This window comes from Nonomuraea roseola (assembly GCF_039535395.1).
Taxonomy (GTDB): domain Bacteria; phylum Actinomycetota; class Actinomycetes; order Streptosporangiales; family Streptosporangiaceae; genus Nonomuraea; species Nonomuraea roseola.
This window is the reverse complement of sequence record NZ_BAAAXC010000015.1, coordinates 2,964,418-3,021,011: the sequence shown is the minus strand read 5'-3', so window position 1 is coordinate 3,021,011 and position 56,594 is coordinate 2,964,418. Positions and strand designations below refer to the sequence as shown.

The window sequence follows — 56,594 nt, the reverse complement described above, 5'->3', positions numbered from 1 at the left end:
CGTTGCCGCAGATGTTGATCGGGCCGCTGATCGGCGCGATCACCTGGTTGCCGCCCAGGACGGAGTTCCTGCCCGAGGTGGTGTTGCCGCCGGCGCCGACGCCGGTGTTCTTGACGGCGGAGCCGCCCTTGCACCCCGCCGTGGCGTCCCCGAAGATCGCCAGCGCGTTGCCGCAGGCGTTGATCGGCGCGCTGATCGGCGCGGTCACCTGGTTGCCGCCCAGGACGCTGCTGTCGCCGGAGGTCCTGTTGCCTCCCGCGCCGCCCTTGCCGGTGTTCTTGACGGTGGCGCCGCCCTTGCAGCCCGCCTCGGAGCTGCCGAACAGCGACAGCGCGTTGCCGCAGGCGTTGATCGGGGCGCTGATCGGCGCGTTGACCTGGTTGCCGCCCAGGACGCTGCTGTTGCCCGAGGTCTTGTTCGGGATGCCGCCGCTCTGGCCGATGTTCTCGACCGAGGCGCCGCCCTCCGAGCTGGCGGTGGACTCGCCGGCCACGCCGACGGAGTTGCCGCTGATGTCGACGGGAAGTGAGATCGGCAGGTTGACCTGGTTGCCGCCGCCGATGGAGGAGTCTCCAGAGGTGTCGGCGACAGCGGTGCCGCTGCCGAAGGACATGACCGCTACCGCGAGCAGAGCCGCAGGGGTCGATGCCTTAGCCCACGTACGCATGATGAATGCTCCTAGTGGTTCTTGGGGGGAATACCTGACCTGGTCGCGGGCAGCCGAGGCCGAGCGAGGTCCTCTGACGACCACGCACAGCGGGGAACTCGGATACGCGAACCAGCAATGACTGATGTGTCACACGCTCTGCGGAGGGGACTCAGCCCACGCTCCTGCTCTTGAGCGGAATCAGTCAGGTGAGAAAGAAGGGTCGTCCGCTGCTGTGCGGAAGACCGGGGGCAGCACGCACGCCAGGGGGGCGCGCTGAGCCGTCTCACGCGGGTCGATGACGGACCTCGCGATGTCCCCCATGCCAGGCCCGAACGGGCCGTTGCCTCCGCCGTTCGGCGCCAAGCCCTTGGCGCCCATGCTCTTGCCGGCGGAGGAAGGTGCGGGGAAGCCGGGCTTCGACTGGCTGGTGAGCCCGTCCACTTCAGCCCCGGCCATTGCCTCGGTGTTGTCCAGCACCAGGGCGGCGCCGTCTGCCGTGGGGAAACCGGCGACGGATTGAGAGGTGTCGGCTCCTGTGGCCGCGGTGGTCTCCGCGGCTGCCGGAGCTGCTGCGAGCAGTCCGAAGAGCATGGCGAGCAGCCAACCGGCGACCAGCAGGCCGCCTACCGTGAGTGCTCGTGCGATGACCGGGCGGGCGCCGGCCGCGAACCGCGCCATCCGGGCGGCCCGATCGGTGGTCGCACGCTCTTCGAAGACAGCCACGGGCACGCGCCGAGCAGGGAGGGACTTCGCCCTCCGCTGCTGCACCGGCATGCGTGCCACGTGACCTCCCGAGCTCCAGAACCGACCTCACATGTGAGGCCAGTCCGCGGACTCACCCCTCAACGCTCGGTAACCGTAGCAGCACTCAAGGTGGTCGCAAGGGCTTTTCAGGAGAGAGCTAGGAATCGGTCAAGCACCCTGACCCCGAACCGGAGCGAATCGACCGGCACCCGCTCGTCCACCCCATGAAACATCCCTGAGAAGTCCAGGTCGGCAGGGAGCTTGAGCGGCGCGAAGCCGTACCCGGTGATGCCCAGCCTGCTGAACGCCTTGAGGTCGGTTCCCCCGGAGAGCGTGTACGGCACGGCGAGCCCGTCGGGATCCTCCTCGGTGAGCGCCTGCGCCATCGCCCGCACGAGCGGCCCCTCGAAGGCGAACTCCAGCGCCACCTGGTGCTGGACGAACTCCCTGGTCACGTTCGGGCCGAGCAGCTCGTCGATCGTGGCGAAGAACTCCTCCTCGAAGCCCGGCAGGAACCGCCCGTCCACCACGGCCTCTGCGCTCTGCGGGATCACGTTGGCCTTGTAGCCGCCCTGGAGCATCGTGGGGTTGGCGGTGTTGCGGAGCACCGCGCCGATCATGCGGGCCAGGGGGCCGAGCCGGTCGACCTCGTCAGGACCTATCTCCAGCTCGTCCAGCAGGCGCTTGACCGTGGGCGTCAGCCGTACGGGCCATTCGTGACGGCCGATGCGGGCGACCGCGTCGGCGAGCTCGGTGACGGCGTTGTCGGCGTTGAGCATCGAGCCGTGGCCCGCGCGGCCCTTCGCCCTCAGCCGCATCCACGCCATGCCCTTCTCCGCAGCCTCGATGAGGTAGAGCCTCCTGTCACCGAGGGAGACGCTGAAGCCGCCGACCTCGCCGATGGCCTCGGTGACCCCCTCGAACAGCTCCTTGTGGTTGTCGACCAGGAAGTTGGCCCCGTAGGCGCCGCCCGCCTCCTCGTCGGCGGTGAACATCAGCACCACGTCGCGCGGAGGCCGCCGTCCCGCGCTCGCCCACTGCCTGGCGACGGCCAGGATCATCGCGTCCATGTCCTTCATGTCCACGGCGCCCCTGCCCCAGACGCACCCGTCGGCGATCTCCCCGGACAGCGGATGGTGCCGCCAGTCGCCGGCGTCGAACGGCACGACGTCCAGATGGCCGTGCAGGAGCAGCGCCCCCCTGCTCGAATCCTCGCCCTCGATGCGGGCGATCACGTTGGCCCTGCGGTCGTCGCTCTCGAGGATGCGGGCCTCCAGGCCCACCTCTTCGAGCTTCTCGGCCACGTACTCCGCGGCCTGCCTCTCGCCGGGGCCTGCGTTGTCTCCCGCGTTCGTCGAGTCGATGCGGATGAGGTCTCGGCAGAGGTCGACGACCTCGTCCTCGCCGGTGCGCGGGGTCATGCGGACTCCTTCGATCGGGTCTTGAGGAATCACGGTATGACGCACCCCGCAGAGTTTGCTAACCTTACTGAGCCGACGCGGGATGACGGTCTCGCGTGCAGGCACCAAGTCCGGGTGGCGGAATAGGCAGACGCGCTAGCTTGAGGTGCTAGTGCCCTTTGCGGGGCATGGGGGTTCAAGTCCCCCCTCGGACACAAACCGGTAGCCCATGGGTCCTGGTCGCACGAACTCGCGACCAGGACTTTATGCTTTCCGGGGTGGTAGACGAGCTTTAGTCCCAGTTCACCGTAAACCTGTGCCTTTCTTACGGGGTCGGCGCTGGAGAGCACTCGCACCATGTCTTCCAGCCGGTTGATCATCGCCGCGAGTTCGTCTCGCCTCAACTTCGGCTGACGCGGAGCACGCGCACGGCTGAGCTGACTCTGCGCCGCAGCCTTCCGAGCCTGTTCCTCCTGAATCCATCCAGCGATCAGTACCGCGTCAGCCCAGCCTCCAGTGCCGCGCGATGCTGGGCGAGCTTGCGATCGCAGTCGGCGATCTGCCGCCGCGCCGCCACTGCTGCGGGGTCCTCCAAGGAGGACTCCTGCTGTGCGGCTGCGAGAGCGTCGAGTGCCTGGTTCACGTTGTGCGGGGCGTCACGTTGTGCGGGGCGAACAAGCGGCCGAGCCAGCGATCGAGGTAAGGAACGATGTTGTCCTCGCGAAGGTAGACGTTGCGGGGATGAACGAGGTGGTTCGCCAGGGCGTACTCCTCCGGGAAACGGCACCGGTAGTAGGGGGCCTGATTGATCCACTGACCCTGCATCTTGCGTTCGCAGACACCGCAGTGGAGCAGCCCACGGAGCTGGTATGGCTTGGGGGTGCGCTTGCGCGTCTTGTCCGTATGGCGATCTCCGCGACTGGCCAGGGTTGCCGCCACGGCGGTGAAGTCCTCCCTGGAGACGATGGGTGGATGGACGGCGGCATCGGACCAGACCCGCTCCTCCTTGGAGTTCCATCGGAGCTTGGTGGTGTGACCGAGCCCGACATCATCGACATCCAAGGAGGACCTCGTCCTTCCGCTGCCTATTCCACACCTGGTGACCGGTGTAGCGCGGGTTGGTCAAGGGCGGCGCTCCGCGCCGCCACGCGGCCCGAGCTTGCGGGCCGCACGCTGCGCGTGCGGCCTGGGGGCCGTTCTCGCGCGCGCCCGCCACTCGGGCCGCGCTCAACTGAGCATCGGCCTATGCCTCAAGCACTCGCCAGCCTTCCGCCCACCAGCCATCACCGCTGGTATCCTGCACCACCGACACGATCACGTCATCGACAATCTCAATGACGACCATCTCCCACAGGTCGTCGAAGTCGTACGTGCGGCAATGCGCGCACCCCTCCAAGATGCCCTGAACAATCACACGGTGATGGCCCCGTTCACCCTCCACGGCCCATCTGTAATGCCAGTTCAGACGCTGGCCCACCTCATACTCAACGAGGTCCGTCGCTCCGAACTTGAACTGCGCGGTCCAGATACCAGCTACTCCGCAGTCTGGGCAGGTGAGTGGATCGGGCAACTTCACCGTGTTGAACATCCCCATAAGCGCTCATGCTCCACGCGAGCACTCTCACCTGCCAACTACTTTCCGCCTCCGACGGGGGCGCTCCGGCTCCGGGATGATCGCCAGGTGGGCTCGTCGCGGCAACTCTGTTGGCGGCTGAGGTGGGGCCTGATCATCTCGCCCGCCATCGACCCGGGACAAGCCGAGCAGACCAGGGCCACGACTACCAGATCGTTCGTCCAGTCGGGCGCTCCATCTGGTAGCCGTGGCGCTGGCCCGCTTCCCCTGCGGGCGGGTCGACGGCAGACGGAATGATCAGGCAGGCGGGGTGTGCGCGGTGCGCAACTCGAAGGCGAAGCGGTCGCGCGAGCCCCGTTCCACGTCTTGTGCTTGGACCTCATCGAGGAGCAGGCATATCTCGTTGAAGAGCTCAGCGCCCAGGTTCGCCTTACTTTCCTCCCAATGAGTCCACACCACCTCCACCGGCCGCTCCACGTCGGTAGTCAGCCTGTCCCAGAGCGCGGCAAGGTTGTTGCCGTAGTACGGGCCGAAGCCCAGAGGCCCCGCCAGTCGACGGTGAAGATCTGCTTCCGAAGACACCCGCCGCCCATCCACGATGACGCGCATCGAGCTACCTTCACGTGTATTTCCATAGTCCACAGCTTGATCGCCGTGCCATTAGCGTGTCATTAACCCCGGCAACGAGGGGTCAACCACGGTCACTCGCGACCAGTCCGGCAATGGCGCTGACCAGGGAACCCGTGGTGCGCGGCCCATGATCGCTGCAATTCCCAAGCTTATGGCACGCCGCGCGGGCTGGAATGCTGTACCAGTGACTGGGCAAGGACCACGATTCAGGATCGATGATCTCAACGAGCTCCGGGCGCTCCATCGCGCCTTGATGCGGCTCAAGTTCGATGGCCAAGCCGACGAGTTCTTTGGCAGCCCCCATATTGCTGCTGTGCAGCAGCGTACGGCGGATGCTCTGGAGCTTGCGGAGCCGGAACGAGGGTGGTCCGAATGGAGGGACGCGGCTGCGCACCAACGGGAGATCGAGATGGTGCGAGATCATCTCGCCGGACTCACCAATTGGTGGCCAAGCGCCGCGAAACACGAGGGTTGCGTCCACGGACATGGTGTACGAGTTTTCGCTGGTGACAGGCGTGGCGCCGTGAAATGAAGACGGCCATCGCGTGATCCTTCGTGATTGCGAGTCAAGATCGAAGGAGAAGAAAGCGATGGCCGACAACAACAGTGTGGACCCTGCCGCCTGGCTGGCTCAGCAGATCGAGCGCGGGGGATCCGGATCTGTTGCGATCCATGGTGAAGACCATGGCCGAGACGTTGATGTCGGCCGAGGCCGACGGCCTGTGCGGCGCCGGATACGGCCAGCGCAGCGAGGAGCGCACCAACCGGCGCAACGGCTACCGCTCCCGCGAGTGGGACACCCGGGCCGGCACCGTCGAGCTCGCGATCCCCAAGCTGCGCTCGGGCTCCTACTTCCCGGACTGGCTGCTGGAACGGCGTCGCCGGGCCGAACAAGCGCTGATCAGCGTGGTGGCGACCTCCTACCTGCTGGGAGTGTCGACGAGGCGGGTGGACAACCTGGTCGAGCAGCTCGGCATCAAGCACATCTCTAAAAGCCAGGTCTCGGAGATGGCCAAGGTGCTCGACGGGCAGGTGGAGGCCTTCCGCACCCGAGCCTTGGACGCTGGGCCGTATGCCTTCGTCTGGCTGGACGCGCTCACGCAGAAGGTGCGGGAGGGCGGGCGGATCATCAACGTGCATGTCCTGGTGGCCACCGCGGTCAACGCCAACGGCCAGCGGGAGATCTTGGGCCTGGAGGTCACCTCGGCCGAGGACGGCGCCGGCTGGCTGGCCTTCCTACGCGGTCTGGTGGCGCGCGGGCTGGGCGGGGTGCAACTGGTCATCTCCGACGCCCATGCCGGGCTGGTGGAGGCGATCGGGGCGAGCCTGCCGGGCGCGTCCTGGCAGCGTTGCCGCACCCACTACCTGCGCAACCTGCTCACCACGGTCCCGAAGTCGGCGCAGCCGTGGGTGGCCACGCTGGTGCGCACGATCTTCGATCAACCCGCCAGTGAGGCGGTGCGGGCCCAGCACGCCTGGGTCATCGACGCGTTGGAGGCGAAGTATCCGGCGGCCTGCGAGCATCTGGACGCCGCCCGGGAGGAGTTGCTGGCCTTTGCCGCCTTCCCGCGCGAGATCTGGAAGCAGATCTGGTCGAACAACCCGCAGGAACGGTTGAACAAGGAGATCCGCCGCCGCACCGATGTGGTGGGGATCTTCCCTGACCGCGGCTCGATCGTCCGTCTCGTCGGTGCGGTGTTGGCCGAGCAGACCGATGAATGGAGCGAGGCCCGCCGTTACATGGGTCTGGACGTTCTGGCGAAAGCTCGCATGCGGGTGATCGCGGGCGACACACCGCAGCACAACCCCATTCCGCAGACACTTACCGCTTAACCTGCAGAAACAGGATCACGCGAAGGTCAACTCATACACCACTTCGCTGGACGTGACCAACACGAGCGCGCCCAGTACGTTTGCGATCTTCTTGCGCCGCTGCTGCCATCATCCGATCTGCTCGCCGAGCTCGTAGAGATCAACACCGATGACGGACCCCGCTGAGGTGGAGGCCCAGCGTGCCCGTTGCTCTGAATGCGACTAGCGGGAAGTCGCGGAGACTCCCGGTCACTCGACCGGTGTATGCCCAGGTCAGTGTTTGCCCAGCCCAAGGGACGTGATCTTGAACGAGTCCCCAAGCTGACAATGCACTACTCCGGATAGTCGGTATCCCAGGGGTATGCGAATTGGTCGGGCGCCATTCCCCAATCCCTTAGGAAGTTAAGTAAGCCTGCCTCGCCATCGGCGACGGCTCGCTTAATCTCGCTGCTGCCGATGTCGTAGTCCCAGCCATCGAGGTGCTTCGTCAAGTACTCGCGATGTATCAGCCGAAAGGCCCGTCCTACATCGCTGCGTGTCCAACCTTCGTGCTGAGCAGCGTGATCGGCTTCAGTAAGAACCGGATGGACCGCGACCCAGGCCCGGCACTCTGGTCGCGTCGCGTGCACCTCGGCGACGAGCGACCTGCCAAGCCGAAGCGCATTCAGCTTGTCTGCGGAGAAGCTTCCCTCCGAGAGGTCGATCAAGGAGCGCCATCCGATCCGGTCAATGAACCGAGTATTGCCGGCCGACGTGGGGCCAGCGTGGCCGGAGTGTACGAGAGGAGCGCGCCGCGCCACCCACCCGACCGTACAATCAGCCGGGTTGATGGGGCCAACCATGGCCACTCACGACCGACCCGAAGCTCAGGTCGGCCACCGTTACAAGGCATCCTCTACGCAATTCCAAGGTCGACATCATGAGACCATCGCCTGGTGGAAGACCCCTGGACTGAGATCGATGATCACATACTGGCGGAACGCATCCTCTCAGCTCTAATGATCATGCGCGAACAGTTCGGCGACTCGCTTAGCGAAGCCATCGACAGGTTCAATGAACGCCACGAGCACCTGCGAGAAGTGCGCCCAGGTGAGTTCATAAAGACCCGCGAACTGTACGGGCAAGGCTTCTACTCCTAGAAGGTGGTCTCTAACCGCCTCCTAGCTGGTCCAGCTCAAGCCAGCTTTCGCCCTGGCCAACGAGATAGGCGAACGGTTCAAGTCCCCCCTCGGACACCAACCTACGAAGTCCTGGTCGCATGAACTCGCGACCAGGACCTTGTGCTTCCCGGGGTGGTGGACGAGCTTCGGTCCAGTTCATGAGATGTCAGCCTGGTTCGCTCTCGTCGAAGGCCGCTACGAAGACGTTGTCACGGCCGCCCGCATGGGACAGGCCGTCGCCGGAACGAGCAGCGCCATGGTGCAACTCACCTTGCAGGAGGCCCGTGGCCCTGGTTCCTTAGTGCTGGGGCTTTCTACGGCTGGAGCCAGCCCACGCAGATGGCCGCCGAGCCGCCGGGCATGTTGTCCGGGTCGTGGCAGGCCTCGTACAGGCGGTTGCCGCCGAGAAGGCGGGTGGCCTTGCCGTAGATCGTGTTACCGCTGCCGTAATACACGCCGTTGCTGGACTTGTTGCCGGACGCGACGTCGGTGACGTAGATCGAGAGATTCTTCCCGGAGGAGATGTTCGTCAGCCGTGCCCAGATGTAGTACTTGCCGTTGTTCCACTTGCCGGTGCGGAGCTGCAGCTTCTTGTTCCCGATGGACTTCTCCTTGAGGGTGCCGACACCGGTGGACTGGGTCGGCGGGCCGCTCGTGAAGGTCGCCACCGCCGCCGACGCTGAGGTGGCGTTCAACAGGGAAGCGCTTACCACAGTCGCGAGCACTGCGCTGCGCATGATCTTTGCCATGCGGGAAACTCTAGATCGGCGACGGTGGCGACAGTGTCGGGCTTTCACCGGACAAATGGGTGTCAAGCGCGGCGTCCGCCCGCTGCAGTACTGGAGCAGTACTCCACCAACGCCAAGGCCAGTGAGCCAAAGCCTGCGAGGGGAACCACCACAACCAAGGGAAGCAGCAGCAGAAAGAAGACGTGAGACATCAGAGGCGATGTTCTCAGCTTGCTTCATGGGCACCGGACATCCGGTGCCCATGACTACGTCTTCTTTGGGCGTTGCCTGGAAGCCCTCTGCTTCTTTCCAACGAACCCCTCCGGGTGGGGCACTCCGGCTCCGGGATGATCGACCCGGCGTACTCGTCACCGAAGGGGCGGTAGCAGGCTGAGGTGGAAGCCTGAACTCGCGACCAGGACCTTGTGTTGTGACGGTGAGAGCCAACCTTCCGAGCAGCACGTAAATCTTGGCCTGACGGGTCGCCTCGGCTCTCTCAGAACGGACTTCCCGCTCGCCCATGGATGCGGCCAGGCGCTCGCGGTCGAAGGATTGAGCCTGAACCTGTGTTCCAGCTCGATCTTCGACCTCCTCCCTCAGCCGCCAACTCCCGATAGTCGTCCGACCTCCGATGGCCGCCCGACACCGATGAGCGGGTCGGCACCGGCTTCCAGGGCCGCCCGACGGCAAGCGGGCTTTCGGCTTCCTCAGACGCCCGACTCGCGAGGGCCGCCCGGCTCTCATGAGCACCGGATCGGCGCCGGCTTCCAGAGGCGCGCGACGCAGGCGGGCATTCGACTTCCTCAGACGCGCAACTCGCGATTGTCGTCCGACTTGCGATGAGCATCGGGTCGGCGTCGGGTGTCCAGGGCCGCGCGACGGCGGGCTTCCGATCGCTTTCGGCCGTCTGCCGTCCGGTGGCCTCGCACGTACAGCTGCGGGAGCGGCGCTTCGTGCGCCGTGGCCGCTGGTCGCCAAGGGATGGCCGGTCGTCCAGCCTTCCAACTGGTTCGCTCCAGCGTCGATGACCTACGCCAAGCGCTGTTCCACCTGGCTACCCGCACCGAATGGATGCTGACGGACGGCGACGGCGAACGAACTCCGCCCAGCGACCGGCGTCGGCACCGGGGACCAGTCGCTAACCTGATCGTCGGCCGGGCGGGTGCTGTGCGAGGTGTTCTCGCAGGCCATGGAGCGAAATGGCCCCCTCTGCACGATCTGTAGATCGTCTCTGCCGCCGGGGAAAACCGGGTGACATCTCACCTCACTTGCCGCAAGGTGGACGCGGTCGACGCGTTTTTGTCGGTGGCGCCAGTCAGTATGTGCATGGCCATGACCGATCGTGCGACCGAAGGCTGGGACACCAGCCACGACCACGTTGTGCCAGACAACCCGGATCGAGGTTCCGTGTCCAGCCCCCTGCTCGACTCACCTGCCACCCCCACGGCGACCGTTTCAGGGCGCACCCCGCCCGTGATCTGGCTGCTGGTGCTAGCCACGTTCGTGGTCATCCTCAACGAGACGATCATGATCAACGCGATCCCCCAGCTGATGGTCGCGCTGCACATCACGGAGCAGACCGCGCAGTGGCTCTCGACCGCCTTCATGCTGACCATGGCCGCGGTCATCCCGATCACCGGGTGGTTCCTGCAGCGGGTGTCCACCCGCCGCGCGTACGCCACCGCGATGAGTCTGTTCCTGATCGGCACGGCGTTGGCCGCCGCCGCGCCGACGTTCGAGGTGCTGCTGGGCGCCCGCATCATCCAGGCGTCGGGGACCGCTGTGATGATGCCGCTGCTGATGACCACGCTGATGCAGGTGGTGCCCGAGTCGGACAGGGGCCGGGTGATGGGTAACGTCTCCCTGGCCATCTCGGTGGCGCCCGCGATGGGCCCGGCGATCTCCGGGGTGATCCTCCAGTTGGGGTCCTGGCGTCTGCTGTTCGCCGTGGTGCTCCCCATCGCCGCCGTGATCACTTGGAGTGGCCTGCGGCAGCTCAAGAACGTCGGCGAGCCCCGGTTCAGCACCATCGACTGGTTCAGCGCGGCAACCGCCGCGGCCGGCTTCGGCGGCCTGGTCTACGGGCTCAGCCACTTCGAGAGCGGCGACGTCCGCGTCGCCGCCGCGATCGTGGCGGCGGGCCTGATCACCATCGCCGTCTTCGTCGTCCGCCAGCTGTCGTTGCAGAAGCGCGGCGCACCGCTGATGGACCTGCGCACCCTGCGCCACCGCACCTACACGGTCGCGCTGATCCTGATGTCGGTCTCCTTCATGGCGATGCTCGGTTCGATGATCTTGCTACCGCTCTACCTGCAGAACGTCCGCGGGCTCAGCGCCCTGGAGACCGGGCTCCTCGTGATGCCGGGCGCCCTCGCGATGGGGCTGCTCGGTCCGACCGTCGGCCGGCTGTTCGACCGGTTCGGCGGCCGGGTCCTGGTCATCCCGGGCGCGATCGGGATCACGCTCGCGCTCGCCGGCTTCACCCAGGTCACGATGACCATGCCGTTCTGGCAGCTGCTCGGTCTGCACGCGCTGCTGATGGTGAGCCTGGCCGCGACCTTCACCCCGGTCTTCACCCTCGGGCTCGGAGCGGTTCCCCCGCACCTCTACTCCCACGGCAGCTCGATTCTGAGCACCCTGCAGCAGGTCGCCGCGGCCTTCGGCACCGCGCTTGTGATCACCGTGATGAGCGCGCGCGCCGATGCCCTGAAGTCCTCGGGAGTCACCGACGCACTGGCCAACCTCGAGGGCATGCGACTGGCCTTCATCATCGGCGCGGTGCTGTCCGTGGCTGTGGTCATCACCGCCCTGCTCCTGCCGGCCCGGGCGGACAACGCGGGCGAGCTCGAGAAAACCGATCGATGAAATCGGCGTGACGGCAGCGCTTGTCCGTCACCCCGATCGATGAAGTGCAGGTGACGGCAGCGCTTGTCCGTCACCCAGCACAACGTCACCCAGCAACGCATCCGGCTTCGGTTCGCGGCGGGAGGAGCACGGCCCGCCGCCCCTCATGACCTCGCGTGAATCGGACGTGGTGACAGGGCCGCGTGCATGGCACCATGTGCGGGTGCATGTCGGTCGGCCTCTTCTGCGCGCCCTGCGCGCCACGGTGTTCGCCGTGGTCTGCGTGCTGGTGTCGGCGGCCCTGCACGTGCTGGCGGGCGGCGCCGCCGTACGACCGAGCACCCTGGCCGGTGCCGTGGCGCTGACCTGGGCCGGAGCTTTCCTGCTCGGCCGTCGCCAACGAGGCGTGGGTGTGCTGCTCGCCGCGTGCTTCGCCGCGCAGTACGGCATGCACCACCTGTTCACCGCCGGCGCGGCAGCCCCACCGCCCGTCGCACCGATCCACGCTCATGGCACCAGCGGCCTGGGCATGCTGCTCGTCCACGTCGCGATCGCCGTCATGTCGTCCTGGTGGCTGGAGCGCGGCGAGTCGACCCTGGCCACCATCCTCCACCTGGCGGTCACGTCGCTGGGTGCGCTGTGGACAGGACTGCTCATCCTCGCGGGTGCGCTGGTCACGCCACGCGTGCCGCGCCGTCCTCGGACAGATCACGAGGCGGACCGGCTGCGGCGCATCCTGCTCGCCGCCGGTGTCCGCCGGCGCGGACCTCCCACGCTCCTCTCCGTTCTCTGACCGGGCTGTAGCCCGGTCCGCGGGTCGCGGCAGGCCCCTGCCGCCGCGCCCGTGTCCCGCCACGCCAGTGCGTGGTTGAACCCCCACCCGAGGTGAGGCGTACCTGTCGATGTGCGCGTCCCCGTGAACGGAGATCCCCCATGACTTCTACCGACGTGCGCTCCGTCGCCGACCCTGAGCAGTCCCCCGGACGAGGAAACGCGTGGACCGCCCTCAGGCTTCTGGTCCTGCGGCTGCACTTCTACGCCGGCATACTCATCGCCCCCTTCCTTCTCGTCGCCGCCTCCACCGGGCTCCTGTACGCGGCGTCCTACCAGATCGAGCAGATCGTTTACCGGCACGAACTGACCGCGCCGGTGGGCGAGTCCCGGCTGCCGCTCACCCGGCAGGTCGCCGCCGCGCAGACGGCACGCCCAGACGGCAAGATCACCGCAGTACGGCCGGCGGACGAGCCCGACGCCACCACGCGAGTACTGATGGACGTGCCCGGCCTGCCGGAGAGCACCCAGCTGGCGGTCTTCGTCGACCCGTACACCGCTCAGGTACGCGGCGTCCTGGACAGCTACGGCAGTTCAGGCGCGCTCCCGGTACGCGCCTGGATCTCCAACCTGCACCGGCACCTGCATCTGGGCGAGACGGGAAGGATCTACAGCGAGCTGGCAGCCAGCTGGCTCTGGATCGTCGCCCTGGGCGGGCTGGTTCTGTGGATCTCCAGGCGTCGCAGGAAGCGCGGCCTGCGCGGCCTCATCGCTCCTGACCGCTCACTTTCGGGAGCGCGCCGCACCCTCTCCTGGCACGGGCCGGTGGGGCTGTGGGCCGTGGTGGGCCTGCTCTTCCTGTCCGCCACCGGGTTGACGTGGTCGAAGTACGCAGGTGAGAACGTGGACGAGCTTCGCGCCGCGCTCGGTTGGACCACTCCGGCGATCTCCACCTCGTCCGGCGATCACGCCGCCCACTCCGGTGGCAGCGGTCACCAGCACGGCGGGGCGAGCGCAGATGTGGACCGCGTGATCCAGGCCGCGGCGGGCAAGGGGCTGTCGGGTCCGCTGGAGATCGTCTGGCCTGGTGAGGCAGGCGCCCCCTACCTGGTCAAGGAGATCGACAAGAGCGTCCCCCAGCGCCTGGACCAGGTGGCTGTGGACGCCACCGGCGAGGTCACCGCCGAGCTGCGCTTCACGGACTATCCGCTGGCCGCCAAACTCACCAGGTGGGGCATCGACGGTCACATGGGGCTGCTGTTCGGCCTGGCCAACCAGGTCCTGCTGGCCCTCCTGGCAAGCGGCGTGATCACGCTCATCGTGCTCGGCTATCGGATGTGGTGGCAGCGCCGCCCGACCCGCGGCTTCGGCAGGCCGTACCCGCGTGGTGGCTGGCGGAAGGCGCACTGGGCCGTCCTCGCTCCCCTGAGCGTGATCGCCGTGGCCGTCGGCTGGTTCCTGCCCCTGATGGGTATCTCGCTGGCCGCCTTCCTGGTCATCGACGTCCTGCTCGGACTTCGCGCCCGGGTGGCCCGCTAGACGTTGTTCGCCGGACAGGTCTCAGCCCGTGCAGTGGGTGTACTCCGTGCGGCGCAGCAGCATCGCGCCGAGCATGAGGGGGAACATGGCCACGTGCGCGAGGAGCATCAGGCCGCCGGCGTCGATGACGCCCAGCCAGAGCAGGGGGAAGAGAGGGACGACGGGGACGAACATCGCGGCGCACATCTCGAGGGTGGGCTGCCAGGCGTGGCCGCGGAACCTCATCCATGCGGCCATCCCGACGGACATGTTGAAGGCCATCACCAGGTAGCCGAGCTCGGGGTGCTGCGTGTGGGAGAAGCCGAGGCCGACGGCGGACTGGAGGAATCCCAGGGCGAACATCCCGACGAACATCGCGATGATCATCTCGATGTAGTGGAGGGTGAATCGGCGCCATCCGCGCGCTGTCGTCGCTGTCTGCGTCATGGTTCGACTATGCGATCGGGGCCGGGCGCGCCCAAGGTAAGGCGATCGGGGTGGTCCGGAATCTTGGGTACCCGGTCAGTCCGGCCTAGAGTCGGGCCATGAGCGAGCGGCATTTCGTGATCGTCGGGTACGACGCGGCGGAGCTGCTCGACATCGCCTGCGTGGTGTCGACGCTGGAGTGCGCCAACTGGTACGGCGCGGCCCCGTACTACAAGGTCCGCCTGGTCACGCCGGGAGGCCGTCCCATCGAGTGCAATCCCACCGTGACCCTCCATGCCGGCGAGACTCTCGAACGGGTCACAGGACCGATCGACACCCTGCTCGTGTCGGGAGGGATCGGGAGCCAGGACGCGGCGGCCAACCGGCTGGTCCTCGCGCACGTCCGCCGGTTGGCGCGGGAGAGCCGCCGCGTGGGGTCGGTGTGCACGGGGACGTGGATTCTGGCCGCCGCCGGCCTCCTCGACGGCCGGCGGGCCACCACCCACTGGCGGTGGGCGGACGAGCTCGCCGCCCGCCACCCTGAGGTGCACGTCGATCCCGACCCCATCTTCGTCCAGGACGGCAACGTCTACACCTCGGCAGGCGTCACCAGCGCCCTGGACCTGACGCTCGCCCTCATCGAGGAGGACAACGGCGCCGACCTGGCGAGGCTCGTGGCCAGGCAGCAGGTGACCTACCTGCAGCGGCCGGGCAACCAGGCGCAGATGAGCATGTTCACCGCCGCGCCGCCGCCGTCCAACAGCCTGATCAAGCGAGTGGTCGACTACATCACCGGGCATCCGGACGCCGACCTGACCGCGGCGACGCTGGCCGCCGACGCCGGCGTGAGCGAGCGGCACCTGACCAGGCTGTTCCTCAAGCATCTCGGGCAGACCCCCGGCAAGTTCGTCCGGCTCGCGCGCACGGAGGCCGCCGCCCACCTGCTGACCTCCACCTCCCTGCCCATGGCCGCCGTGGCCGCCCGCTGCGGATTCGGCACCGCCGAGACCCTGCGGCAGGCCTTCGTCGACTGTTACGGCGTCCCGCCCTCGCACTACAGGCTCACCCAGTCACGCACCACCCCACAGGCCGCGACCGGATCGAGCACCTAGCGAGGAGGCGGTGCCTGCTCGGCTAGCAGGCCGGTCATGGCCGCGCACAGGTCGGCGAGGAAGTTCTCGAACTGCTCAAGCTGCTCGGGCGGGTACTGGGCCACCAGAGCCTCCAGGCGCTCCCCGAAGGGGCCGAAGAACTCGCGCGCGGGCTCCTCGATGAGCGAGCTGCTGCGCAGGGTCACCACGCGTCGGTCGGCGTGTTCGCGGGTGCGCACGATATGTCCGAGACGCTCGAGGCGGTTCAGCAGGTTCGTGGTGGCGCCCGACGTCAGTGAGAGGCGCTCGCTGAGGCGGGTCGGCGACAGGGGCGCGCCCTGGTCCTCGGCGTACAGGATCTCCACGAGGGCGGTGGCGTCGGTCGAGTGCAGTCCGAGCCAGGCGGCGAAGCGGCCGGTGAAATCGGTGTAGTTCGCGCCGAAGGCCCGTAGTCCGTCGAGGAGCCGGGCGCTGTGCTCGGCGACGTCGCTGGACTGCCGTGCCTCCTCCATCGGCCGATCATCTCCTTGTCGTCGTGGTCGTGCGCGTTGACAATCTACTCTGCTCCTAAGATACCTTCATGATGAAGAAGCTTTCTCATGAAGGAGATACATGACTGCTCAGTCTCCGCCTCGCCGGTGGCTCGGCTTGATCGCGGTCACCCTCGGAGTGGCACTGATCGTGGTGGACGCCACGATCGTCAACGTCATCGTTCCCTCGATCGTCGGCGACCTGGGCGTCAGCTCCGGCGAGGTCCAGTGGGTGCAGGAGTCCTACGCCATCGTGCTGGCGGCGCTGCTGTTGCTGGTCGGCCGCCTGGCCGACCTCCTCGGCGCCAGGCGCGTCTTCCTCGCCGGCGTCGTCATGTTCGGCGTGACCAGCGTGTTCGCCGCGCTCGCGCCCAGCGGAGGGCTGCTCATCCTCGCGCGCTTCCTGCAGGGGGTGGCCGCCGCGATGATCCTGCCGACCTCGCTCGCGCTGGTGAACGCCACCTTCACCGGCAGGGAACGCGGCAGGGCCTTCGCCGTCTGGGGCTCGACGATCGGCGCCGCCGCGGCCGTCGGCCCGCTGCTGGGCGGCGCGCTCGCGGAGATCTCGTGGCGCTGGGCCTTCGGCATCAACATCCCCCTGGTCGTACTGATCTTCCTGGGCGTGCGGACGCTGCTCGCGCCGTCGCCCCGCACCAGCGGACGGATCGACCTCCCCGGCGCCGTGCTGTCGGTCGTGGGGCTCGGCCTGCTCGCCTTCGCCCTGGTCGAAGGCCGTACCTACGGATGGGTCACGACCGTCCACCCGCTCGACGTCGCCGGCCTGTCCTGGGACTGCGGGCCCTCACCTGTGCTGGTCTCCCTGCTGGTGTCGGCCGTGGCTCTCCTCGTGTTCGTACGGCGCCAGGCCGCGCTGGGGCGAGGCGGCGGCGGCACGCAGCCGCTGATGGACGTGCGCCTGTTCTCCATCGGCTCCTTCCGCAACGGCAACGTCGCCACGGTGCTCATCGGGCTGGGCGAGTTCGGCATCATGGCGGTGCTTCCGCTGTGGCTGCAGTTCACCCTCGGATACAGCGCGCTGCAGGCCGGCCTCGCGCTGGTTCCGCTCGCCGTGGGCAGCTTCGTCGCCAGCGGCGCCAGCTTCGGGATGGCCTCCGCCCTCTCCCCTCTCGCCCTGGTCCGCCTCGGGCTCGCCCTGGAGGTCGTCGGCCTGGCCGGCCTGGGGCTGATCGCCACCCCCGACAGCGCGTGGTGGCCGATCTCCCTGGCGCTGCTCGTGTACGGCGTCGGCGTGGGGTTCGCCTCCGCCCAGGTCACCAACGTCGTCCTCGCCGACGTACCCGCCGACAGCGCGGGCCAGGGCGCCGGCATCCAGAGCGCCGCCCGCGAACTCGGCTTCGCTCTCGGCATCGCGGTGCTCACCACGGCGTTCTTCAGCGTGCTCGGCACGACGCTGCACCAGCGCCTCGTCTCTTCCGGCATGCGGGAGCCGCTGTCCGACCAGCACACCGCCGCCGTCACCGACAGCGCGGGGGCGGCCATCGCCCCGCTCGCCGCCGATCCACGCACCGCCGCGGTCGCCGAGGCGGCACAGGCGGCGATGAGCCAGGGCCTCTCCATGGCGGCCTGTCTCGCCGTCGGCCTGCTCGTCCTCGCGCTTGTCGCCACCGCCGCCGTCCGCCCCTCGACGGCGACGACCGGCCCCACCCTGACCCACGCCTGAGATCTGGAGCCCGCATGCACGACGCACCCCGCCTCGACGACATCGACCCGTTCGCCGCGACCACCCGAGGCATCACCGAGCCCGACCCTGCCCGCACCGCCCTGCGCGCGGCCGGCCCCATCGTGCGGATGGAGGCGCCCGCGGGAGGACCGGTGTGGATCGTGACGGAGGAGGCGCTGGCGCGGGAGGTCTTCGCCGATCCCCGCATCGTGAAGGACCCCGCGTTCGCGCCTCCCGCATGGGACCACACCGCGGGGCTCGAAAGGACCGCAGCCGAGCAGCCGTCCCTCACCACCCTCGACGGCCCTGACCACACCGCGCTGCGCCGCGCGCACGCCCCGCTCCTCAACGCCAGGCGCATCCGCGCGCAGTCCGACCGTGTCCACGCGATAGCCAGGGAACTGCTCACCGAGCTGGCCGCCGACGGCCCCGTCGTCGACGTGATGGCCGGCTTCACCGTCCGCTACCCGCTCACCGTCCTGTTCGACCTGCTCGGCCTGCCACTCGACCTCGTCGGCGAAGCCATGGACGCCTGCCGCCGGATGTCGGCCGACGACCCCGCCGACCAGGGCAGGGCGATCGCCGACCTCGCCGACCTCGCCGCCGCGGGGCTCGCCGACGGCGTCCAGGGCCTGGCCGCCGAGCTGCGCGACCGGGTTCCGCCGGAGACCACCAGGGAGCAACTGCAGTACCACCTGTTCGCGTTGATCTTCGCGGGCCAGCTCACCACCGACGCCTCCCTGGGCTTCCTGATCGCGCGCGTGCTCGCGGACGACTCCGAACTCCCGTCGGACGACCTCGTCCGCGAGACGCTGCGGCTGAACCCGCCCGCTCCCTTCACCCTCTGGCGCTTCACCACCACCGAGATCGAGCTGGCGGGAGTGCGCCTTCCCGCTCGCGCGCCCGTCCTCGTCGACATCCAGGGCATCAACACCGACCCCGCCCGCTCGCCGGGCCCCGACCTGACCTTCGGGGCGGGCCCGCACTTCTGCGTCGGGGCGCAGCTCGCCCAGCTCGAACTGCAGGCGGTGGCCACGGTGCTGCGAACCGACTTCCCCGACGCCCGGCTCACGGTCCCCTTCGCCGACCTCCGGCAGACCTGCCCTGGCAACATCCTCGGCACCAGGCTCGCCACCCTCCCTGTGGCCCTGCGCGGCTGACCGCGGGCAGCGTGATCAGCGGAGTGGTCTAGCCAAGCCGTACGGTCACCGTCGCCGAGCCGCCGCTCAGGTCGGCGGGCCGGGCGAAGCTCAGCGCGAACCCCCTGCCCGTCGCGGAGCCCTTCAGCGAAGGGTGGGCGCCGAGCACCTCGGCCACGGGCCGGTCCCAGGTCACGGTCAGCTCGCCCAGGTCGCATCGCGGGTCCGACACCGTCAGCGTGGCCGTGCCGTCGCCGCCCTCCCTGACCAGGACCGCGCAGGGGGCGGAGGCGGTCAGGCCGCCGACGGCTCCGGCGTTCCAGAAGTTGACGGCGGTGAGCCCCAGCGAAGGAACGTGGACGCCCTGCCTGCCGGCGGTGTTGGCCAGCACGCGCGCCCAGAGAGGGTCGGCGGCGCGGGCCCTGGTCTGCGCCAGGGTGGCGCCCGGCATGAGCAGGTAGACGTAGTCGGCCGAGCGGGGGTCGACGCCGTGGTCCAGCCAGAGGGTCACATAGCCCCTGCTCGCCGAGCCGCCCGAGCGGTGTTCGCGCAGGGTGCGCAGGTCGGCGCCGGTGGGCAGGACGTAGCCGCCGTGTCCCTCGAGGTGGGCCAGGCCCGCGTCGAGGGTGAGGTGGGCGTCGGTCCTGCGGTTGTCGACGACGGTCTCGACGGGCACGCCGTCGCGGGCGGTGATGCCCGCCCCCATGCAGACCACCGCGTCGTCGAGGAAGAACCACGACTTGAAGACCTCCATCGTGCTCTCGAGGCCGTAGAGGTGCTGACCGACGGTCGCGTACCAGCCGTCGGTGGCGCCGCCCACCCAGCGGGCGGGCGGGCAGGTGTCGCCCCATCCCCTGCCCGCGCCGTCGGGCAGCCGCCGCGTGGAGACGGTGGTGCCGGGCAGCCGGTAGGGGTCGACGGTCTGCCAGAAGGAGTCGGAGTACTGCTCGCCGTGGCCCTCGGCCCACCAGTAGAGCATCCCGGAGCCGGTGTGCCAGCCGCGCTCGTTCTCCCCGTTGCCGTGCTCGTAGTGGCCGATCCTGTGGGAGGCCATGCTGAGCCCCGCGCACCAGGCCCGCCTGCGGTGGACGGCGCGGGCGCTCATCGGCAGCAGCCGGTGCCCTTCGGGCTCGGGAAGGGCGGGGACCGTGTCGTCGTCGAGGAGTTCGGCGAAACGACCGTCAGTGCGGACGCTGCGCAGCGCCCATCCCTTGACCATGCCCCGCCAGCGGGCCCCTTCGGCGGCGGAGGCCGACTCGCTCAGCAGCAGGACGGCCGAGCCGATGGCGTCTCCCCTCCTGTGGTCGCCGTACGCGCTTCTGCCGATGCCCCTGCCGTTGACCAGGTCCATGCAGAAGCCGTCGTGGACGAAGGGGGCGAACGACCTTTCGACGCTGTCGAGGACGACCCTGCTGGTGGCCTCCCACGGCGAGCCGCGCAGCACCGCGAACAGGCACGCGACGCCCGACAGCAGCACCATGCCGTAGCCGCCCTGGTAGGGGATGGAGGTGTGCTGGATGAACGAGCCGTCCCTGTAGAACCCGTCGCCCTCGCTGACGTAGGAGAAGACGGGCGACAGCGCCGAGACGGCCAGCGTGGCCTTCCCCGGATCGCCCCTGAGAATGGCGAGCAGCAGCGTCACCGTGCACAGGTCCACCCGGTTGGCCCCTGTGCTGTTCCCGCTGTAGTCGGCCAGGAGGCGCTCGGGCACGAAGTGGTCCACCGCGTCGCGCAGCGCCCTGCTTCTGGCCTCCGTGAGGTGCGGCGCGATCAGCACCGCCGCGTCGAGCAGTCGTTTCGGGACGCCGATCTGCCAGTTCCACCAGTTGCCCACGGGGTCGGCGCCCGCCGTGTACACCCTGCGCCGGTAGTGGTCGATGCCGGTGGCGACGGCCTCCGCGAGGCTCGCGTCACCGGTCAGGCCCGTGCCCTCCATGGCGTATGCGCGGGCCATCGTCTGGAGCCGCTCGGGTGTGTCGTCGAAGGAGGGGAAGGCCAGGCCGGGCCAGAGCGACGTGCGGGCGGGCGCCATGGTGTCCAGGTATCCGGCCGCCTTCGCCCCCAGCCTGTCGGGCCTGCTCCTGTACGGCTCGGCCGTCACGTCCCGCCACCGGCGGCGCAGCAGCGCGAACGACTCGGGCCAGGTGTGCTCGACGGAAGCGCGGGCGCCGCTCGCGGGAAGCGCCGTTCCTACCGCGGCGATGCCGCCCAGCTGGAGAACCGATCGCCTGGAGTATCCGCCCACGCCTGGGATTATCGAGCATCACCGGAAGCGGTCAGGTCGCATCCCGTGGCGGAGGTGCCGGCCGGGAGGTAGGCGAAAGCCTGGGACCCCGCCGCGGAGCCCGGCGTGTTGCCGGGGGCCGCGGCGGGGTGGGGGCCGGCACGTGTGACCAGGGGGAGGTCACGCGGCGGAGGAGAGAGCCTTCGTGGCGCGGGCGAACTTCAGCACCCGCTCGGTCTGCACGCGGGCCGCGGCGCGGGTGATTCCGTCCACGGCGTGCGTGCCGCCCTTGTCGCAGTGGGAGGTGCCGTACGGGTTGCCGTCGGCCCACTTGTCGGGGTGGGTGTAGCCCGGCGGGACGATGACGCCGCCGAGGTGGATGAAGGTGTTGTACAGGGCGAGCAGGGTGGACTCGTGCCCGCCGTGCGCGGTGCCGGTGGAGGTGAAGCCGCTGTAGACCTTGTCGGCGAGCAGGCCCTGGCTCCAGGGTCCGCTCAGGGTGTCAAGGAACTGCTTGAGCTGCGAGGAGATGTTGCCGAACCTCGTGGGCGAGCCCATGAGCACCGCGTCGGCCCACACCAGGTCGTCGGCTGTGACGAGGGGGACGTCGGCGGTCGCCGCGGCATGGGCGGCCCAGGCGGGGTTGGAGTCGATGGCGGCCTGCGGAGCGAGCTCGGCCACCCTGCGCAGCCGCACCTCGGCACCCGCCTTCTCCGCGGTCTCGGCCATCTCCTGGGCGATCGCGGCGATCGTCCCCGTGGCGGAGTAGTAGACGACGGACAGGTTCACGGGCGTGTTCACGATGACTCCTGAGATGAGGACCAAGCGAGAACACAGACGATATAGTCAGAATTCTTTATAGTCAAAAACAGTGACTACATTCTCGTGCGGCAGCGGTCACGACTCCTCGAGGTAGGGGTCGGTGACGCCTTCGATCCTGGGCACCAGCGCCTCGTCGCAGCCGGTCAGCGTGGCGCCGGCCCGGTAGGCGCTCTCCAGGAAGCCGAGCACGGTGGCCACCGGGTCGTCGCTCTGCCTGGCGTCGTCGTACTTGAGTATCGCCAGGTGGCTCCCCCTCGAAGGGACCCAGACCGCCCAGTCGGGCCAGAGCGGCTGCTCGTCCAGGCCCTTCGGCTCGGGCGCGGTGTAGGAGTAGAACGCGGGCCACGGCCGCTCCTCGTCGCCGAACCAGAACCCCGCGCTGATCACCTCCCAGCTGTAGGCCTCCCTGGTGACCGCGTCGCTCTCGCGCGGCACGCTGACCACCCTGCCGGTGAAGCGCGTGACCGCGAGGTCGAAGGTGTGCCAGAAATGGTGGACGGGGCTGGTCTTTCCGGTGAAGTCGGCGGCGTAGCGCTCCAGCACCTGCGCGACCTGCGACAGGACCGTCCAGTAGCGGGTGACGAGCGCGGGGTCGTAGGCCGCGTGCTTGGTGTCCTGCGCGAACGGGGTGCTGTCGGTCATGTCGTACGGCACCGCCAGGATCTCCACCGCCACCCCGAAGTCGTCGAGGACCTGGAAGAGGTTGGCGTAGAAGTCGGCCACCGACTGCCCGATCAGCGAGAACTCCGCGCTGCGGCCGTCGGCCTTGTCGACCACCAGCCGATGCCTGACCAGGTCGAAGTCGATGCTGAACGGCTCAGGCAGTCCCATCGGCCTGGTGGTCAGACCGCGCCCCGTGAGGTGGAAGGGCACGTTCCACCAGTGGTTGCGCCGCGTGCTCGCGGCCAGCCGTACCTTCCCCACGATCTGCGCGAATCTGTGGACGGTGTCCTTGGTCTCGAGCCAGTCCTCGTAGGGCATGGCGGGAAAGAGCTCCATGCGCACATGCTGCCCAGTCGCCGTTGAAGGGGAACGTCGCATTTAGGGGTTTTTGTCGGAGTTCACGCCCAGGGCAACCGACGTTAGGCCCCACCCCTGGAAGCTCACCTGTGCCACGCCACTTTTCGCCCGATCAGGCATAGCGCAAGTCAAACCTCTCCTCGCAAATCCCGACATTCAGCGCTTTCGCCGTGCATAGGGGCATGAACGCGATGGGGGAGGGATTGGCATGTTGAAGAGGATAACCAGCGATCTTGCACTGCTCGCGGCCCGTATCGTGGTCGGCGTCATCTTCATGGCGCATGGGCTGCAGAAGTGGCAGGGCGGCCTGGAGAACACCACTGCCATGTTCTCGCAGCTCGGTGTGCCCAGCCCACAGCTGGCCGCCGTGTTCGCCACCGCTGTTGAGATCATCGGCGGGGCGATGCTCATCATCGGCCTCGGCGTACGGCTGGCGGCGGTGCTCCTGTTCGCCGACATGGTCGGCGCCGGGTATTTCGTCGAGAGCCGCAGCGGGGTCTTCAACAGCACGCCGAGGTGGGAGCTCGTCGTCGCTCTCGCCGCCGCCTGCCTGTTGCTGATGGCGCTGGGTGGCGGCAGGCTCGGCGTGGACGGCCTGCTGCACCGCTCTCGCCTCAGGCGCAGGGACCGCAGGGAGACCGAGGCAGCGGCGACCGCGGCCGCGGCGGCGACCGCGGAGCCGCGCGGCTCCGTGATCGTCTCGCACGCCTCGGACGAGCCGGGAGCGGCCCCCGCACACCCGGCCCCCCCACACCCGGCCACCACTCAGCCCGGCGCGACCACCACTCAACCGACCACCACTCAACCGACCACCGCGCAGCCGGGCGCCGAGAAGACGCTGACCGACACCACGGCCGAACACCACGGCCCCGCACGCGACACCTGGGACGCCGAACGAGAGGACACCGACTTTCACACCGGCGACAGGGGCGCCGGGCGGTCGACCTCCGGCGCCTACTCGGGGTCGGGCACCGAACCCTCGGACAACGACTCCGACACCGAACGCTCGCCCTTCGCCCCTGGCGCCGACCCCTCGAACGCCGATGCGGACACCGAGCGGCCGCCCCTCGCCTCGCGCCCGGGACCGGGCTCCGATCCCGACGAGAAGCCGGCCGAGAGAGCCGGCGAGAAGCCGGGTGAGAAGGGGCCGGGGTCGGGCCACAGTCCCTCCGTCATGGGCGTGGCGGGGATGGCCGGCATGGCCGCTGGCGTCATGAGCATGTCGGCGCTCTCCAGTGACGCGAACCCCGGTTCCGGCGACGCGAACCGCGAGCCCGGCGACGCGAACTCCGGGCCAGGCGACGCGAACTCCGCGCCGGGCGACGCGAACACCCGGGCGGGCGACGCGAACACCCGCCGCGAGCCCGACGACCGCTTCCACGACGCGGGCGACCCGGCCCACGACACCATCGGCGAGATCCCCCACACCGAGGACGACACCGCGCGGAGCACCCTCTCCAAGGAGAGCGCCTCGGGTGAGAAGGACCCCGCACACGACACGAGCAGTCCCATCTACGACTCGCTGATGGGCTCGCCGCCTCGCATGGCGCCTGACGAAGGGCGCCCGAGCTGGCTGGACGAGCCGGGAGGTCCCGACCCCGCCATCGGAAGCGACGCCTACGCCGCGAACGACAGCGAGAACGAGACAGGGAACGCCACGAGCGGCCGCCTGGAGGGCGAGGGGCAGGACAGCCCCGAGGACCTCCTGTCGGCCGACATGGAAGGGGATGAACCCGGCATGGCCGAGAACGAACGGATCTCCGAGCCCCAGCCGCTCGACGCCCTGCCCAACAACGGGCCCGAGGACGTCGCACCTGAAGGCGCGCCGGAGCCGTCGCTGGGCGGGCACTCCGTGCCGGCACAGGGCGGAGCCCCCGAGCCTGCGGACGATGACGAGCAGGCCCGCAGGTCGGAGCTGGAGGAGCTGCGCGCGGAGGTCGACCGGCTGAAGAGCGAGCTCGCCGCGGTCAGGCGCAGGCTGGGGGTCGGCGGATAGGCGTGTCGGGAGGGGCGCTCAGGCCCCTCCGTCACACCGGAGCCGCAGCTCGTCGACGAACTCGGGGGACGGCTCGGCGGCGGGCTCCATGGGCTGGGTCTGCGCCGGGTCGTCGACGGGTTCCTGGCCCGGCAGGTCCATCGGCGGGACCGAGATCCGCCTGCCCGCCCGCGCTCGCCGCCTGGTGGTGCGGGCAGGACCGGTCCTGCCCGGATGTCGCAGTCGCATGAGAGCCCTCTCCTCCTGTCAGGTTCCGCGGGGCGCAGGAGAGAACATCCTGCTTCCCCCGGAAACGACGTCGTCGTCCCTGAGCTACCTGTCTAGCGGGGCCTCGCACGGGATTACGCGCGTGCGGAGAAGATCCCGTTCGCCGCGTGTCGGGAGGAAAGGCAGGTGCTGTCGGGAGGGAGGGCAGCCGAAGGACGGACGGCTCAGGCGGTCCAGCGGGGGTCGCGGCCGAGGTAGCGCAGCAGGACCGCCACATCGTCGTCGCCGTCCTCCCGCGAGAGCTCGGCGGCGTAGACGCCGTACGCCCGCAGCGGCTCGATGTGCTGCTTGGCGATGTCCAGCAGTTCACGGGCCATGGCAGGGGTCAGGGGCGACGGCTGTCCCGTGGCCATCGCGATGTCCCACGCGTGGACGGCGGCGTCGAGCGCGCAGGCGCCGATGCCCAGCGTGTAGGTCATCGTGTTCGGTGGCACGGGAACGGGCACCTCCTGCGCGTCGGGAGACACCGTGGCCCACGCGTCGGCGGAGGCCTTCATCGCCTGCTCGGCCACGACCTCGGCGGCCTCGGACAGCGTGCCGGACGGGGCGAAGGGGTTCTCCGACGGCATCGGGCCACCGGTGATGAATGCGGCGTAGCCGATCTGGTCTCCTGCCGCGTGCTGGAGCACCTGGGTGACGTTCCACTCGGCGCAGGGGGTGCGCAGCTCCCAGCCGTCGGCGGGGACGTTGCGGACGACGGTGCGAAGAGCCTCGTGTGCCTCGTTCAGGATCATGTCTCTACTATAGCAGAACGGAACACTCCATTCCAGTGTTTGCCTCTAGGCTCGGTCGAGTGCGTCAGAAAGACAACCTGTACGGCAGAGCCGACGAACAGACGACCATCTCCGACACCCTGACCGACGCGGCCAGGGGCGAAGGCGGAGCGCTGGTCGTCAGGGGCGAGGCGGGCATCGGCAAGTCGGCCCTCCTGGAGCGCGCGGCCTCAGCGGCCAAGCCGATGCGGGTGCTGCGCGCCACGGGAGCCGAGAGCGAGTCGGGCCTGGCCTTCGCCGCACTCCACCAGCTGCTGTGGCCGGTCACCGGCCGCCTCGACGCCCTCCCCGAGCCGCAGCGCGACGCCGTGGCGGGCGCGCTGGGCCTGGCCGCGACCAGGAGCGACGACAGGTTCCTCGTCTCGGCGGGCGTGCTCTCCCTGCTGATCGAGGCGGCGGCCGACGACGGCCTGCTGGTCATCGCCGACGACTTCCAGTGGATCGACAGGGCCTCGGCCGACGCCCTGCTCTTCGCCGCCAGGCGGCTGGGCAGCGAGCGCATCGCGATGCTGCTGGCCGTACGGGGTGAGGCGCCTGCCCCCGGCCTGCCCGAGCTGTCGCTGAAGGGGCTCGACCAGGACAGCGCCACCGCGCTGCTCGCCGAGCGCGCGGCGCCCGCGCAGGAGGTCGGCGCGCGGCTGGTCGAGCTGACCGGAGGCAACCCGCTGGCGCTGAGGGAGACGGTGGAGCTGCTGTCCCCCGACCAGCTGGCGGGCAGGGCCGCGCTGCCCGAGCCGCTGCCGGTGGGCGCGGGCATCTTCGGCGAGCAGGTGCGGCAGCTGCCCGGCGACACCAGGCGGGCGCTCCTGGTGGCCGCGCTCGAGAACGGGGGCGACCTCGGGCTGGTGCTCGACATCGCGGGCGCCGAGGTGCACGCGCTGCGTCCCGCCGAGAACGCGGAGCTGGTCACGGTCGACTCGGCGATCAGGTTCAGGCATCCGCTGGTGCGCTCGGCCGTCCATGCGGCCGCGAGCGCCGCGGACCGGCGCGAGGCGCACCAGGCGCTCGCCGCGCGCGTGCGCGACCCCGACAGGCGCGCCTGGCACAGGGCGGCGGCCACCGTCGGGCAGGACGAGGAGGTCGCCGCCGAGCTGACCGCCTCGGCCGAGCGCGCCAGGGAGCGCGGGGGTTACGCCGACGCGTCCACCGCGCTGGTGCGGGCGGCGGAGCTGACGCCCGACCCCGAGGCCCGCGCCGTACGGCTGGCCGCGGCGGCCACGTCGGCCTGGCTCGGCGGCCGTCCTGGCCAGGCGGAGAGCTGCCTGGCCGAGGCGAGGTCGCTCGCCGAACGTCCCGAGTTCGCGCAGCTCAGGGGCAGGTTCGAGCTCAACTCGGGAGACGCGACCGAGGCGCTCAGGATCCTGCGCACGGGCGAGAGCCTCGAGATGCTGGCCGACGCCTCCGAGGCGGCCTCCTACGTGGGCGACGTCGAGGCGCTCGTGGAGATCGGCCGCCGCGCCGAGGCCTTTCCCGAGAGCTTCCTCCGCGACGTGGTCGCGGGCATCGGCGCGATGCTGGGCGGCGACAGGGACAGAGCCGCGGTGATGCTGCGCAGGGCGCTGGACCGTAAGGGGGAGCTGCGGGAGGCGGCCCAGTTCCTGTGGGCCTGTGCGGCGGCCTCCTACCTGGGCGAGTCCGACTCCGCCGCCGAGCTGGTCGTCATGGCGGGCCGCGCGGCCAGGGTCTCGGGCATGGTGGGACAGCTGCCCGTCGTGCTGGAGTTCGTGGCGACGGCCGAGCGCATCGAGGGCAGGTTCGCCGACAGCGCCGCGATCGCCGAGGAGGGCCTGGAGCTGGCCCGCGAGGCCGGATACACCAACTCCGTCGCCGCCCACCTGGCCAACCTCGCGGCGGTCGCGGCGATCCAGGGCAGGGAGGACGACTGCGCGCGCCACGCCCACGACGCGCTGGCGATCGCCATCCCCCACCGCCTCGGGCTGAGGGCCGGCACCGCCCGCTACGCGCTGGGCCTGCTCGACCTGGGCATGGGCCGCTACGCGGCGGCCCACGACCGGTTCGCCTCCGTGGTCGCGACGGGGCCTCCGACGACGGTGTGGCGCTCGACGCCCGACAGAGTGGAGGCGGCCGTGGGCTGCGGCGACCTCGACACGGCCCGCGCGGCCTTCGCCGCCTACGAACGCTGGTCGGCCACCGCGGGCACGCCGCAGGCGAGGGCGCTGCTCGCCAGGTGCCGGGCGCTGACCGGCGACGACACCGCTTTCGACGAGGCCATGGCGCTGCATCCCGAGGGCTTCGAACGCGCCAGGACCGCCCTGCTGTACGGCGAGCGCCTGCGCAGGCTGCACCGTCCTGGAGAGGCCAGGTCGCACCTGCGCTACGCCGCGGAGACGTTCGAGCGGGCGGGAGCCGAGCCGTGGGCGCGCAGGGCGCACGACGAGCTGCGAGCGGCGGGCGAGGCCAGAACCAGGCCGGACAGAGACGTGTTCGCCGCTCTGACCCCGCAGGAGCTGCGCATCGCCAAGCTCGTGGCAGGCGGCGCGTCCAGCAAGGAGGTGGCCGCCCAGCTCTTCCTCAGCCCGCGCACGGTCGAGTACCACCTCTACAAGATCTATCCGAAGCTGGGCGTCACCTCACGTACTGAACTGGCACTAGTAGTCCTACGGATGGCGGGCGAGTCCGCCCACGGCATGCTCTGACTCATGCAAATCGACATCTTCACCGAAGAGTTCGGCGACAGCGCCCACCAGCCCATCCTGCTCATCGCGGGCTCCATGTCCCAGGGACCGGCCAGCTGGCCCGACGCGTTCGTCGGCCGCCTGGCGGCGGGTGGACGCAGGGTGATCCGCTACGACCACCGCGACACCGGCCGCTCCGCGACGATCGACTTCGCGACCGACCCCTACACCTGGCACGACATCAAGAACGACGCGCTCGCCGTCCTCGACGCGCACGGGATCGACTCCGCGCACGTGGTCGGCCACTCGGCGGGCGGCGTGCTGGCCCAGTGGATCGCCGTCGAGCACCCCGAGCGGGTCATGACGCTGACCACGATCGGCTCCTCGCCGCTCGGCAGGCATGAGGGGCTCACCGTCATGCGAGCCCTGATGGGCGAGGAGCAGCCCGAGGGCAGTCTGCCTCCGCCCACCAAGGAGTTCGTGGAGTTCTACCGGAAGCTGATCACCTCTCCCCCGCCCTCGACCAGGAAGGAGCAGATCGACTTCCAGCTCGCCGAGGCCAGGGTGCTGGCGGGCGGGCTGCCGATCGACGAGGAGGAGGAGCGCCGCCAGGCCGAACGGCTCCACGACAGGGCGCGTGACCTGTCGGCCCTGGCCAACCACCGGCTCGCCGCGGCGGCGGACATGACCTTCGAGCCGGTGGGCGTGCTGCACACCGTCAAGGCCCCCACGCTGGTCGTGGAGGGCACCCACGAGCCCGCCAAGCCGGGCCACGGCGCGCTCATCGCCGAGGCCATCCCCGGGGCGGAGCTGCTGATCGTCGAGGGCATGGGGCACATGCTGACCCCTCAGGTGCACCAAACCCTGGCCGATGCCGTGCTGAGGCACACGGCTACTGTGCGAGGGTGACCTATCGCCGCCGGATGCTGGTGCTGGCGATCTGCTGCATGAGCCTGCTGATCGTCAGCCTCGACAACACGGTGCTCAACGTCGCGCTGCCGGCCATGCGCCGCGAGTTCGACGCCTCGGTCTCGGGCCTGCAGTGGACGATCGACGCCTACACCCTCGTCCTGGCCTCGCTGCTGATGCTCTCGGGCTCCACGGCTGACAGGTTCGGCCGCCGCATGGTCTTCCAGCTCGGCCTGGTGCTGTTCACGCTCGGCTCGCTCCTGTGCAGCCTCGCGCCGAGCCTCGGCTGGCTGGTGGTCTTCAGGATGATCCAGGCCGTGGGCGGCTCCATGCTCAACCCGGTGGCCATGTCGATCATCACCAACGTCTTCACCGATCCGCGCGAGCGCGCCAGGGCCATCGGCGTCTGGGGCGGCGTGGTCGGCATCAGCATGGCCGCCGGCCCTCTGGCCGGTGGCCTGCTGGTGGACACGCTCGGATGGCGCGCCATCTTCTGGCTCAACCTGCCGCTCGGCATCGCCGCCCTGGTGCTGACCATGCTGTTCGTGCCGGAGTCGAAGGCGCCCACGGCCCGCAGGTTCGACCCCGTCGGGCAGTCGCTGGTGATCGTGCTGCTGGGCTCGCTCACGTACGGGATCATCGAGGCGCCGTCCGCGGGCTGGACCTCGCCCCTGATCCTCTGCTGCCTCGCGCTGACGGGCGGCTCGCTCGCCGCCCTGCTGCTGTACGAGCCCAGGCGCGCCGATCCGCTCATCGACCTGCGCTTCTTTCGCAGCGCGCCGTTCAGCGGCGCCACGGTGATCGCGGTGTGCGCGTTCGCGGCGCTGGGCGGGTTCCTGTTCATCAACACGCTCTACCTGCAGGACGTGCGCGGCCTGTCGGCGCTGCACGCGGGCCTGTACATGCTGCCCATGGCGGGAGTGACGCTGGTCGTCGCGCCGCTGTCGGGACGCGTCGTCGGCAGCCGAGGGCCCAGGCTGCCGCTGCTGCTGGCGGGGATCGCCATGCTGGCAAGCGGGGTGCTGTCCGCCGGGTTCGGGGCCGAGCGCTCCGACCCGCTGCTGTTCATCTCCTACGTCCTGTTCGGCATCGGCTTCGGGATGGTCAACGCTCCCGTCACCAACACCGCCGTCTCCGGCATGCCCCGCGAGCAGGCGGGAGTCGCCGCGGGCATCACCTCGACCAGCCGTCAGGTCGGCACCTCGCTGGGCGTCGCGGTGATCGGCTCGGTGATCGCCACCACCGGCCATCCCGAGGCCGCGGGCGACCCCGCGTGGTGGATCATCGCGGGCTGCGGCGCGGCGGTGCTGATCGTCGGCCGGCTCACCACAGGCGCGTGGGCCGCGAGGACCGCCGAGCGTACGGCGGCCCGCATCGCGGGCGCTCAGACCGTCCGCTCGTAGCCGACCAGGCAGCACGCGCTCGCCAGGCAGGCGGCGCACACGCCCCCCATGACCAGCGGGTACCCGGCGACCTGGGCCAGCGCGGCCGCCGCCAGCGGGGCGAACGCCTTGGCCACCGTGATGGGCAGCGCGAGCGCGCCGCTGAGGGTGGCGTAGACGGCCGTGTCGTAGCGATCTGCCAGGAGCGCAGGGCGCGCGAGGGTACCGACACCGAACCCCAGGCCGAACAGCACCACGGCGCCGATCGCCCCCGGCACCGTACGGCCGACCAGGGGAAGCAGCGCCGCGGCCAGCCCCTGCAGGCCGAAGACGGCGGCGGCGACCAGCGCGGTCGGCCAGCGGGTCTGCAGACCGGTGGTGACCAGGCGGCCCGTGACCGACAGCACTCCGAGCAGCCCCGCCACGGCTGCTGCGAACAGCGGCGAGTGGCCCAACGCGATCAGGTAGGTCACCAGGAGCACGCCGACGACGGCGACCGCGCCGGTGTGCGTGAGAAAGGCGGCGGCGAGCAGCCAGAACGGCCGCTCGCGGATCGCGCCCCTGACGTAGCCGGCCGACGGGCGCGTGGCGGTCCTGTTGCGCAGCGTCAGCCAGTGCAGCGGCACCGCCAGCAGGCCGTAGCCCACGCCTAGCACGACCAGGGCGGTGCGCCAGCCGTACCTGTCGACGAGCAGGCCGGTCAGCGGCAGGAAGATGCTGGAGGCGAATCCCGCGACGATCGTGACCGCCAGCAGCGCCCGCGCCCTGCTCTCGACCGGGTGCCAGGCCACGACCACGGCGAAGGCGGCCTCGTAGAGGACCATCGCCGAGGACAGGCCGACGACCGCGAGGACCAGGTACAGCTGGACCAGCGTCGTGACCTGTGACCAGGCCAGCAGCGCGGCCGCCCCCAGCAGCGAGCCCACCGTCATCAGGCCCCGGCCGCCCCTTGCGTCGAGCATTCGCCCGACCAGCGGCGCGACCAGGCCCGACACCAGGACGGCGAGCGTCAAAGCGCCCGCCACCTGAGTGATGCTCGCTCGCAGCTCCACCCGCATGGGGGGGAGGAAGACCGAGTAGGCGTAGTAGAGCACGCCATATCCAGCGGTCTGGGTGACGGCCAGCGCGGCGACCATCTGCCCGGCTCGGGCGATCACACCAGGTTCCTCCCCGGCTGACCGCCCGTCATGCAGTGAAAAGCGTCACCCGGAGGACGTCGTCGCCGAATCGCGCGACGGCTCCGCGGACCCCGCGTCACTCCTCGTCGAGTCGGTGCCGAGCTCCTCGCGCAACCGCTCATAGTCGATGTGGTGGTTGGTGTACTTCAGCTCGCGAGCGACCTTCGTCTGCTTCGCCTTGGCTCTGCCTCGCCCCATGGCTCCACTCCCTCGATGCCCGCCATCATCCTACCAAGTTGAAGAATTGTGCAACTCGGTATATTACGATAGTCGCATGCCCGTTCCGCTGTACCAGGCCAAGGCAGATTTCTTCCGCACGCTCGGGCATCCCGTGCGCATCCAGGTTCTAGAGCTCCTTCGAGAGGGTCCACGACCCGTCAGGGACCTGCTCACCGAGATCGAGATCGAGGCCTCCAGTCTCTCCCAGCAACTAGCGGTGCTACGCAGAGCCGGGATCGTGAACGCCACCCGAGACGGCGCCACCGTCGTCTACGAGCTGTCGAGCCCCGACCTGGCTCACCTGCTCGTCGACGCCAGGCACATCCTCACCGACATGCTCGCGGGCCAGGGCGAACTGCTGGCCGAGCTGCGTGCCGAGGGCCGCAAGGTGGGTTAGCCGGCGATCCAGATGCCGTCGGACCCTGCGGGGACGCGGCGCGGTAGCCGTAAGGAGGCCGCCTCGTGCAGGTCGGTGGCCTCCTGCACGGCCGCGCCGGCGTGAGGGCCTGCGCTTCACCCCCGCCCAGCTGGAGTGGGCCGAATGGGCGAGCAGCAGATCCGTTAGGCTCTTGAACCATGGTCTCCGAGCTGTTCGACCCCAAGGCCTGGCAGGTCGTCGAGGGTTTCGACTTCACCGACATCACCTACCACAGGGCCGTCGACCAGGGCACCGTGCGCATCGCCTTCAACCGGCCCGAGGTGCGCAACGCCTTCAGGCCGCAGACCGTCGACGAGCTCTACCGGGCCTTCGACCACGCCAGGCAGACCACCGACGTGGGCTGCGTGCTGCTGACCGGCAACGGCCCCTCCCCCAAGGACGGCGGCTGGGCCTTCTGCTCCGGCGGCGACCAGCGCATCCGCGGCAAGGACGGCTACCAGTACGCCGACGGCACGCCTGCGACGGGCCGGCTGCACATTCTCGAGGTCCAGCGGCTCATCCGCTTCATGCCGAAAATCGTCATCTGCGTGGTGCCCGGCTGGGCCGCGGGCGGCGGGCACAGCCTGCACGTCGTCGCCGACCTCACGCTGGCCAGCGAGGAGCACGCGCGCTTCAAGCAGACCGACGCCGACGTGGCCAGCTTCGACGGCGGCTTCGGCTCGGCCTACCTGGCCCGCCAGGTGGGCCAGAAGTTCGCCCGCGAGATCTTCTTCCTCGGCGACACCTACACCGCGGCCGACGCCCACAGGATGGGAATGGTCAACGCGGTGGTGCCGCACGCCGAGCTCGAGGCGACGGCCCTTGAGTGGGCTCGCAAGATCAACGGCAAGTCGCCCACCGCGCAGCGGATGCTGAAGTACTCCTTCAACCTCATCGACGACGGGCTGGTCGGCCAGCAGGTGTTCGCCGGCGAGGCCACCCGTCTGGCCTACATGACCGACGAGGCGGCCGAGGGCCGCGACTCCTTCCTCGAGAAGCGCGAGCCCGACTGGTCCCCCTTCCCCTGGCACTTCTGATGATCGAGGTGCCAGCCGAGCTGGCCGCCTCCCACCTGAGGCACGCCGACGACGCGGGCCCCGAGTGGACCGCCGCCCTGCCCGCGCTGGCCGAGCACTTCCTCGGCAGGTGGGAGCTGCGGCCCGACGGCCGCGTCATGCACGGGGTGGTCTCGCTGGTGCTGCCCGTCGTGCGCCCCGACGGCACCCGCGCCGCGCTCAAGCTCCAGCCCGCCACCGAGGAGAACGTCGGCGAGGGCCCGGGGCTGCGCGCGTGGGCGGGCGACGGCGTCGTCCGCCTGCTCGACGAGGCGACCGTGCCCGCGCCGTCCTCTCCGCACCAGGCCAACGCCCTCCTGCTCGAACGGCTCGAAGGCAGGCGCTCCCTCGAGGAGATGCCCGACGTCACCGAGGCGCTGGAGATCCTCACAGGACTCCTCGCCCGCCTGGTCGCCCATCCCGGTCCCGAGGGGATGCGTACGCTGGCCGACATCGCCGCGGACATGCTGGAGGAGACGCCCGAGCAGGTGCGCAAGGCGCACCCCAACGATCTGCCGTGGATCGAGCGGTGCGCGGCGGCCGTCCGCGAGCTGGCGGGCGAGGCGGGAGACCGGCTGCTGCACTGGGACCTGCACTACAGCAACGTCCTGGCCGGCGAGCGCGAGCCGTGGCTGGCCATCGATCCCAAACCGCTGGTGGGCGACCCCGGCTTCGAACTGCTGCCCGCGCTGCGCAACCGCTGGCCGTCCACCGACGTGCCCGGCACCCTGCTGCGCAGATTCGACCAGATGGTCGAGGGGCTCGGGCTCGACAGGGACAGGGCGGTGGGCTGGACACTCGGCCGCGTCCTGCAGGACGCCCTGTGGGACCTGGAGGACGGCGAGAGCAGGATCGACCAGAACGAGGTCGCGATCGTCGAGGCCCTGCTGAGCCGGTAGGGGTTGACTCACGCCAGACGGGGTAAAACATGATCGCCCCCGGCCGCCGTGTTACAGCCGGGGGCGCCACATCGGTCAGCAGGCGCAGGCCACGCCCGACACAGGAGCGGTCAGCGGGTCGATGGAGCGGTTGGTCACGCCGCTCGCGGTCTCGACGGGGAAGCCCTCCCGCGCCCAGTACTCGAAGCCGCCGATCATCTCCTTGACGCGGTAGCCGAGCTTGGCGAACTCCAGCGCCGCCTTCGTCCCGCCGTTGCATCCGGGGCCCCAGCAGTAGACCACCACCGTCGCCTCGCGCGGCACCAGGACCTCGGCCTTGGCCGCGATCTCACGGGTGGGCAGGTGGAGCGCGCCCTCGACATGCCCCTGGCTCCAGCTCTCCAGGCTGCGCGAGTCGATCACCACGACGCCCTCCGCCTTGTCGGCGAGATCGGCGGCGACGTCGGAGACGTCCGTCTCGAAGGCCAGCCGCGCCGCGAAGTGGGCGAGCGCGGCGGCGTTGTCGGCGGCGGGGACGGCGGTGACTGCGGACATCGGGGGCTTCCTTTCACGGCGGGAAGGTGACGCCCCCATGGTGACCGGTCGAGGCCCGCCCGAGACAGTGGCAGGAAAGCCCTCTATCGATAAGATTCCGCCACTTCGATCAGGACACCAGGATCACCAGCTTGCCCCTGCCGTGCCCGGTCTCGATCTCCCTGTGCGCTTCGGCGGCCTGGTCGAGGGGGTAGGCGCGACGGACGGAGAAGGTGAAGGCGCCCTCCGCGATCAGCGCCGCATATCTGGCGAGCCGCTCCGCGGTGCGCCCCGCCTGGACCAGCTTGACGCCCAGTTCGGCCGCCCTGCCGTGCTCGACCAGCGTGACGATCCGCGCGGGATCCTTCACCAGCTCGAGCGACACCTCCAGCGCGTGCCCTCCCGCGCCGTCGAGCGCCGCGTCCACCTGGCCGAGCGCCCTCACCCTGTCGGCCAGCCCCTCACCGTACGCGACGGGGATCGCGCCGAGCGAGCGGAGGTAGTCGTGGTTCTCCTCCCTGCCCGTGCCGATCACTCTCGCGCCGCGCCGCCTGGCGATCTGCACCGCGGCCGTGCCCACCGAGCCCGAGGCCCCGTGCACCAGCAGCGTCTCGCCTTCGCGGACGCCGATGGCGTCCAGCGCCAGTTCGGCGGTCTGCACCCCTGCCGTCAGGCCGCCCGCCACCTCCCACGGCACCCCCGCGGGCTTGCGCGCCACCTGGTCCGCGCCGACCACGATGTACTCGGCGTAGCCGTTCAGAAGGGAGAAACCGAGCACCTCGTCGCCCTCGGCGAACCCGGTGACGCCCTGGCCCACCTGGTCGACGACGCCCGCGAACTCGTTGCCGGGAACGCGGGGCAGCTCGCCCGTCACACCCTGCGGGACCCATCCCGCGCGCACCGCCGCGTCGTACGGCTGGACGCCCGCCGCCTTCACCCGCACCCGCACCTCGCCGGGACCCGCCTGGGGGGTCTCGATCTCCATCACCTGAAGCACCTCGGGACCACCGGGGGTCGCGAACGCCGCTGCCTTCATCTGGATCATCTCCTCGTGTCAGTCACCCCACTCTGCAACCTCGACCTTGCTTGAGGTCAACTCGGCGAAAGGATCGGGATAGGTCTCCCACACCGCGGCTCCCGCGACCGACTCCTCGGGCGTGAGCAGACAGGAGTCGAGCAGGGCGATGACCCTGTCGGGGTCGAGGCCGCCACAGCCGGTGAAGACGAGGTGCTGGACCCTGTCGCCCATGGTCGGGGTCCAGTCGAGCGCCGCGGCGGCTCTGCGGGCCCTGCCGACCTGGTCCCAGGCGGTGTCGGGCAGCGCGGCCAGCCACGTGCCCGCCTCGGCCACCTCGACCATCCCCGCCACGGCGTCCCACGCCAGCAGCGACGAGTGCCTGCTGGCCAGCCAGAACCTGCCCCTGCTGCGCACGGTCGTCGCGACCAGCTCCTCCACGGCGTCGAAGAGCCGCTGCGGGTGGATCGGGCGCCACCTGCGCCACACGATGGTCTCGAAGTCCTGCGTCTCCAGCGCGCACGGCAACTGGGCCGTCGCAGGGTCGACCCGCGCGGCCAGCGCCTCCACGTCGACCGAGGGGCCCAGCACGTCGGGCAGCCCGATCGGGGTGAGCGGAGCGAGATGGGCGAGCGCGGGCAGGGCGAGCTCGGGATCGTCGCCGACCACGACCAGCCCCGTGGCGTACTCGATCTGCCTGGCCAGCACCGCCGCCACGTGCCTGCCGCAGGGCAGGCGGTCGCCCCTGCAGATGTCGAGCGGCATATGGTCGGCCTCCAGCGCGGTCAGCACGCCGGTCAGCCGCAGCTCGGGCCGCACGGCCAGCGCCTCGGCCACGGGGCGCGGCTCGTCGTCGTCCCCCAGCTCGACGATCAGCAGAGGGGCCGCCACCTGTGGATCACCTGGTCTGATCGTCACGGACCCCGGATGGCGGCGGGCCAGCTCGGCGACGACCTCGGCACGGGCCTGCGCGTGAATCCCTGCGACTATCACCACGGGGACCGACATCAGAGCTCCCTTCCCTCAGGGGCATCATGCTATCGATAATCATTTTCAAAATCCCTCCTGAGAGTGAGCGAAAACCGCTCCCACCGGCGATCCGCGACTCCTCTCCGATCGCCGACGATGTCTCAGGTCGATCCGCATAACTCCGGACCAGGCTCGGAGCATCCCCAAAGAGGAGGAAGATTGGACGCTGTGTCCGATCTGCCGCAGATTGCCCGACTCAAGGAGCGCTTCCGCGCGCTGCCGCCCCTGCAGGTGGATCTTGCTCTGACCGCGTTCGTCCTGCTCATCCAGCTGTGGCCGTTCGTCGGCGAGCACTGGGACGGCAAGCCGTGGCACTGGTGGGGCTATGTGGTCGTGGTCGCGTCCGTACTCCCGCTCGTCTGGCGGCGCAGATTCCCTGTGACCAGCCTGGTGATCTCCCATCTGGCGCTCTCGCTCTACGACCTGGCCGACACCGTGCCGCCGCAGCCGATCTGGTACGGCAGCCTCATCAGCATGTACACCGTGGCCGCCTACACCTCCCGGTGGCCCAGGCTGGTAGTCCTGGTGATCTCCATCGGCGGCGGGCTGCTGCTGGTCGGCTCGTCCGAGACCGCCGTCCGCGGCACCGTCGGCGCCGTCGCCGCCTACGCGATCGGCAGGGCGACCGCGACCTCCCGCGCCTATGCCGCGGCGCTGGAGGAGCGGGCCGTACGGCTGGAGCGGGAGCGCGTGCTGGAGGCCGAACGGGCCGCCGAGCTCGAACGCGCCAGGATCGCCCGCGACATGCACGACATCCTGGCCCACGCGGTCAGCCTGATGGTCGTGCAGGCGGAGGCGGGGCCCGTGGTGGTGAAAAGCGATCCCGCCCGCGCAGAGGCCGCCTTCGACGCCATCGCCGCCGCGGGCCGCGACGCGATGGTCCAGCTGCGCCGGATGCTCGGAGCGTTGAAGGAGGAGGAGGGCCCCCGCGCTCCCCAGCCGACGGTCGCCGACCTGTCCACGCTGGTGTCCCAGCTGCCGCTGCCCGTCTCGATCGAGGCGCGCGGCATCGAGCGGGCGCTGCCGTCCGACGTCGAGGTGGCGGTCTACCGCATCGCGCAGGAGTCGTTCACCAACATCGTCAAGCACTCTGGAGCGTCGAGGGCCGAACTTCTCCTGCGGTGGGAGCCGGACGCGCTGCTGCTCGACATCACCGACGACGGCGAGGGCTCCGGGCGCCGGCTGCCCTCGGGCGGCCACGGCCTCATCGGCATCCGCGAGCGCGCCGCCGCCTGCGGTGGCACCGCGAGCGCGGGCCCCCGGGCCGACGGCCCTGGCTTTCACGTCTCGGTGCGACTCCCACTCACCCCCGTCGAAGAACCCGTTGCCCCCGCAGGACCAGCGCCCCTCGGATCATCCGTCGGGCCGACGTCTCCTGACCCTCTCAAGGAGAGCCGATGAGCATCACCGTGGTGGTCGCCGATGACCAGGAGCTGGTCCGCGGCGGATTCAGCATGATCCTCGACGCCCAGCCCGACATCGACGTGGTCGCCGAGGCCGCCGACGGGATCGAGGCGGTCGCCCTGGTGCGCGAGCACCGGCCCGACGTCCTCCTCCTCGACATCCGCATGCCCAGGATGGACGGCATCGAGGCCGCCCGCCTGGTGGGCAAGGAGACCAAGGTCCTCATGCTCACCACCTTCGACCTCGACGACTACGTCTACGACGCACTGCGGGCGGGGGCGAGCGGGTTCCTGCTGAAGGACGTGCGCAGGGACGACCTCGTCAACGCCGTCCGTGTCGTGGCGGCAGGGGAGTCGCTGCTCGCCCCCACCGTCACCAGCCGCCTGATCGCGGAGTTCACCTCGCGCCCCGCGGCGGCCTCGGTCTCGGCGGAGCGGCTCGCCGCCCTCACCGTCAGGGAGCAGGAGACGCTCGCGCTGATCGCGCGCGGCCTGTCCAACGCGGAGATCGCCGCGGAGCTGGTGGTCAGCGAGCACACGGTGAAGACACACGTCAGCAACGTCCTGACCAAGCTGGGACTGCGTGACAGGGTCCAGGCGGTCATCGTCGCCTACGAGACCGGGCTGGCCGTACCCGGGAGTTAAGCGCTTTTAAAGCGGTTTGCAACCCCTGATTGGATATATTCGCCCCACTACGGGGGCCTTTATCCGAGGGAACTGATGCCCGCTTTTGTCGACGCCGCTCTGACCTTTCCGACCGTGCTCTTCAGTTTCCTGCTCATCGTGGTCGTCGGTTACTGGATCGTGGTCATGTTCATGGGCGGTGACGTCGACCTCGACGGCGTGGAGCTGCCGCTCGGGCTCGGCGGCATCCCCGCCACGGTCGCCTTCTCGCTGTACGTCGCGCTGGCGTGGTTCGTCAGCCTCGCGGGGACGGAGCTCGCCGGCGGCGGACCGCTCGTGCTCGGCGCGGCGCTCGCGGCCGGGTGGGCGGGCACGAAGCTCCTGATCATCCCCATGCGCAGGCTCTTCCCCGACCGGCGTGAGCCCTCTCGCCACGACTTCGTCGGTCAGCGGTGCGTGGTGCGGACGGGCAGGGCGGACGCCGCCTTCGGCCAGGCCGAGGTCACCGCCCCCGACGGCTCCTCCGCCGTCGTCCAGGTCAGGACGACGGGCGGCGACGTGCTCTCTCGCGGCCAGGCCGCGCTGATCTTCGACTACGACGCAGAGGGCGAGTTCTTCTGGGTCATGGAGGACCACTCATGAGTGTCATCTCGACCGGGTTCGGCATTCTGCTCGCCGTCATCCTGATCGTCGTCATTGGTCTGATCTTCGTCATCAGCCGGCTTTTCAGAAAGGTCGAACAGGGCAAGGCGCTCATCGTCTCCAAGGTGCGCAGGGTCGATGTGACCTTCACCGGCGCCGTGGTGCTGCCCGTGCTGCACAAGGCCGAGGTCATGGACATCTCGGTGAAGACGATCGAGATCGCGCGTACCGGTGGCGAGGGCCTGATCTGCCGCGACAACATCAGGGCCGACATCCGCATCACCTTCTTCGTACGGGTCAACAAGACCATCGAGGACGTCATCAAGGTGGCGCAGGCCATCGGCACCGAGCGGGCCAGCGACGAGACGACGCTCCAGGCGCTGTTCAACGCGAAGTTCTCCGAGGCGCTCAAGACGGTCGGCAAGCAGCTCGACTTCGTCGACCTCTACACCAAGCGCGACGAGTTCCGCGACCAGATCATCCAGGTCATCGGCACCGACCTCAACGGCTACAGCCTGGAGGACGCGGCGATCGACTACCTGGAGCAGACCCCGATGGCCAAGCTCGACCCGGCCAACATCCTCGACGCCCAGGGCATCCGCAAGATCACCGAGCTGACCGCGACGGAGAACGTGCGGACCAACGAGTTCAGGCGCAGCGAGGAGAAGGAGATCACGCGCCAGAACGTCGACGCCACCGAGGCCATCCTCGAGCTGAAGCGCCGCCAGGCCGACGCCGAGATCAAGCAGAAGCGCGAGATCGAGACGATGAAGGCGCGCGAGGAGGCCGAGATCGCCCGCGTGCAGGCCGAGGAGCGGCTGCGGGCCCAGGGCGCGCACATCAAGACCGACGAGCAGCTCGGCGTACAGACCGAGAACCGCAACCGCGAGATCGCCGTGGCCGAGAAGAACCGCGAGCGGGTCATCGCCATCGAGAGCGAGCGGATCGAGAAGGACCGCATGCTGGAGGTCATCGCCCGCGAGCGGGAGACCGAGCTGTCGCGCATCGCGAAGGACAAGGAGGTCGAGACGGAGAAGCGCTCGATCGCCGAGGTCGTGCGCGAGCGGATCGCGGTGGAGAAGACGGTCGCCGAGCAGGAAGAGAACATCAAGAAGCTGCGCGCACTCGAAGAGGCCGAGCGGTTCAGGCAGACCACGATCATCCACGCCGAGGCCGAGGCTCAGGAGGGCCTGGTCAAGGACATCAAGGCCGCCGAGGCCGCGGAGGCGGCCGCCAAGCACAAGGCCCGCGAGGACGTCGTGCTGGCCGAGGCCAGGCAGCAGGCGGCCGAGCTCGACGCCAGGGCCAAGATCCGGCTGGCCGAGGGCCTGCAGGCGGAGGCCGCCGCCAAGGGGCTGGCCGACGTGCAGGTCAGGGAGCGCGGCGCGGACGCCATCGAGAGGGTCGGCCGCGCCGAGGCGATGGCGACCGCCGAGAAGCTCAAGGCCGAGGCCGAGGGCGCCAAGGCGATGGCGCTGGTCGAGGGCGACAGGCTCAAGGCGCAGGCCGAGGGCGAGCAGGCCATGGCTCTGGTCACAGGCGACAGGCTGAAGGCCGAGGCCGAGGGCCTGATCGAGAAGGCCAAGGCGATGGCCGCCATGGACGAGGCGACCAGGACGCACGAGGAGTTCCGCCTGAGGCTCGAGGCGGAGAAGGAGATCAGGCTCAAGCACATCGACGTGCACAGGCAGGTCGCCGAGTCGCAGGCGAGTGTCGTGGCGGCGGGCCTGTCCAAGGCCAACATCGACATCGTCGGCGGCGACACGATGTTCTTCGACAGGGTGGTCGGCTCGATCACGGCGGGCAAGGTCGTGGACGGGTTCGTCGAGCACTCGACGGTCACGCAGACGCTGGCCGAGCCGTACCTGAACGGGACGGCGAGCCTGACCGACGACCTGGCCAAGCTCATCGGCGGCGTCAGCAGCGAGGACGTGAAGAACCTGACGGTGTCGGCGCTGCTGATGCAGCTCATCTCGCACGGCGGGCCCGACACGGCCAAGCTGAACGAGCTGCTGGAGAGCGCGCGCAGGCTCGGGGTCGCCGAGTCGTCGGTGGCGGCGCTGCGGTGACCACGTCTCTCGAGGCCGGGACCTACGAGGTCCTGCGCAGCCGTCTCGGCGCCCAGGCCAAGCAGCTGGCCAGGGCGGCCGAGGCGGTCAACGCCGAACGGCTGAAGGTCTTCGGCGGGGCCGAGCTCCGCCTGATCGGCACCGAGCGGATCCGTACGGAGAACAACTGCGTCCCCCGCGACATCGTCTCGGTCGGCGACCTGATGCTCTTCGGCTACAACGTCTTCATCGGGCTCAAGCCCGAGACCTCCGTGGACGACGTCTTCTCCGTCCACAGGTTCGCCCGCGAAGGCGACACGTTCAGCTTCGAGGCGGGGCAGCTGGACGCGCTGGCCGATCCGACCTTCCGCAAGGACTTCTCCGAGCTCTACCGCTACTACAAGGAGACCAGGCTCCTCCAGCTCAGGCGCATGGAGGGCAAGCTGCTCGCGGTCTTCCAGACCGGCCCCTCCGACCTGCGCGTGCTCAGGTGGGCCCTCGGCCACGAGCTGAAGTACCTGGACAACAGGGGCGAGCGGGATCACGTCTTCCCGCCCTCGCACGACTTCGAGTGGACGCCGACCACCCGCGACGACCACGTGCTCGGCAGGCATCCGCACATCTCGATCCAGGACGAGGTGTTCGTCGAGACGGTCGGCGGCGACCTCACCATCAAGATCGAGAACAACACGGAGTCGGGCGAGGGCATCTACACCGAGCCCGTCACAGAGCCGCTGCAGTCGCTGGCCGACGCCGAGGTCGACCATGCGAGGATCGGCCCTCTCATCCTGCTGCGGGTCAGGCCGTACAAGGAGAGCGAGTGGCGGCACCTGGTCTTCAACACCCGCACCAAGACCGTCACCAGGCTCGACGGCATCGCGCTGGCCTGCCAGCGGCTCCCCGAGGACCAGGGGATCATCTTCCCCGGCGGCTACTACCTGTCCACAGGGGTGTCCAAGACCTTCGACACGCAGGTGGCCGACCTGGAGTTCGAGCGGGTGATCCGCTCCCCCAACGGCGAGGACGTGCTCTACGTCTTCCACGCGCGTGAGGACGGCAGGTCGCTGCTGCTGCCGTACAACGTGATCAGGAAGGAGGTCGCCAATCCGCTGCCCTGTCACGGGTACTCCCTGTTCGACGACGGGACGCTGGTGGTGTTCAGGGCGACCTCCGACGAGCCGACCAGGGTCCATCCGATGCAGGTGTGGCAGACGCCTTACGTCTCCGACACCTACGCCGCCGCCCAGCCCACGGGGACGGGGCCGCTGGAGCGGATCGGCAACGCCGAGCTGGTCAGGGGGATCTCCGACTGCCTGTCGGTCGCGCGCATGGTCGAGGAGATGGCGCCCTCTGAGGCCACCTTCGAGGCGCTGATCGCGGCGTGCACGCGGGCGTTCGACCACTACCACTGGCTCGGCGAGCACGGCCTGAGCACTCCGCTCGGCGACGTCAGGGCCACCGCCGAGCAGGTTCTCGACGAGTACGAGAACGTCGCCCAGCTCACCGCGCAGGCCGCCGACACGCTGGAGAGCGCCACCTCGCAGACCCTCGCCCTCGTACGGCAGTCAGAGACCCTCACCAGCGCCGACGCCTGGGTGTCCAGGCTGGCGTCGCTGCGCAGGGCGCAGGGCCACCTCGTGACGCTGAGGGAGGTCCGCTACATCGATCTGGCGGGCCTCGACACGCTCGGCGCGAGGGTGAGCGAGGAGCTGCGCTCCGTCGGCAGAAGGGCGGTCGAGTTCCTCCAGGGCGCCGACGCCTTCACCGGCTACCACGCCGCCGTCGCCCAGCTCGAGGCCGACGCCTCTGCCATCGCCACGGTCGCGGAGGCGGCGCCCGTCTCCGAGCGGCTGGTCGCCCAGGCCGAGGGGCTCGAGGTCGTCACGGAGGTGGTCGGCTCGCTCGACATCGCCGACGCCACGGTCCGCACCGCCATCCTCGAGCGCATCGGCGAGGTCCTCGGCGGGGTCAACCGTGCCCGCGCCGTCCTCGAAGGCCGACGCAAGGAGCTGCTCGCCACCGAGGGCAGAGCCGCCTTCGCCGCCGAGTTCGCGCTGCTCGGCCAGGCCGTGACCGGCGCGCTCGCCATGGCGGACACCCCTGAGCGCTGCGACGAGCAGCTCGGCCGGCTCATGCTCCAGCTGGAGACGCTGGAGTCCCGCTTCGGCGAGTTCGACGACTTCGCGCTCCAGCTCACCGCCAAGCGGGAGGACGTCTACGAGGCCTTCTCCGCCCGCAAGCAGACCCAGCTCGACGACAGGGCCAGGCGCGCCGACCGCATCTCCGCCTCGGCCGACCGCATCCTGACCAGCGTGACCCGCAGGGTGACCGCTCTGGCGTCGCTGGACGAGGTCAACACCTACTTCGCCACCGACCCCATGATCGCCAAGCTGCGCTCCTCGGCGGACGAGCTGCGGGCGCTCGGCGACGGCGTGCGCGCCGAGGAGCTGGAGGGCCGCATCAAGGCGGCCCAGCAGGAGGCGGGCCGCTCCCTGCGCGACCGCCTCGACCTGTTCTCCGCCGACGGCGAGACGCTCAGGCTCGGCAGGCACCGCTTCGCGGTCAACACCCAGCCCATCGACCTGACCCTCGTGCCGCACGACGGCGCCATGCACTTCTCCATCACCGGCACCGACTACCGCTCCCCCGCTCCTGCCTCCTTCGAGCAGACCAGGCCGTTCTGGTCGCAGCTGCTCGTCTCCGAGACCGCTGACGTCTACCGCGCCGAGCACCTGGCCGCCTCGCTGCTGCCCACGGTGCCGTCGGGAGCCGACCTGCCCTCGCTGGTACGGCTGGCGGCCGAAGAGCGCTACGACGAGGGCTACGAGCGCGGCGTCCACGACCACGACGCGACGGCGATCCTGGAGACCCTGCAACGCCTCCAGGAGGGCGCGGGGCTGCTGCGCTATCCCCCGTCCGCCCGCGCCGCGGCACAGTTCTTCTGGGCGTTCGGTGTGGAGGATGTTTCACGTAAAACATTGGCCACTCGGGCAGGCTCCCTGGTCAGGGCCCGCGACGCCTTCGGCAGGGTCGAGGCGCTCGACGCCTTCGGGGCCGAACTTTCGAAGGAGATCTCCCGGTTTCTTCCCGCCGACGTCTTCGGCACGCCCTCCGAGCTCGCCGCCGAGTACCTCGTCGAGGAGCTGGCGGGCAAGCCTGACGGTTTCGTCACCAGCCAGGCGGCCAGGGGCATCCTCGACAGGTTCCGGCAGACGCTGGGCCCCTCCCGCACCCGCGAGTTCGAGGAGGACCTGGCGGCGCTGGACCTGCCTGACCGCATCCAGTTGGCCCACGCGTGGCTCGGCGCCTTCGACCAGTCGGACGAGCTGCCGGAGGCGCTGGCCGTCCAGCTGTGCGACCTGCCGAGGCACGACTCCAGCGCCGCGCTCACGGCCACCGTCGAGGGTCTGCTCGGCACCCACCCGAGGATCACCGACAGGGCCCTCACGCTGCGGCTGGACGAGACTCTCGCCAGGACCAGAGCCTTCAGGGCCGAGCGGGTCCCCGCCTACCGCGCCTACCAGAAGCACCGCGGCGAGCTGGTCGCGCGGGAGCGCGACAGGCTGCGGCTGGAGGAGTACAAGCCCAAGGTCATGAGCGCCTTCGTGCGCAACCGCCTGCTCGACGAGGTCTACCTGCCGCTCATCGGCGACAACCTCGCCAAGCAGCTCGGCGCGGCGGGCGAGGGCAAGCGGACCGACCAGATGGGCCTGCTGCTGCTCATCTCGCCGCCCGGCTACGGCAAGACGACGCTCATGGAGTACGTGGCCAGCCGCCTCGGCCTGCTCTTCGTCAAGGTCAACGGCCCGGCGCTCGGCCACGAGGTCACCTCGCTCGACCCCGGCGACGCGCCCGACGCCACCGCCAGGCAGGAGGTCGAGAAGATCTCCTTCGCGCTGGAGTCGGGCAACAACACCCTGCTCTATCTCGACGACATCCAGCACACCTCGCCCGAGCTGCTGCAGAAGTTCATCTCGCTCTGCGACGCCCAGCGTCGCATCGAGGGCGTGTGGAACGGCCGCACCCGCACCTACGACCTGCGCGGCAAGCGCTTCGCGGTGTGCATGGCGGGCAACCCGTACACCGAGTCGGGCCAGCGCTTCCGCATTCCCGACATGCTCGCCAACCGCGCGGACGTGTGGAACCTCGGCGACGTGCTCTCCGGCAAGGACGACCTGTTCGCGCTCAGCTACATCGACAACGCGCTCACCTCCAACCCCGTCCTCGCCCCGCTGTCCACGCGCGACAGGGGCGACGTCGAGCTGCTGGTCCGCATCGCCAGGGGCGACTCCGACGTGCGCACCGACCAGCTCAGCCACCCCTACTCGAAGGTGGAGCTCGAGCAGATCCTCAGCGTCCTGCGCAAGCTGGTCAGGGTGCAGGAGGTGGTGCTGGCCAACAACCAGGCCTACATCGCCTCCGCCGCCCAGTCCGACGACTCGCGCACCGAGCCGCCGTTCCGGCTGCAGGGCTCCTACCGCAACATGAACAAGCTGGCCGAGCGCATCGTCCCCGTGATGAACGACGCCGAGCTCGAGCAGCTCATCGACGACCACTATCTCGGTGAGGCGCAGACCCTCACCACCGGCGCCGAGTCCAACCTGCTCAAGCTGGCCGAGCTGCGCGGCAGGCTCACGCCCGAGCAGGAGGCGCGGTGGGCCGCGGTCAAGACGGCCTACCTCAGGACCAAGGCGCTGGGAGGAGCGGAGGACGACCCGATGACGCGCGCGGTCGGGGCCATCGGGCTGCTGGCCGACCGGGTGGGCGACATCGGCCAGGCCATCCGCCATCCCGCCCGCTGATTCGGGCGGTCACCTCCGCAGAGGTGACCGCCCAGGGGTCAGGCGGCGGCGAAGGCGCCGTCGGCCAGCTCCAGGTGGGTGCCGGTGAACGAGGCCCTGATGCCGCGGTCGTGGGTGACCATGACCAGCGCGCCCGTGTAGCCCGCCAGCGCCTCCTCCAGCTGCTCGACGAGCACGGGAGACAGGTGGTTGGTGGGCTCGTCCAGCAGCATGAGGTCGGCGGGGTCGCTGACCAGGCGGGCCAGCTCGATCCGCCTGCGCTGGCCCACCGACAGCTCGCCCACCCTGGCGCCCAGGTCGGCGGGGCGGAAGAGCCCGAGCGCGACGAGGGCGTCGGCGTGCTCGTCCATCGTGCCGGGACGGCCCGCCGCGTACGCCCTGAGCACGGTGTGCGCCGGGTCGAACACCGGCTCCTCCTGCCTGAGATAGCCGATCCTGGCCGGACGCCTGATCGTGCCCGAGTCGGGAACGACCTGGCCGGCCAGCACGCGCAGGAAGGTGGTCTTGCCCGCGCCGTTCGGCCCGGTGACCAGCACCCGCTCACCTGGCTGGACGCTGAGCCACGGCACTGCCAGCCGTGATCCGACACGGACCTCGGCCAGCTCCACCACCGCCCGCGACCCCTGGGCGCCGGAGACGACGCTCGGCGTGGCCGCGAAGCGGAGCGGCTCGGGCGGCGGCGGCACCGGATTGGCGTGCAGCCACTCGACCCGCTGCTGCGACTGCCTGATGCGGCTGGCCGCCCCGTGGGCGCGGGAGCGCGCCCGCCACGTGCCGGTGCCCATGCCGGCCTTGTCCATCTTGCGAGGGATGGCGGCCATCCGGCCCGCGTTCGCCTCGACCAGTCCCGCGTGGCGAGCCAGCTCCTCCTTCCACTCCTCGTACTCCTCGGCCCACGCCGCCCTCTCGGCCGCCTTGGCCGCGAGGTAGCCGGCGTAGCCGTTGCCGTAGCGGCGCACCTTGCCGAGGTCGACCTCGAGGATGGTCGAGGTGATCCGCTCGAGGAACACCCTGTCGTGGGTGATCGCGATGACGGTCCCCCTGTGCCCGCGCAGGTGGTCCTCCAGCCAGGACACGGCGGAGTCGTCGAGGTCGTTGGTCGGCTCGTCGAGCAGCAGCAGCTCGGGCGACGAGGCGAGCGTCGCCGCCAGAGCGAGCCTCGACCGCTCGCCTCCCGAGAGAGTGCCGAGCCGCCGCGACCTGGACAGGCCCGGCAGGCCGAGCCCGTGCAGCGCGGCGTCGACCCGCGTGTCGGCGGTGTAGCCACCCCTCGCCTCGAAGCGGGCGATCAGCTCGGCGTAGGCGTCGAACCGCGAAGGAGTCAGCGAGGACTCCATCGCGCTCATCTCGGCGGCGAGCTCGCGCAGCTCGGCCAGCGCCAGGTCGATGGCGTCCTGAACGGTGGCGGAGCCAGGCAGCTCAAGGGTCTGCGGCAGGTACCCGATCCCGCCGGGGACCGACACGGTGAGCGAACCGTTGGACGGCAGCGCCCGCCCCGCCAGCAGGCGCAGCAGTGTCGACTTGCCCGACCCGTTGTCGCCGATCACCCCGACCTTCTCGCCGGGCTTGACGGTGAACGAGACCTGGTCGAGCACGACCTGGTCGGCGTAACGGTGGGAGACATGAGAAAGGGCTGTTTGGGCGGTACGCATGGAAGCGTCCTCCTGGATTCCACTATCGCGAAACGGACATGACAGCGCTCAACGCGTCGCGAGAATCACAGGGAACCCATGCCGGAGAGATTATGGGACGAACCTAAAGATGTCCAGAGATTATTCGAGCCTGGACAGCACCGTGTGGGACACCTGGGCGAGGATCCGCAGCTCGTCCTCGGTGAGCAGGTCGGTGAAGTGCCTGCGTACGGAGGCTACGTGTCCTGGAGTGGCCGCCTCGATCGAGCGCACCCCCCGGGAGGTGAGCACGATCGCCGCGCCCCTCCCGTCGTGGGCCACCTCCTGCCTGCTCACCAGCCCCCGGCCCTCCATGCGGCCGATGTGGTGGGAGAGCCTGCTCTTCGACCACCGCAGGTGCGCGGCGAGCTCGGTCAGGCGCATCCGCTGCCCCGTGGCCTCGGACAGGTTCGACAGCACGTCGAAGTCGGGCTCGGACAGCCCGGAGGCGCGCATCAGGTCACGCTGAATCTGTAAGTCGAGGAGCAGCCTCATCCGCCGATAGCCGATCCAGGCGGCGTGCTCCGTCTCGGTCAGCCGGTTCACGCGCCCCAATCTAGGGCGCGGGCGACCGACTCCGCCGTGGCGGGCACCAGCGGAAGCCGTACGTCGGGGGTGGGGATCAGGCCCTTCGCGTGCAGGACCCCCTTGAGCACGGTCGGGTTCGGCTCGGCGAACAGCGTCGCCGAGATGGCCGCGAGCCGGTGCCCGAGCGCGCGGTCCCACGAGGCCGCCATCGACACGAAGGACGAGGTATGGAGGTGCGCCGAGGCCAGGATGCCGCCTGAGGCGCCGAGCGCGAGCATCGGCGAGAGGTAGACGTCGTCGCCCGTGAGCACGGAGAACCCGGAGGGCGCCTCCCCTAGCAGCGCGACCGCGTCCTGGTCGACGGAGCCCGTGGCGTACTTCACGCCGGCGATCATCGGGTGCTCGCCGAGCCTGCGCAGGACGGAGGCGGTCAGCGGCTGGCCCGTCCTGTACGGGATGTGGTAGATCACCAGCGGCACCTGGCTCCGCTCGGCGAGGTGCTCGAAGTGGGCGATCACGCCCCGCTCACCCGGCCTGACGAAGGCGGGCACGGTCACCAGCGCGGCGGTGGCCCCCTCCACCAGCTCCAGGTCGCCCACGATCAGCTGCGCGCCGTAGGACCGCGCCGCCTCCCCGCAGATCTCGACCACGGTGCGGCGCTCGGCCGCCGACAGCGCCGACGGCTCCCCCGTCGTCCCCAGGGCCACCAGCCCCGCCGCTCCCTGGTCGAGCACCGAGGCGGCGAGCTTCTCCAGCGCGGCGTAGGCCACCGCCCCCGACTCGTCGAAGGGGGTGATCAGCGGCACGTAGATTCCCGAAAGCATGGCTCTCAGCCTGAAGGACGCGCCACCTTCAGCACCAGTTCGCGTTTCTGGTGTCACCCGTAAGCTGATCTTATGCTTGACCCGCGAAAGCTCAGGCTGCTGCGCGAACTCTCGAGACGGGGCACGATCGCCGCCGTCGCCGAGGCGCTCACCTTCACCGCCTCCGCCGTCTCCCAGCAGCTCAGCGCCCTGGAACGCGAGGCGGGCCTGCCGCTGCTCGAAAGGACCGGCCGCGCGGTCGTCCTCACCCCCGCGGGGCGCCTCCTGGTCGAGCACGCGGAGGCCGTACTGGAGAGCCTGGAACGGGCCGAGGCCGCGCTGGCCGCCACGCGGACGGGGCCCTCGGGGCCGCTGCGGATCGGCGCGTTCCCGACCGCGGCCCGCGCCCTGCTTCCCGAGGCGCTGACCCTCCTCGTGGAGGAGCATCCCGGCCTGGAGCCGATGGTCGCCGAGATCGATCCGGCCGACGTCTCCGCCGCCCTGCGCGCGGGCGCGCTGGACGTCGCGCTGGTCCACGAGTACGACTTCGTCCCGCCCGTCGTCGACGACAGCGTCGAGACCAGGCCCCTGCTGGCCGAGCCGATGTACCTGACCACCAGGAGCGCCCTAGAGGAGGCCGCGGGAGACCCGTGGATCGTCAGCACCCCCGGCACGCTCTGCCACACCATGACCGTGCGGGCCTGCCAGGCCGCGGGGTTCGAGCCGCGCGTCCGTCACCACATCGACGACTTCGACACCGTCCTGCTGCTGGCCGCCGCCGGCCAGGGCGTGGCGCTGGTGCCGAGGCTCGCCGCCACCCGCCCGCCCGCCGGCGTGCGGCTGACACAGGTGAAGATCGAGCGCCGCACCCTCATCGCCTTCAGGCGAGGGTACGGCGAGCACCCCGCGCTGAGCCCGTTCACAGCCGCTCTCAGGAAATCCACAGCACGCGCGACGCAGGCTGGAGGACATGGATGAGCTGCTGAACACCCCCGCGATCGCCCATGGCCTGCGCAGGGTCGAGACCAGGATCAGGCGCCTCGCGGGCTCCTCCGCCCTTCCCGGCATCAACACCGGCGCCGATCGGATCATCACCGCAGGAGGCAAGCGCCTGCGGCCCGCCCTGACCCTGGCCACCTCGCTGGCGTTCGGCAGGACGCCCGACCGCAGGGTGATCACCGCCGCGGCGTGCGTCGAGCTGATCCACGCCGGCTCGCTCGTCCACGACGACCTCATGGACCACGCCATGCAGCGCAGGGGCGCGCGCACGCTCAACGCCGAGCTGGGCGAGGGCAAGGCGCTGGTCATCGGCGACTTCATGCTCGCGAGGGCCGGCCTGGCCGCGATCACCTCGGTCTCCAGGCCGGTCGCCGAGGTGCTGGCCGCGACCGTGGTGGAGCTGGCGGAGGGGCAGTACCTGGAGACCACCGACCTGCACAACCCGCACCGCACGACGGAGAGCGCGCTGCGCTCGATCACCGGCAAGACCGCCGCCCTCTTCCGCGCCTCCTGCCTGGTCGCCGCCATCTGCGCCAGGGCCTCGGCGGAGGAGAGGGCCAGGATGGCCGCGTACGGCGAGCGGTTCGGCCTGATCTTCCAGATCCTCGACGACCTGCTCGACCTGACCGCGCCCGCGCACGCACTGGGCAAACCGGCGGGCAACGACCTGCGCCAGGGCCTCTACACCCTGCCCTTCCTGACCGCCATGGCCAAGGACCCGTCGATCCTGCACGACGACGTGGAGGCCACCCTCGCGGCGCTCAGGCAGACCTCGGTCGTGCCCGACACCCTGGAGTACTGCCGCGGCCTGGCCTCCGACGCGCTCGCCGCCCTCCCCTTGATCCATGACAGGGAGATCGCCACGATCATGTACGGCCTGCCCACGGCGTACATCGATCACGTGGAGCTCCAGACATTGACCAGAGCAAGTTGAGATTTGTTGGTACAAAACTCAAGACGGCGACTCATACTGGAATCAGCTGGCATTCCAGGAGCACGCTCATGCGGAAACCCCCGACGCCGCTCGAAGCGACGCATTTCCTCCAACTGGCCGCCGTCGATTTCAGCGGGATCTACGCGGTCCACCTCGCCGCCAAGGACGAGCGGCTGAAGATGACGAGGCTGGCGATGAGCCTGCTCTCGGCCCCCTTCGCCGCCACCATCGCGCTGGCCAGTACGAAGGTGGTCAACCCGGCCGACCTGACCAGGTGGGACACCGTTCCCTGGTACCTCTACGCCCTGGTCGCCGCCTTCGGCCTGCTGGCCGTGCTGCCGTTCCTGCGCCTGATCGAGGCGGTGAACGCGCACGCCAGGACGGCTCGCGCGCTCAACAACTTCAGGCTGCTCTACGTCACCCGCCTGAAAGACGAGTTCGGCTGGTCGCCGAACCTGCCCGTCGATCCGCGCTTCCCCGAGACCTACGCCCCGCTGGCGTGGCCGGGGATCAACGTGATGATGCTGTCGATCGTCAACTCCGCCTATCTGACGGTCGGCGTCACAGGGCTGAGCAAGGGCGAGCTCAACGTGCCGCTGCTGCTGATCAGCATCATGCTCGTGGCGCTCGTGCACTACTCGGTCTACTACGTGCGGTGCAATGTCACCAGGCGGCGCCGCCTTCCCCACAACCCCTACAACTTTCCCAACGTGGAGACGTGATGGACGAGCCCACCAGGTGGGCGTCTTGTGGGGAGGCGTGGATATGGCTGATGCGGCACGTGCGGGCGTCGGGCGAGCCCGCCGACGACGACCGCGGCCCGGTGCTCGAGGGCCCCGCCGTGCTGTTCGAGATCAGCGACGTGCGCTGGGACGACCCGATACTCAGGGAGTACGGCGACCCCGCCAAGCGCATGCTATACGCCCGTAAGTTCACCGAGGCCGAGGTCATCCCGCCGTTCAAGTACAGCTACGGGCAGCGCCTGACGCCTCAGATGGAATGGGCGATCAGGCTGCTGCGGGCGCGGCCGTACAGCAAGAGCGCATGGGTGTCGCTGACGCGGCCAGGCGAGCCGTACGACGCGGTGCCCTGCCTGGCGGCGGTGGCGGTCAGGATCAGGGACGGCGCGCTGGCGATGACGGCGACCTTCCGCTCGCAGAACGCCTACACCTGCTACCTGAACTACGTGCCGCTCAGAGAGGTCCAGGCCGGGATCGCGCGGGATCTCGGCCTGGACTGCGGCCCCATGCGGGTGTTCGTGGACGTGCCGCACCTGTACCTGGCCGACCTCACCCAGGTCGAGCGCATCGCGCGGTCGTGAGGCGGCCCGGTAACCGTTCTGCAAGCCCGGGTGGCTACCGTGCTCCGTGTGAAGGCGCGCATTGTGGACATAGCGACATATCTCCCCGGCCATACGCGGACCAGCGCGGAGGTCGAGGAGCTGATCGAGGGCTTCAGGGCGCCCAGAGGGCTCATCGAGCGCCTGACGGGCATCGCCGCCCGTCACGTGGCCGCCGACGACCAGCAGGCCTCCGACCTGGCCGCCGAGGCCGCGAGGCGGCTCGACCACGACGTCGACCTGCTCATCTTCGCCTCGGCCTCGCAGGACATGGTCGAGCCCGCCACCGCCCACATCGTGGCTGCCAAGCTGGGCCTGTCGTGCCCGGTGTTCGACGTGAAGAACGCCTGCAACAGCCTGCTCAACGGGCTCCAGGTGGCCGAGGCGCTGATCCGGATGGGCGCTCATCGCAGGGTGCTGGTGTGCACCGGCGAGGTGCCGTCCAGGGCGATCAGGTGGCAGGTCAGGGACCGCGAGCAGTTCGTGGACTCCTTCGCTGGTTACACCCTGTCCGACGCGGGCGCGGCGGTGCTGGTCGCGGCCGACCGCAGGCGCGGCATCTTCTACCGCGATTTCTCGGCGCAGAGCACGGCATGGGCGATCGGCACCCTCCCAGGAGGCGGTTCCGCGCACCCGCGCGACCCCGAGTACTCCTACTTCCGCGGCGACGGCCGCCGCCTGAAGGAGGCGTTCGAGAAGGTGGGGCCCGACCTCTTCCTCAACGCCCTCAAGCGCACCGGCCTGACGTGGGACGACTTCGCGGTCGTGGCGGTCCACCAGGTGGCGCTGCCGTACCTGCGTTTCCTCGCCGACACGCTGGACATCCCCGAGGACCGGCTGGTCGTCACCCTGCCCCGGCACGGCAACTGCGCGTCGGCGACGCTCCCGCTGCAGCTCCAGCTCGGCGGCTGGGCGCCGGGCGACAGGGTGGCGATGCTCGGCCTCGGCGGCGGCATCAGCATGGGCGTCATGCTGGCGGAGATGTAGATGAAGCTCTGGGTCGTCGTCCCCGCCTACAACGAGGCGGCGGGCATCGGGGCGACGCTGCGCGCCCTGGAGGAGCAGCGCGACCGTGACTTCACCGTGGTCGTCGTGGACAACGCCAGCACCGACGGCACCGCCGAGATCGCCAGGGGCTTCGGCGTCGAGGTGATCCACGAACCGCGCAAGGGCACGGGCGCCGCGGCCGACACCGGCATGCGCCACGCGATCGCCAACGGCGCCACCCACCTGGCCAGGACCGACGCCGACTGCCTGCCGCGCGCCGACTGGACCGCCAACATCCGCCGCGCCTTCGCCGACGGGCTCGAACTCGTCGGCGGCAAGCTGCGCGCGAGGACCGACGAGTTCCCGCTGAAGCTGTGGGAACGCCGCCTCATCCCCGCCGTGGTGGAGATCGCCGCGTTCTTCGGCAAGGCGAGGCCCGGCAACCGCTCGCCCGAGTACCGCGGGCCGTACGTCATGATGCCCGGGGCCACCCTCGCCATCACCGCGGACCTCTACGAGCGGGCAGGAGGCTTCCCCCGCACCGCGATCGAGGAGGCGCACGAGGACCGCGTGCTCGTCAACAGGGTGCGCAGGCTCACCGGCGCGTACGGCTCCCGCCGCGACGTGGTGGTGTTCGGCTCGGTGCGCCGCCTGCGCGCCTACGGCCTGGTCCGCACGCTCGCCTGGTACATCGACCACCACTACAGCCCCGAGGTGATCGACATCCGATGACCGAGGAGACCAGGCTCTACCTGGCGGCCCATCCCTTCGCCTACCCGCTGATCCGCCTCATGGCGCGCCTCGGTCCCGTCGTGCGCGTGCCGGGCGTCGGCGTGGTCGTCAACGACGCCGCCGTCGCCCGCCGCGTGCTCATGGATCCCCGCTTCCGCAAGGACGGCCCCGGCTCGCCCGGCGACCTCTGGACACCCGTGCTCGGCCCCTCCGTGCTGCTCAACATGGAGGGCGCCGCGCACGCCACGCTGCGCGCCAAGCTCGCCCCGCTGTTCACGCCTTCGTCGGTCTCCGTCCTGGTGGCCGACGTGCTCGCCCAGCCGCTGAAGGAGCTGTCCGCACGGCTGGAGCGCGGCGAGAGCGTCGACCTCGTCCACCACATGCGGCTGATGGCGGGGGCGGTGATCTGCAGGGTGATCGGGCTGGGCGAGATCTCGGCCGAGCGCGCCCTCGCCCTGTTCGCCGAAGGGGAGCGCGTGGCCTCGATGGTCTCGCTCCGCACGAGGCGGCTCAACCCCCGCCAGGTCGCGGTCGCCCGCGAGGTCCTGGACGGCATCGGCGACATCGCCTCCGCCGCCTACCGCGCCGAGGACCCGTCCACGGTCATGGGCCGCATGCGCGCGCTCGGCCTGTCCGAGGCCGAGGCCAGGGGCGCTGCGGGCGCCTTCTTCCTCACCGGCACCGAGACGGTCGCCACCTTCGTCCCCCGCCTCATCGCCCTCCTCCACGACCACGGAGCGGGGAGAGGGATCGACCTCGATCTCGCCATCGAGGAGGCCATGCGGGTGACCACCCCCACCCCGGTGATGCTCCGCTCGGTCGCCGAGCCCGCCCACGTCGGAGGCGCACCCGTACGGCCAGGCGACCGCGTGCTCATCGCCACCCACAACTGCGCCCGCGCCTACGGCCCCTTCGACCCGTCCCGCCGGCACCCGCCCGAGCTGCGCAGGCTGTGGTTCGGCGCGGGGGCGCACTTCTGCCTGGGCTACCCTCTAGCGCTCGCCGAGATCCGCGCCGTCGCCTCCGCCCTGCTCCTGCACGATCTGCGCATCGTCGGACGGCGCGCGGCCCGAGGCGTCCTCATCCCCACCTACGAACACCTCTGGATCCGAGCCGCATGATCGACATCGTCAGCGGCGTTCTGGACGTGGCCTCGGCCACCCCCTCCAGAACCGCCCTCATCTCCCCTGGCGGAGAACCCGTCTCGTACGGGGCGCTGCGCGAGCGCGTCCTCACCGTCGCCCACACCCTCGCGTCCGGGACCCAGGGCGAGGAGGGATTCGGAGCGCTCTTCGCCGTCCGCCCAGGCCCCGACGCCGTCGCCATGGCGCTCGGCGCGGTGGCGGCCGGAGGGACCCTCGTACTGGCCGACCCAGGGCTCGCCCCCGAGGTCCTCGCCGGGCGCATGGCGCTGACCAGGCCGCGCTGGGTGCTCAGCGAGTCGCTCCTCTACCTGCTCAGCGGCCCGCTGAAGGGCCCCGCCAGGCGCAGGGGGCTCGTGCTGCCGAACCTGCGCGACCCGTTCCCGCACGCCCGCCACCTCTACACGGGCAGGTGGCTGCCGGGTGTGCCCGCGGGCGCGCTACGGCTCGAGGGGCTGCCCGCCGTCCAGGCCGTTCCCCTGGTCCACGACCACCCGGCCGTGGTGGCCTTCACCTCGGGCACCACCGAGCAGCCCAAGGGCGTCGTGCACACCAGGCGGTCGCTGTCGGAGGGGCTGCGGCTGTTCACCGAGGCCGTCTCGCTCGGTCCCGAGGACATCGTGCACACCGACCAGTTCATCCTCGGCCTTCCCGCGCTGATCGCGGGCGCCACGTGGTCCATGCGGGGGCGCGGCGACTACGCACAGGAGCTTGCCGCGAGGGAGGCCACGCACGCGTTCTCGGTCCCCGTGAAACTGCACGAACTCCTCTCACGGACGCCCTCTCTTCCTGACACCCTGCGCTGCCTGCTTCTCGGCGCCGCCCCCGCGCCGCCCGCCGTCCTGAGGAAGGCCATGGCGGCGGCGCCCTCGGCCAGGGTGCTGTCGGTA

The 56,594-nt window shown here is 70.0% G+C and carries 51 protein-coding genes, 1 tRNA gene and 1 pseudogene (2 of these 53 only partly in view); 29 read left to right on the top strand and 24 right to left on the bottom strand.

Annotated elements, in window-relative coordinates:
• From ABFX55_RS37690 to ABFX55_RS37680, 3 genes are all read right to left on the bottom strand, one after another.
• On the bottom strand, nt 1-667 hold the 5' end (the start) of the coding sequence (locus ABFX55_RS37690) for a chaplin family protein (RefSeq protein WP_346127805.1). The gene continues 1,295 nt to the left of window position 1, outside the view; 667 of the gene's 1,962 nt are visible here — the first part of the coding sequence; its start codon is at nt 665-667; the stop codon falls past the left edge of the window.
• 180 nt (nt 668-847) lie between these two features.
• Nucleotides 848-1,378: a hypothetical protein gene (locus ABFX55_RS37685; protein ID WP_346127803.1), complete on the bottom strand. Its 531-nt coding sequence runs from the start codon at nt 1,376-1,378 to the stop codon at nt 848-850.
• Between the two features lie 161 nt (nt 1,379-1,539).
• Nucleotides 1,540-2,814 (bottom strand): M20/M25/M40 family metallo-hydrolase, encoded by a 1,275-nt coding sequence (locus ABFX55_RS37680; protein ID WP_346127802.1) that lies wholly within the window; start codon nt 2,812-2,814, stop codon nt 1,540-1,542.
• Between the two features lie 108 nt (nt 2,815-2,922).
• On the opposite strand from ABFX55_RS37680, the gene ABFX55_RS37675 reads away from it, so the two are divergent.
• Nucleotides 2,923-3,008: transfer RNA gene (locus tag ABFX55_RS37675), tRNA-Leu, on the top strand.
• A 424-nt stretch (nt 3,009-3,432) separates the two neighbouring features.
• On the opposite strand, the gene ABFX55_RS37670 is transcribed toward ABFX55_RS37675, so the two are convergent.
• The 4 genes from ABFX55_RS37670 to ABFX55_RS37655 form a co-directional block, all read right to left on the bottom strand.
• Complete coding sequence (locus tag ABFX55_RS37670; RefSeq protein WP_346127801.1) at nt 3,433-3,855, bottom strand: recombinase zinc ribbon domain-containing protein; 423 nt, start codon at nt 3,853-3,855, stop codon at nt 3,433-3,435.
• A 181-nt stretch (nt 3,856-4,036) separates the two neighbouring features.
• Entirely contained in the window at nt 4,037-4,387 is a 351-nt protein-coding gene (locus tag ABFX55_RS37665) for a hypothetical protein (protein WP_346127799.1), read from the bottom strand.
• Between the two features lie 276 nt (nt 4,388-4,663).
• Nucleotides 4,664-4,975 carry a barstar family protein gene (locus ABFX55_RS37660; protein ID WP_346127798.1) on the bottom strand — a complete coding sequence of 104 codons (312 nt, stop codon included), beginning with the start codon at nt 4,973-4,975 and terminating at the stop codon, nt 4,664-4,666.
• A gap of 82 nt (nt 4,976-5,057) precedes the next feature.
• On the bottom strand, nt 5,058-5,477 hold the full coding sequence (locus tag ABFX55_RS37655; protein ID WP_346127797.1) for a hypothetical protein: 420 nt from the start codon (nt 5,475-5,477) through the stop codon (nt 5,058-5,060).
• A gap of 109 nt (nt 5,478-5,586) precedes the next feature.
• Between ABFX55_RS37655 and ABFX55_RS37650 the strand changes: the two are divergent.
• Nucleotides 5,587-6,829: pseudogene (locus ABFX55_RS37650) on the top strand (IS256 family transposase).
• Between the two features lie 311 nt (nt 6,830-7,140).
• Here the strand turns inward: ABFX55_RS37650 and ABFX55_RS37645 are convergent.
• Nucleotides 7,141-7,515, bottom strand: a complete 375-nt coding sequence (locus tag ABFX55_RS37645) for a hypothetical protein (RefSeq protein WP_346127793.1) — start codon at nt 7,513-7,515, stop codon at nt 7,141-7,143.
• Nucleotides 7,516-7,743: 228 nt separating this feature from the next.
• Between ABFX55_RS37645 and ABFX55_RS37640 the strand changes: the two genes are divergently transcribed.
• Nucleotides 7,744-7,947: a hypothetical protein gene (locus tag ABFX55_RS37640; protein WP_346127791.1), complete on the top strand. Its 204-nt coding sequence runs from the start codon at nt 7,744-7,746 to the stop codon at nt 7,945-7,947.
• 335 nt (nt 7,948-8,282) lie between these two features.
• On the opposite strand, the gene ABFX55_RS37635 is transcribed toward ABFX55_RS37640, so the two are convergent.
• Nucleotides 8,283-8,717, bottom strand: coding sequence for a hypothetical protein (locus tag ABFX55_RS37635; RefSeq protein ID WP_346127789.1), 435 nt, complete (start codon nt 8,715-8,717; stop codon nt 8,283-8,285).
• A 1,386-nt stretch (nt 8,718-10,103) separates the two neighbouring features.
• On the opposite strand from ABFX55_RS37635, the gene ABFX55_RS37630 reads away from it, so the two are divergent.
• The 3 genes from ABFX55_RS37630 (at nt 10,104) to ABFX55_RS37620 (ending at nt 13,850) form a co-directional block, all read left to right on the top strand.
• Nucleotides 10,104-11,561, top strand: coding sequence for an MDR family MFS transporter (locus tag ABFX55_RS37630; RefSeq protein ID WP_346127787.1), 1,458 nt, complete (start codon nt 10,104-10,106; stop codon nt 11,559-11,561).
• Between the two features lie 202 nt (nt 11,562-11,763).
• A complete protein-coding gene (locus ABFX55_RS37625) occupies nt 11,764-12,333 on the top strand; it encodes a hypothetical protein (protein WP_346127785.1) in 570 nt (189 codons plus the stop codon).
• Nucleotides 12,334-12,473: 140 nt separating this feature from the next.
• Nucleotides 12,474-13,850 (top strand): PepSY-associated TM helix domain-containing protein, encoded by a 1,377-nt coding sequence (locus ABFX55_RS37620; RefSeq protein ID WP_346127783.1) that lies wholly within the window; start codon nt 12,474-12,476, stop codon nt 13,848-13,850.
• A gap of 21 nt (nt 13,851-13,871) precedes the next feature.
• Here the strand turns inward: ABFX55_RS37620 and ABFX55_RS37615 are convergent, their stop codons facing one another.
• Complete coding sequence (locus tag ABFX55_RS37615) at nt 13,872-14,276, bottom strand: hypothetical protein (RefSeq protein ID WP_346127782.1); 405 nt, start codon at nt 14,274-14,276, stop codon at nt 13,872-13,874.
• Nucleotides 14,277-14,374: 98 nt separating this feature from the next.
• Between ABFX55_RS37615 and ABFX55_RS37610 the strand changes: the two genes are divergently transcribed.
• Entirely contained in the window at nt 14,375-15,367 is a 993-nt protein-coding gene (locus ABFX55_RS37610) for a GlxA family transcriptional regulator (RefSeq protein ID WP_346127780.1), read from the top strand.
• Here ABFX55_RS37610 and ABFX55_RS37605 read toward each other — a convergent pair.
• A complete protein-coding gene (locus ABFX55_RS37605; RefSeq protein WP_346127779.1) occupies nt 15,364-15,858 on the bottom strand; it encodes a MarR family winged helix-turn-helix transcriptional regulator in 495 nt (164 codons plus the stop codon). The two genes, ABFX55_RS37610 and ABFX55_RS37605, sit on opposite strands and share 4 nt — an antisense overlap.
• A gap of 100 nt (nt 15,859-15,958) precedes the next feature.
• On the opposite strand from ABFX55_RS37605, the gene ABFX55_RS37600 reads away from it, so the two are divergent.
• A complete protein-coding gene (locus tag ABFX55_RS37600; protein WP_346127778.1) occupies nt 15,959-17,557 on the top strand; it encodes a DHA2 family efflux MFS transporter permease subunit in 1,599 nt (532 codons plus the stop codon).
• A 14-nt stretch (nt 17,558-17,571) separates the two neighbouring features.
• Complete coding sequence (locus tag ABFX55_RS37595) at nt 17,572-18,717, top strand: cytochrome P450 family protein (RefSeq protein ID WP_346127776.1); 1,146 nt, start codon at nt 17,572-17,574, stop codon at nt 18,715-18,717.
• 28 nt (nt 18,718-18,745) lie between these two features.
• Here the strand turns inward: ABFX55_RS37595 and ABFX55_RS37590 are convergent, their stop codons facing one another.
• From ABFX55_RS37590 to ABFX55_RS37580, 3 genes are all read right to left on the bottom strand, one after another.
• Nucleotides 18,746-20,941: a polysaccharide lyase 8 family protein gene (locus ABFX55_RS37590; protein WP_346127774.1), complete on the bottom strand. Its 2,196-nt coding sequence runs from the start codon at nt 20,939-20,941 to the stop codon at nt 18,746-18,748.
• A gap of 159 nt (nt 20,942-21,100) precedes the next feature.
• Nucleotides 21,101-21,721, bottom strand: coding sequence for an NAD(P)H:quinone oxidoreductase (gene wrbA, locus ABFX55_RS37585; RefSeq protein ID WP_346127773.1), 621 nt, complete (start codon nt 21,719-21,721; stop codon nt 21,101-21,103).
• A 96-nt stretch (nt 21,722-21,817) separates the two neighbouring features.
• The gene (locus ABFX55_RS37580; RefSeq protein ID WP_346127772.1) at nt 21,818-22,741 is read right to left on the bottom strand and encodes a DUF5996 family protein; all 924 of its coding nucleotides are present in this window, start codon (nt 22,739-22,741) and stop codon (nt 21,818-21,820) included.
• Nucleotides 22,742-22,970: 229 nt separating this feature from the next.
• On the opposite strand from ABFX55_RS37580, the gene ABFX55_RS37575 reads away from it, so the two are divergent.
• Entirely contained in the window at nt 22,971-24,758 is a 1,788-nt protein-coding gene (locus ABFX55_RS37575) for a DoxX family membrane protein (RefSeq protein WP_346127770.1), read from the top strand.
• A gap of 18 nt (nt 24,759-24,776) precedes the next feature.
• Here the strand turns inward: ABFX55_RS37575 and ABFX55_RS37570 are convergent, their stop codons facing one another.
• Both ABFX55_RS37570 and ABFX55_RS37565 read right to left on the bottom strand, forming a co-directional pair.
• Nucleotides 24,777-24,986, bottom strand: a complete 210-nt coding sequence (locus ABFX55_RS37570; protein ID WP_346127769.1) for a hypothetical protein — start codon at nt 24,984-24,986, stop codon at nt 24,777-24,779.
• 203 nt (nt 24,987-25,189) lie between these two features.
• Nucleotides 25,190-25,759, bottom strand: coding sequence for a TIGR03086 family metal-binding protein (locus tag ABFX55_RS37565; protein WP_346127767.1), 570 nt, complete (start codon nt 25,757-25,759; stop codon nt 25,190-25,192).
• Between the two features lie 59 nt (nt 25,760-25,818).
• On the opposite strand from ABFX55_RS37565, the gene ABFX55_RS37560 reads away from it, so the two are divergent.
• The 3 genes from ABFX55_RS37560 to ABFX55_RS37550 are packed head-to-tail and all read left to right on the top strand — an operon-like array spanning nt 25,819 to nt 30,746.
• On the top strand, nt 25,819-28,455 hold the full coding sequence (locus tag ABFX55_RS37560) for a helix-turn-helix transcriptional regulator (protein WP_346127766.1): 2,637 nt from the start codon (nt 25,819-25,821) through the stop codon (nt 28,453-28,455).
• A 3-nt stretch (nt 28,456-28,458) separates the two neighbouring features.
• On the top strand, nt 28,459-29,343 hold the full coding sequence (locus ABFX55_RS37555) for an alpha/beta fold hydrolase (RefSeq protein WP_346127765.1): 885 nt from the start codon (nt 28,459-28,461) through the stop codon (nt 29,341-29,343).
• Entirely contained in the window at nt 29,340-30,746 is a 1,407-nt protein-coding gene (locus ABFX55_RS37550) for an MFS transporter (RefSeq protein WP_346127763.1), read from the top strand. The genes ABFX55_RS37555 and ABFX55_RS37550 overlap by 4 nt, the downstream gene beginning before the upstream one ends.
• Here ABFX55_RS37550 and ABFX55_RS37545 read toward each other — a convergent pair.
• Both ABFX55_RS37545 and ABFX55_RS37540 read right to left on the bottom strand, forming a co-directional pair.
• Nucleotides 30,728-31,882, bottom strand: a complete 1,155-nt coding sequence (locus ABFX55_RS37545; RefSeq protein ID WP_346127761.1) for an MFS transporter — start codon at nt 31,880-31,882, stop codon at nt 30,728-30,730. The two genes, ABFX55_RS37550 and ABFX55_RS37545, sit on opposite strands and share 19 nt — an antisense overlap.
• 45 nt (nt 31,883-31,927) lie before the next feature.
• Complete coding sequence (locus tag ABFX55_RS37540; RefSeq protein WP_346127759.1) at nt 31,928-32,101, bottom strand: DUF3073 domain-containing protein; 174 nt, start codon at nt 32,099-32,101, stop codon at nt 31,928-31,930.
• Between the two features lie 76 nt (nt 32,102-32,177).
• Between ABFX55_RS37540 and ABFX55_RS37535 the strand changes: the two genes are divergently transcribed.
• From ABFX55_RS37535 to ABFX55_RS37525, 3 genes are all read left to right on the top strand, one after another.
• Nucleotides 32,178-32,519 (top strand): ArsR/SmtB family transcription factor, encoded by a 342-nt coding sequence (locus tag ABFX55_RS37535; RefSeq protein WP_346127757.1) that lies wholly within the window; start codon nt 32,178-32,180, stop codon nt 32,517-32,519.
• Nucleotides 32,520-32,698: 179 nt separating this feature from the next.
• Nucleotides 32,699-33,577 carry a 1,4-dihydroxy-2-naphthoyl-CoA synthase gene (locus ABFX55_RS37530; RefSeq protein WP_183653506.1) on the top strand — a complete coding sequence of 293 codons (879 nt, stop codon included), beginning with the start codon at nt 32,699-32,701 and terminating at the stop codon, nt 33,575-33,577.
• On the top strand, nt 33,577-34,494 hold the full coding sequence (locus ABFX55_RS37525) for an aminoglycoside phosphotransferase family protein (protein WP_346127755.1): 918 nt from the start codon (nt 33,577-33,579) through the stop codon (nt 34,492-34,494). The genes ABFX55_RS37530 and ABFX55_RS37525 overlap by 1 nt, the downstream gene beginning before the upstream one ends.
• 75 nt (nt 34,495-34,569) lie before the next feature.
• Here the strand turns inward: ABFX55_RS37525 and ABFX55_RS37520 are convergent, their stop codons facing one another.
• The 3 genes from ABFX55_RS37520 to ABFX55_RS37510 all read right to left on the bottom strand — a co-directional run bounded on the left by ABFX55_RS37520 (nt 34,570) and on the right by ABFX55_RS37510 (nt 37,030).
• Nucleotides 34,570-35,028 carry a rhodanese-like domain-containing protein gene (locus tag ABFX55_RS37520; RefSeq protein ID WP_346127753.1) on the bottom strand — a complete coding sequence of 153 codons (459 nt, stop codon included), beginning with the start codon at nt 35,026-35,028 and terminating at the stop codon, nt 34,570-34,572.
• Between the two features lie 109 nt (nt 35,029-35,137).
• The gene (locus ABFX55_RS37515) at nt 35,138-36,052 is read right to left on the bottom strand and encodes an NADP-dependent oxidoreductase (protein ID WP_346127751.1); all 915 of its coding nucleotides are present in this window, start codon (nt 36,050-36,052) and stop codon (nt 35,138-35,140) included.
• A gap of 9 nt (nt 36,053-36,061) precedes the next feature.
• Nucleotides 36,062-37,030, bottom strand: coding sequence for a CobW family GTP-binding protein (locus ABFX55_RS37510; RefSeq protein WP_346127749.1), 969 nt, complete (start codon nt 37,028-37,030; stop codon nt 36,062-36,064).
• 189 nt (nt 37,031-37,219) lie between these two features.
• Here ABFX55_RS37510 and ABFX55_RS37505 point away from each other — a divergent pair, with 189 nt between their 5' ends.
• The 5 genes from ABFX55_RS37505 (at nt 37,220) to ABFX55_RS37485 (ending at nt 46,570) form a co-directional block, all read left to right on the top strand.
• Nucleotides 37,220-38,452: a sensor histidine kinase gene (locus ABFX55_RS37505; protein WP_346131373.1), complete on the top strand. Its 1,233-nt coding sequence runs from the start codon at nt 37,220-37,222 to the stop codon at nt 38,450-38,452.
• Nucleotides 38,449-39,099: a response regulator gene (locus ABFX55_RS37500; RefSeq protein ID WP_346127748.1), complete on the top strand. Its 651-nt coding sequence runs from the start codon at nt 38,449-38,451 to the stop codon at nt 39,097-39,099. The genes ABFX55_RS37505 and ABFX55_RS37500 overlap by 4 nt, the downstream gene beginning before the upstream one ends.
• A 114-nt stretch (nt 39,100-39,213) precedes the next feature.
• A complete protein-coding gene (locus ABFX55_RS37495; protein ID WP_346127746.1) occupies nt 39,214-39,720 on the top strand; it encodes a hypothetical protein in 507 nt (168 codons plus the stop codon).
• Nucleotides 39,717-41,789, top strand: a complete 2,073-nt coding sequence (locus ABFX55_RS37490; RefSeq protein ID WP_183653484.1) for an SPFH domain-containing protein — start codon at nt 39,717-39,719, stop codon at nt 41,787-41,789. Before ABFX55_RS37495 ends, ABFX55_RS37490 begins: the two co-directional genes overlap by 4 nt.
• The gene (locus tag ABFX55_RS37485; RefSeq protein ID WP_346127744.1) at nt 41,786-46,570 is read left to right on the top strand and encodes a DNA repair ATPase; all 4,785 of its coding nucleotides are present in this window, start codon (nt 41,786-41,788) and stop codon (nt 46,568-46,570) included. The genes ABFX55_RS37490 and ABFX55_RS37485 overlap by 4 nt, the downstream gene beginning before the upstream one ends.
• A 38-nt stretch (nt 46,571-46,608) precedes the next feature.
• On the opposite strand, the gene ABFX55_RS37480 is transcribed toward ABFX55_RS37485, so the two are convergent.
• From ABFX55_RS37480 to ABFX55_RS37470, 3 genes are all read right to left on the bottom strand, one after another.
• Nucleotides 46,609-48,222, bottom strand: coding sequence for a TlrC/CarA/OleB/SrmB family ABC-F type ribosomal protection protein (locus ABFX55_RS37480; RefSeq protein ID WP_346127742.1), 1,614 nt, complete (start codon nt 48,220-48,222; stop codon nt 46,609-46,611).
• 120 nt (nt 48,223-48,342) lie between these two features.
• On the bottom strand, nt 48,343-48,786 hold the full coding sequence (locus ABFX55_RS37475) for a MarR family winged helix-turn-helix transcriptional regulator (protein ID WP_346127740.1): 444 nt from the start codon (nt 48,784-48,786) through the stop codon (nt 48,343-48,345).
• The gene (locus ABFX55_RS37470; protein ID WP_346127739.1) at nt 48,783-49,592 is read right to left on the bottom strand and encodes a dihydrodipicolinate synthase family protein; all 810 of its coding nucleotides are present in this window, start codon (nt 49,590-49,592) and stop codon (nt 48,783-48,785) included. Before ABFX55_RS37470 ends, ABFX55_RS37475 begins: the two co-directional genes overlap by 4 nt.
• A 72-nt stretch (nt 49,593-49,664) precedes the next feature.
• Here ABFX55_RS37470 and ABFX55_RS37465 point away from each other — a divergent pair, with 72 nt between their 5' ends.
• The 8 genes from ABFX55_RS37465 to ABFX55_RS37430 all read left to right on the top strand — a co-directional run.
• Nucleotides 49,665-50,549, top strand: coding sequence for a LysR family transcriptional regulator (locus tag ABFX55_RS37465; RefSeq protein WP_346127738.1), 885 nt, complete (start codon nt 49,665-49,667; stop codon nt 50,547-50,549).
• Nucleotides 50,542-51,504, top strand: coding sequence for a polyprenyl synthetase family protein (locus ABFX55_RS37460; RefSeq protein ID WP_346127736.1), 963 nt, complete (start codon nt 50,542-50,544; stop codon nt 51,502-51,504). Before ABFX55_RS37465 ends, ABFX55_RS37460 begins: the two co-directional genes overlap by 8 nt.
• A 68-nt stretch (nt 51,505-51,572) precedes the next feature.
• Entirely contained in the window at nt 51,573-52,226 is a 654-nt protein-coding gene (locus ABFX55_RS37455) for a hypothetical protein (protein WP_346127734.1), read from the top strand.
• A complete protein-coding gene (locus ABFX55_RS37450; protein ID WP_346127732.1) occupies nt 52,226-52,825 on the top strand; it encodes a thymidylate synthase family protein in 600 nt (199 codons plus the stop codon). Before ABFX55_RS37455 ends, ABFX55_RS37450 begins: the two co-directional genes overlap by 1 nt.
• A 48-nt stretch (nt 52,826-52,873) precedes the next feature.
• Entirely contained in the window at nt 52,874-53,830 is a 957-nt protein-coding gene (locus ABFX55_RS37445; protein ID WP_346127730.1) for a 3-oxoacyl-ACP synthase III family protein, read from the top strand.
• Nucleotides 53,831-54,562 carry a glycosyltransferase gene (locus ABFX55_RS37440; RefSeq protein ID WP_183653456.1) on the top strand — a complete coding sequence of 244 codons (732 nt, stop codon included), beginning with the start codon at nt 53,831-53,833 and terminating at the stop codon, nt 54,560-54,562.
• Entirely contained in the window at nt 54,559-55,683 is a 1,125-nt protein-coding gene (locus ABFX55_RS37435) for a cytochrome P450 (protein ID WP_346127728.1), read from the top strand. Before ABFX55_RS37440 ends, ABFX55_RS37435 begins: the two co-directional genes overlap by 4 nt.
• On the top strand, nt 55,680-56,594 hold the 5' portion of the coding sequence (locus ABFX55_RS37430; RefSeq protein ID WP_346127726.1) for a class I adenylate-forming enzyme family protein. It continues 558 nt past the right edge of the window; only the first 915 of its 1,473 coding nucleotides appear in the window; the start codon lies at nt 55,680-55,682; its stop codon lies off the right edge, out of view. Before ABFX55_RS37435 ends, ABFX55_RS37430 begins: the two co-directional genes overlap by 4 nt.

Coding starts and splice junctions, on each gene's coding strand:
- ABFX55_RS37680 (WP_346127802.1), bottom strand. CDS start 2,814: ATGACCCCGCGCACCGGCGAGGACGAGGTCGTCGACCTCTGCCGAGAC.
- ABFX55_RS37665 (WP_346127799.1), bottom strand. CDS start 4,387: ATGGGGATGTTCAACACGGTGAAGTTGCCCGATCCACTCACCTGCCCA.
- ABFX55_RS37660 (WP_346127798.1), bottom strand. CDS start 4,975: ATGCGCGTCATCGTGGATGGGCGGCGGGTGTCTTCGGAAGCAGATCTT.
- ABFX55_RS37635 (WP_346127789.1), bottom strand. CDS start 8,717: ATGGCAAAGATCATGCGCAGCGCAGTGCTCGCGACTGTGGTAAGCGCT.
- ABFX55_RS37620 (WP_346127783.1), top strand. CDS start 12,474: ATGACTTCTACCGACGTGCGCTCCGTCGCCGACCCTGAGCAGTCCCCC.
- ABFX55_RS37615 (WP_346127782.1), bottom strand. CDS start 14,276: ATGACGCAGACAGCGACGACAGCGCGCGGATGGCGCCGATTCACCCTC.
- ABFX55_RS37610 (WP_346127780.1), top strand. CDS start 14,375: ATGAGCGAGCGGCATTTCGTGATCGTCGGGTACGACGCGGCGGAGCTG.
- ABFX55_RS37605 (WP_346127779.1), bottom strand. CDS start 15,858: ATGGAGGAGGCACGGCAGTCCAGCGACGTCGCCGAGCACAGCGCCCGG.
- ABFX55_RS37600 (WP_346127778.1), top strand. CDS start 15,959: ATGACTGCTCAGTCTCCGCCTCGCCGGTGGCTCGGCTTGATCGCGGTC.
- ABFX55_RS37595 (WP_346127776.1), top strand. CDS start 17,572: ATGCACGACGCACCCCGCCTCGACGACATCGACCCGTTCGCCGCGACC.
- ABFX55_RS37580 (WP_346127772.1), bottom strand. CDS start 22,741: ATGGAGCTCTTTCCCGCCATGCCCTACGAGGACTGGCTCGAGACCAAG.
- ABFX55_RS37575 (WP_346127770.1), top strand. CDS start 22,971: ATGTTGAAGAGGATAACCAGCGATCTTGCACTGCTCGCGGCCCGTATC.
- ABFX55_RS37570 (WP_346127769.1), bottom strand. CDS start 24,986: ATGCGACTGCGACATCCGGGCAGGACCGGTCCTGCCCGCACCACCAGG.
- ABFX55_RS37565 (WP_346127767.1), bottom strand. CDS start 25,759: ATGATCCTGAACGAGGCACACGAGGCTCTTCGCACCGTCGTCCGCAAC.
- ABFX55_RS37555 (WP_346127765.1), top strand. CDS start 28,459: ATGCAAATCGACATCTTCACCGAAGAGTTCGGCGACAGCGCCCACCAG.
- ABFX55_RS37540 (WP_346127759.1), bottom strand. CDS start 32,101: ATGGGGCGAGGCAGAGCCAAGGCGAAGCAGACGAAGGTCGCTCGCGAG.
- ABFX55_RS37535 (WP_346127757.1), top strand. CDS start 32,178: ATGCCCGTTCCGCTGTACCAGGCCAAGGCAGATTTCTTCCGCACGCTC.
- ABFX55_RS37530 (WP_183653506.1), top strand. CDS start 32,699: ATGGTCTCCGAGCTGTTCGACCCCAAGGCCTGGCAGGTCGTCGAGGGT.
- ABFX55_RS37525 (WP_346127755.1), top strand. CDS start 33,577: ATGATCGAGGTGCCAGCCGAGCTGGCCGCCTCCCACCTGAGGCACGCC.
- ABFX55_RS37520 (WP_346127753.1), bottom strand. CDS start 35,028: ATGTCCGCAGTCACCGCCGTCCCCGCCGCCGACAACGCCGCCGCGCTC.
- ABFX55_RS37515 (WP_346127751.1), bottom strand. CDS start 36,052: ATGATCCAGATGAAGGCAGCGGCGTTCGCGACCCCCGGTGGTCCCGAG.
- ABFX55_RS37510 (WP_346127749.1), bottom strand. CDS start 37,030: ATGTCGGTCCCCGTGGTGATAGTCGCAGGGATTCACGCGCAGGCCCGT.
- ABFX55_RS37500 (WP_346127748.1), top strand. CDS start 38,449: ATGAGCATCACCGTGGTGGTCGCCGATGACCAGGAGCTGGTCCGCGGC.
- ABFX55_RS37490 (WP_183653484.1), top strand. CDS start 39,717: ATGAGTGTCATCTCGACCGGGTTCGGCATTCTGCTCGCCGTCATCCTG.
- ABFX55_RS37480 (WP_346127742.1), bottom strand. CDS start 48,222: ATGCGTACCGCCCAAACAGCCCTTTCTCATGTCTCCCACCGTTACGCC.
- ABFX55_RS37470 (WP_346127739.1), bottom strand. CDS start 49,592: ATGCTTTCGGGAATCTACGTGCCGCTGATCACCCCCTTCGACGAGTCG.
- ABFX55_RS37465 (WP_346127738.1), top strand. CDS start 49,665: ATGCTTGACCCGCGAAAGCTCAGGCTGCTGCGCGAACTCTCGAGACGG.
- ABFX55_RS37460 (WP_346127736.1), top strand. CDS start 50,542: ATGGATGAGCTGCTGAACACCCCCGCGATCGCCCATGGCCTGCGCAGG.
- ABFX55_RS37455 (WP_346127734.1), top strand. CDS start 51,573: ATGCGGAAACCCCCGACGCCGCTCGAAGCGACGCATTTCCTCCAACTG.
- ABFX55_RS37450 (WP_346127732.1), top strand. CDS start 52,226: ATGGACGAGCCCACCAGGTGGGCGTCTTGTGGGGAGGCGTGGATATGG.
- ABFX55_RS37440 (WP_183653456.1), top strand. CDS start 53,831: ATGAAGCTCTGGGTCGTCGTCCCCGCCTACAACGAGGCGGCGGGCATC.
- ABFX55_RS37435 (WP_346127728.1), top strand. CDS start 54,559: ATGACCGAGGAGACCAGGCTCTACCTGGCGGCCCATCCCTTCGCCTAC.